This is a genomic window from Caulobacter sp. 10L414, assembly GCF_056395525.1.
Window position 1 is genome coordinate 1 of the sequence record NZ_JBFTJR010000005.1, and the last position, 56,653, is coordinate 56,653.

At 67.2% G+C, this 56,653-nt stretch carries 48 protein-coding genes (1 of these 48 cut by a window edge); 25 read left to right on the forward strand and 23 right to left on the reverse strand.

Annotation, left to right across the window (positions count from 1 at the left end; all coding sequences use genetic code 11):
• From AC1DCG_RS02775 to AC1DCG_RS02785, 3 genes are all read right to left on the reverse strand, one after another.
• On the reverse strand, positions 1-3,892 hold a 3,892-nt coding region (locus tag AC1DCG_RS02775), incomplete at its 3' end, for a beta strand repeat-containing protein (RefSeq protein WP_477041367.1).
• 14 nt (positions 3,893-3,906) lie between these two features.
• Positions 3,907-5,484: a ShlB/FhaC/HecB family hemolysin secretion/activation protein gene (locus AC1DCG_RS02780; RefSeq protein WP_477028185.1), complete on the reverse strand. Its 1,578-nt coding sequence runs from the start codon at positions 5,482-5,484 to the stop codon at positions 3,907-3,909.
• Between the two features lie 1,334 nt (positions 5,485-6,818).
• Positions 6,819-7,145, reverse strand: coding sequence for an excalibur calcium-binding domain-containing protein (locus AC1DCG_RS02785; protein ID WP_477028186.1), 327 nt, complete (start codon positions 7,143-7,145; stop codon positions 6,819-6,821).
• Between the two features lie 176 nt (positions 7,146-7,321).
• Between AC1DCG_RS02785 and AC1DCG_RS02790 the strand changes: the two genes are divergently transcribed.
• The gene (locus AC1DCG_RS02790; RefSeq protein WP_477028187.1) at positions 7,322-7,783 is read left to right on the forward strand and encodes a hypothetical protein; all 462 of its coding nucleotides are present in this window, start codon (positions 7,322-7,324) and stop codon (positions 7,781-7,783) included.
• A gap of 105 nt (positions 7,784-7,888) precedes the next feature.
• Here the strand turns inward: AC1DCG_RS02790 and AC1DCG_RS02795 are convergent, their stop codons facing one another.
• Together AC1DCG_RS02795 and AC1DCG_RS02800 are read right to left on the reverse strand one after the other, a co-directional pair.
• Positions 7,889-8,185 carry a putative quinol monooxygenase gene (locus tag AC1DCG_RS02795; RefSeq protein ID WP_477041368.1) on the reverse strand — a complete coding sequence of 99 codons (297 nt, stop codon included), beginning with the start codon at positions 8,183-8,185 and terminating at the stop codon, positions 7,889-7,891.
• On the reverse strand, positions 8,185-8,550 hold the full coding sequence (locus AC1DCG_RS02800) for a hypothetical protein (RefSeq protein ID WP_477028189.1): 366 nt from the start codon (positions 8,548-8,550) through the stop codon (positions 8,185-8,187). The genes AC1DCG_RS02795 and AC1DCG_RS02800 overlap by 1 nt, the downstream gene beginning before the upstream one ends.
• A 142-nt stretch (positions 8,551-8,692) precedes the next feature.
• Here AC1DCG_RS02800 and AC1DCG_RS02805 point away from each other — a divergent pair, with 142 nt between their 5' ends.
• Positions 8,693-9,100 carry a thermonuclease family protein gene (locus AC1DCG_RS02805; RefSeq protein ID WP_477028190.1) on the forward strand — a complete coding sequence of 136 codons (408 nt, stop codon included), beginning with the start codon at positions 8,693-8,695 and terminating at the stop codon, positions 9,098-9,100.
• Positions 9,101-9,114: 14 nt separating this feature from the next.
• On the opposite strand, the gene AC1DCG_RS02810 is transcribed toward AC1DCG_RS02805, so the two are convergent.
• The 4 genes from AC1DCG_RS02810 to AC1DCG_RS02825 all read right to left on the reverse strand — a co-directional run bounded on the left by AC1DCG_RS02810 (position 9,115) and on the right by AC1DCG_RS02825 (position 11,484).
• Positions 9,115-9,999 (reverse strand): 3'-5' exonuclease, encoded by an 885-nt coding sequence (locus tag AC1DCG_RS02810; protein ID WP_477028191.1) that lies wholly within the window; start codon positions 9,997-9,999, stop codon positions 9,115-9,117.
• Between the two features lie 253 nt (positions 10,000-10,252).
• Positions 10,253-10,396 (reverse strand): hypothetical protein, encoded by a 144-nt coding sequence (locus AC1DCG_RS02815; RefSeq protein ID WP_477028192.1) that lies wholly within the window; start codon positions 10,394-10,396, stop codon positions 10,253-10,255.
• A gap of 88 nt (positions 10,397-10,484) precedes the next feature.
• Positions 10,485-10,754 (reverse strand): hypothetical protein, encoded by a 270-nt coding sequence (locus tag AC1DCG_RS02820; RefSeq protein WP_477028193.1) that lies wholly within the window; start codon positions 10,752-10,754, stop codon positions 10,485-10,487.
• A gap of 82 nt (positions 10,755-10,836) precedes the next feature.
• Positions 10,837-11,484 (reverse strand): arylesterase, encoded by a 648-nt coding sequence (locus tag AC1DCG_RS02825; protein WP_477028194.1) that lies wholly within the window; start codon positions 11,482-11,484, stop codon positions 10,837-10,839.
• 55 nt (positions 11,485-11,539) lie between these two features.
• Here AC1DCG_RS02825 and AC1DCG_RS02830 point away from each other — a divergent pair, with 55 nt between their 5' ends.
• From AC1DCG_RS02830 to AC1DCG_RS02840, 3 genes are all read left to right on the forward strand, one after another.
• Positions 11,540-12,226: an ABC transporter ATP-binding protein gene (locus tag AC1DCG_RS02830; RefSeq protein ID WP_477028195.1), complete on the forward strand. Its 687-nt coding sequence runs from the start codon at positions 11,540-11,542 to the stop codon at positions 12,224-12,226.
• Positions 12,223-14,745, forward strand: a complete 2,523-nt coding sequence (locus tag AC1DCG_RS02835) for an ABC transporter permease (RefSeq protein ID WP_477036429.1) — start codon at positions 12,223-12,225, stop codon at positions 14,743-14,745. Before AC1DCG_RS02830 ends, AC1DCG_RS02835 begins: the two co-directional genes overlap by 4 nt.
• Positions 14,746-15,122: 377 nt before the next feature.
• Complete coding sequence (locus AC1DCG_RS02840) at positions 15,123-16,073, forward strand: TolC family protein (RefSeq protein WP_477028196.1); 951 nt, start codon at positions 15,123-15,125, stop codon at positions 16,071-16,073.
• A gap of 234 nt (positions 16,074-16,307) precedes the next feature.
• Here the strand turns inward: AC1DCG_RS02840 and AC1DCG_RS02845 are convergent, their stop codons facing one another.
• A complete protein-coding gene (locus AC1DCG_RS02845; protein WP_477028197.1) occupies positions 16,308-16,586 on the reverse strand; it encodes a SemiSWEET family sugar transporter in 279 nt (92 codons plus the stop codon).
• A 264-nt stretch (positions 16,587-16,850) separates the two neighbouring features.
• Between AC1DCG_RS02845 and AC1DCG_RS02850 the strand changes: the two genes are divergently transcribed.
• A complete protein-coding gene (locus tag AC1DCG_RS02850) occupies positions 16,851-17,195 on the forward strand; it encodes a hypothetical protein (protein WP_477028198.1) in 345 nt (114 codons plus the stop codon).
• Between the two features lie 481 nt (positions 17,196-17,676).
• On the opposite strand, the gene AC1DCG_RS02855 is transcribed toward AC1DCG_RS02850, so the two are convergent.
• Genes AC1DCG_RS02855 through AC1DCG_RS02865 form a run of 3 tightly spaced genes read right to left on the reverse strand, consistent with a single transcriptional unit; the run spans position 17,677 to position 20,273 of the window.
• Positions 17,677-18,468 carry an SDR family NAD(P)-dependent oxidoreductase gene (locus tag AC1DCG_RS02855; RefSeq protein WP_477028199.1) on the reverse strand — a complete coding sequence of 264 codons (792 nt, stop codon included), beginning with the start codon at positions 18,466-18,468 and terminating at the stop codon, positions 17,677-17,679.
• On the reverse strand, positions 18,468-19,658 hold the full coding sequence (locus AC1DCG_RS02860; protein WP_477028200.1) for a zinc-dependent alcohol dehydrogenase: 1,191 nt from the start codon (positions 19,656-19,658) through the stop codon (positions 18,468-18,470). The genes AC1DCG_RS02855 and AC1DCG_RS02860 overlap by 1 nt, the downstream gene beginning before the upstream one ends.
• A gap of 27 nt (positions 19,659-19,685) precedes the next feature.
• Positions 19,686-20,273: an SRPBCC family protein gene (locus tag AC1DCG_RS02865; RefSeq protein ID WP_477028201.1), complete on the reverse strand. Its 588-nt coding sequence runs from the start codon at positions 20,271-20,273 to the stop codon at positions 19,686-19,688.
• Positions 20,274-20,575: 302 nt separating this feature from the next.
• On the opposite strand from AC1DCG_RS02865, the gene AC1DCG_RS02870 reads away from it, so the two are divergent.
• Genes AC1DCG_RS02870 through AC1DCG_RS02880 form a run of 3 tightly spaced genes read left to right on the forward strand, consistent with a single transcriptional unit; the run spans position 20,576 to position 22,010 of the window.
• Positions 20,576-21,508: an iron-containing redox enzyme family protein gene (locus tag AC1DCG_RS02870; RefSeq protein ID WP_477028202.1), complete on the forward strand. Its 933-nt coding sequence runs from the start codon at positions 20,576-20,578 to the stop codon at positions 21,506-21,508.
• A gap of 5 nt (positions 21,509-21,513) precedes the next feature.
• Positions 21,514-21,747 carry a hypothetical protein gene (locus AC1DCG_RS02875; protein WP_477028203.1) on the forward strand — a complete coding sequence of 78 codons (234 nt, stop codon included), beginning with the start codon at positions 21,514-21,516 and terminating at the stop codon, positions 21,745-21,747.
• Positions 21,744-22,010 (forward strand): hypothetical protein, encoded by a 267-nt coding sequence (locus AC1DCG_RS02880; protein ID WP_477028204.1) that lies wholly within the window; start codon positions 21,744-21,746, stop codon positions 22,008-22,010. The genes AC1DCG_RS02875 and AC1DCG_RS02880 overlap by 4 nt, the downstream gene beginning before the upstream one ends.
• A 102-nt stretch (positions 22,011-22,112) precedes the next feature.
• Here AC1DCG_RS02880 and AC1DCG_RS02885 read toward each other — a convergent pair whose 3' ends face one another.
• Complete coding sequence (locus AC1DCG_RS02885) at positions 22,113-22,847, reverse strand: Crp/Fnr family transcriptional regulator (RefSeq protein ID WP_477041369.1); 735 nt, start codon at positions 22,845-22,847, stop codon at positions 22,113-22,115.
• A gap of 124 nt (positions 22,848-22,971) precedes the next feature.
• On the opposite strand from AC1DCG_RS02885, the gene AC1DCG_RS02890 reads away from it, so the two are divergent.
• The 3 genes from AC1DCG_RS02890 (at position 22,972) to AC1DCG_RS02900 (ending at position 24,562) form a co-directional block, all read left to right on the forward strand.
• A complete protein-coding gene (locus tag AC1DCG_RS02890; protein ID WP_477028206.1) occupies positions 22,972-23,172 on the forward strand; it encodes a hypothetical protein in 201 nt (66 codons plus the stop codon).
• The gene (locus AC1DCG_RS02895; RefSeq protein ID WP_477036418.1) at positions 23,169-23,927 is read left to right on the forward strand and encodes a Crp/Fnr family transcriptional regulator; all 759 of its coding nucleotides are present in this window, start codon (positions 23,169-23,171) and stop codon (positions 23,925-23,927) included. The genes AC1DCG_RS02890 and AC1DCG_RS02895 overlap by 4 nt, the downstream gene beginning before the upstream one ends.
• A 365-nt stretch (positions 23,928-24,292) precedes the next feature.
• Positions 24,293-24,562, forward strand: a complete 270-nt coding sequence (locus tag AC1DCG_RS02900) for a DUF6894 family protein (RefSeq protein ID WP_477028208.1) — start codon at positions 24,293-24,295, stop codon at positions 24,560-24,562.
• Between the two features lie 188 nt (positions 24,563-24,750).
• Here the strand turns inward: AC1DCG_RS02900 and AC1DCG_RS02905 are convergent, their stop codons facing one another.
• Positions 24,751-25,170 (reverse strand): hypothetical protein, encoded by a 420-nt coding sequence (locus AC1DCG_RS02905; RefSeq protein WP_477028209.1) that lies wholly within the window; start codon positions 25,168-25,170, stop codon positions 24,751-24,753.
• Positions 25,171-25,346: 176 nt separating this feature from the next.
• Here AC1DCG_RS02905 and AC1DCG_RS02910 point away from each other — a divergent pair, with 176 nt between their 5' ends.
• Both AC1DCG_RS02910 and AC1DCG_RS02915 read left to right on the forward strand, forming a co-directional pair.
• Positions 25,347-26,033, forward strand: coding sequence for a DUF6766 family protein (locus AC1DCG_RS02910; RefSeq protein WP_477028210.1), 687 nt, complete (start codon positions 25,347-25,349; stop codon positions 26,031-26,033).
• Positions 26,034-26,152: 119 nt separating this feature from the next.
• Entirely contained in the window at positions 26,153-28,465 is a 2,313-nt protein-coding gene (locus AC1DCG_RS02915; protein WP_477028211.1) for a PAS domain-containing protein, read from the forward strand.
• A 108-nt stretch (positions 28,466-28,573) separates the two neighbouring features.
• Here the strand turns inward: AC1DCG_RS02915 and AC1DCG_RS02920 are convergent, their stop codons facing one another.
• Positions 28,574-28,972 carry a DUF3597 domain-containing protein gene (locus tag AC1DCG_RS02920; protein WP_477028212.1) on the reverse strand — a complete coding sequence of 133 codons (399 nt, stop codon included), beginning with the start codon at positions 28,970-28,972 and terminating at the stop codon, positions 28,574-28,576.
• Positions 28,973-28,999: 27 nt separating this feature from the next.
• Entirely contained in the window at positions 29,000-29,605 is a 606-nt protein-coding gene (locus tag AC1DCG_RS02925; RefSeq protein ID WP_477028213.1) for a DUF4142 domain-containing protein, read from the reverse strand.
• Positions 29,606-29,798: 193 nt separating this feature from the next.
• Here AC1DCG_RS02925 and AC1DCG_RS02930 point away from each other — a divergent pair, with 193 nt between their 5' ends.
• On the forward strand, positions 29,799-30,755 hold the full coding sequence (locus AC1DCG_RS02930) for an NAD(P)/FAD-dependent oxidoreductase (protein WP_477028214.1): 957 nt from the start codon (positions 29,799-29,801) through the stop codon (positions 30,753-30,755).
• A 27-nt stretch (positions 30,756-30,782) separates the two neighbouring features.
• Here AC1DCG_RS02930 and AC1DCG_RS02935 read toward each other — a convergent pair whose 3' ends face one another.
• Positions 30,783-31,583 (reverse strand): DUF1206 domain-containing protein, encoded by an 801-nt coding sequence (locus AC1DCG_RS02935; protein ID WP_477028215.1) that lies wholly within the window; start codon positions 31,581-31,583, stop codon positions 30,783-30,785.
• Between the two features lie 267 nt (positions 31,584-31,850).
• On the opposite strand from AC1DCG_RS02935, the gene AC1DCG_RS02940 reads away from it, so the two are divergent.
• The gene (locus tag AC1DCG_RS02940) at positions 31,851-35,189 is read left to right on the forward strand and encodes a TRCF domain-containing protein (RefSeq protein WP_477028216.1); all 3,339 of its coding nucleotides are present in this window, start codon (positions 31,851-31,853) and stop codon (positions 35,187-35,189) included.
• Positions 35,190-35,405: 216 nt separating this feature from the next.
• Here the strand turns inward: AC1DCG_RS02940 and AC1DCG_RS02945 are convergent, their stop codons facing one another.
• Entirely contained in the window at positions 35,406-35,702 is a 297-nt protein-coding gene (locus AC1DCG_RS02945) for a hypothetical protein (protein WP_477028217.1), read from the reverse strand.
• 83 nt (positions 35,703-35,785) lie between these two features.
• Here AC1DCG_RS02945 and AC1DCG_RS02950 point away from each other — a divergent pair, with 83 nt between their 5' ends.
• Positions 35,786-36,544 carry a Crp/Fnr family transcriptional regulator gene (locus tag AC1DCG_RS02950; protein WP_477028218.1) on the forward strand — a complete coding sequence of 253 codons (759 nt, stop codon included), beginning with the start codon at positions 35,786-35,788 and terminating at the stop codon, positions 36,542-36,544.
• Between the two features lie 52 nt (positions 36,545-36,596).
• On the opposite strand, the gene AC1DCG_RS02955 is transcribed toward AC1DCG_RS02950, so the two are convergent.
• Together AC1DCG_RS02955 and glgA are read right to left on the reverse strand one after the other, a co-directional pair.
• On the reverse strand, positions 36,597-36,833 hold the full coding sequence (locus AC1DCG_RS02955; RefSeq protein WP_477028219.1) for a hypothetical protein: 237 nt from the start codon (positions 36,831-36,833) through the stop codon (positions 36,597-36,599).
• A complete protein-coding gene (glgA, locus tag AC1DCG_RS02960) occupies positions 36,830-38,494 on the reverse strand; it encodes a glycogen synthase GlgA (protein ID WP_477028220.1) in 1,665 nt (554 codons plus the stop codon). Before glgA ends, AC1DCG_RS02955 begins: the two co-directional genes overlap by 4 nt.
• 353 nt (positions 38,495-38,847) lie before the next feature.
• On the opposite strand from glgA, the gene glgB reads away from it, so the two are divergent.
• The 6 genes from glgB (at position 38,848) to AC1DCG_RS02990 (ending at position 49,536) form a co-directional block, all read left to right on the forward strand.
• Positions 38,848-40,842: a 1,4-alpha-glucan branching protein GlgB gene (gene glgB, locus AC1DCG_RS02965; RefSeq protein ID WP_477028221.1), complete on the forward strand. Its 1,995-nt coding sequence runs from the start codon at positions 38,848-38,850 to the stop codon at positions 40,840-40,842.
• Positions 40,839-42,941 (forward strand): glycogen debranching protein GlgX, encoded by a 2,103-nt coding sequence (gene glgX / locus AC1DCG_RS02970; protein ID WP_477036420.1) that lies wholly within the window; start codon positions 40,839-40,841, stop codon positions 42,939-42,941. The genes glgB and glgX overlap by 4 nt, the downstream gene beginning before the upstream one ends.
• On the forward strand, positions 42,938-44,665 hold the full coding sequence (gene treZ / locus AC1DCG_RS02975; RefSeq protein ID WP_477028223.1) for a malto-oligosyltrehalose trehalohydrolase: 1,728 nt from the start codon (positions 42,938-42,940) through the stop codon (positions 44,663-44,665). Before glgX ends, treZ begins: the two co-directional genes overlap by 4 nt.
• The gene (gene malQ, locus AC1DCG_RS02980) at positions 44,662-46,617 is read left to right on the forward strand and encodes a 4-alpha-glucanotransferase (RefSeq protein WP_477028224.1); all 1,956 of its coding nucleotides are present in this window, start codon (positions 44,662-44,664) and stop codon (positions 46,615-46,617) included. Before treZ ends, malQ begins: the two co-directional genes overlap by 4 nt.
• Complete coding sequence (treY, locus tag AC1DCG_RS02985; RefSeq protein ID WP_477028225.1) at positions 46,614-49,112, forward strand: malto-oligosyltrehalose synthase; 2,499 nt, start codon at positions 46,614-46,616, stop codon at positions 49,110-49,112. Before malQ ends, treY begins: the two co-directional genes overlap by 4 nt.
• 79 nt (positions 49,113-49,191) lie before the next feature.
• Positions 49,192-49,536, forward strand: coding sequence for a hypothetical protein (locus tag AC1DCG_RS02990; protein ID WP_477028226.1), 345 nt, complete (start codon positions 49,192-49,194; stop codon positions 49,534-49,536).
• A gap of 312 nt (positions 49,537-49,848) precedes the next feature.
• On the opposite strand, the gene AC1DCG_RS02995 is transcribed toward AC1DCG_RS02990, so the two are convergent.
• Positions 49,849-51,534 (reverse strand): sensor histidine kinase, encoded by a 1,686-nt coding sequence (locus AC1DCG_RS02995; protein ID WP_477028227.1) that lies wholly within the window; start codon positions 51,532-51,534, stop codon positions 49,849-49,851.
• A 264-nt stretch (positions 51,535-51,798) separates the two neighbouring features.
• Here AC1DCG_RS02995 and pgm point away from each other — a divergent pair, with 264 nt between their 5' ends.
• On the forward strand, positions 51,799-53,439 hold the full coding sequence (gene pgm / locus AC1DCG_RS03000; RefSeq protein ID WP_477028228.1) for a phosphoglucomutase (alpha-D-glucose-1,6-bisphosphate-dependent): 1,641 nt from the start codon (positions 51,799-51,801) through the stop codon (positions 53,437-53,439).
• Between the two features lie 62 nt (positions 53,440-53,501).
• Here the strand turns inward: pgm and AC1DCG_RS03005 are convergent, their stop codons facing one another.
• Positions 53,502-53,915, reverse strand: coding sequence for a GFA family protein (locus tag AC1DCG_RS03005; protein ID WP_477028229.1), 414 nt, complete (start codon positions 53,913-53,915; stop codon positions 53,502-53,504).
• Between the two features lie 863 nt (positions 53,916-54,778).
• Between AC1DCG_RS03005 and AC1DCG_RS03010 the strand changes: the two genes are divergently transcribed.
• A protein-coding gene (locus AC1DCG_RS03010; protein ID WP_477041370.1) for a response regulator crosses the window boundary here: on the forward strand, positions 54,779-56,653 show its 5' portion. Its footprint extends 1,554 nt past the window's final position; 1,875 of the gene's 3,429 nt are visible here — the first part of the coding sequence; it begins with the start codon at positions 54,779-54,781; its stop codon lies beyond the right edge, outside the window.

The window sequence follows — 56,653 nt, forward strand, 5'->3', positions numbered from 1 at the left end:
GGGCCTTGGGCGTGATGGCCAGGCTGCCGTTGACGTAGGTGATGTTGTAGTTCGACAGGCCGCTGCCGACGGCGCCCGACAGGTTGTCCTGGTAGGTCCCGACGTTGGTCGCCGTGGCGATGCCCCCGACCGAGGTCACCGTATCGCGACCGACCAGGCCGTTGACGACCACGGCGTGGGTCTTTTGTGAGCCGGTGTAGACGCCGGTCACATTGCTGCCGGTGATCGTCAGCGCCCTGGGGTTGATCGTCAGGCTGCCGTTCACATAGGTGATGTTGTAGTTCGACAGGCCGCTGCCGGTCGCGCCCGACAGGTTGTCCAGGTAGGTCCCTACATTCGTGCCGATGGCGCCGCCGACGATGCTGCTGATGTAGTCGCCACCGACCAGGCCGTTGACGACATAGCCGTTGCCGAAGGCTGAACCGGAATAGGTCAGCGTGCTGGTTCCGCCGCTGATGGTCAGGTCCTTGGGCGTGATGGTCAGCGTGCCCGTCGCGGTGACCATAAGGTCATAGCCCTGCTGGGTCGAATAGGCGCCGGTGACGTAGGAGCCCACATCGCGGCCGCGGCCGCCACCCAGGATCAGGCTGGTGTCGACCCCGTTCGGCGCGGTGACCGGCGCGCTGACCAACTGCCGGACGCCGTTGTAGATGGCGCTGGCGTCGCCGACGCTGACGGCCACGGTTCCCGGTTGCAGGAAGGCCTTGAGCATCGGGGTCGTGAACCCCTCGTACATCCGCCAGGTCAGGGCCTGGCCGCCGACCAGGTCGATGTCGCTGGTCGCGCCCGTGGCCAACAGCGACCAGGCCGAGGCGTTGTAGATGTAGTCGGTCGCGTTCCATTGCGCCGCGTCGGAGGTGACCGAGGCCAGGCTGGTGACGGTCGCGCCGGTGTTGGAGCCCACGCCCAAGGCCTGACCGCTGGCGTAGCGGTCCCAGTAGGACGCTTCGATCGCTCCGGCCGAGGCCACGGCGATCAGGCCGCCGGCCGTGCCCGCGGCGCCGCTCGCGCCGTACACCGTGACGGGCGGCGGGCCGACCAACATGGAACTACCGCCGCCGCCGCCGGCGGCGGACACTCGGCCCGTTGCGTAGCTTTGCGCGATGTCGGCGCTGGCCAGGCCGGCCAGGCCCCCGGCCTTGCCGCCCGCGCCGCCGGCGCCGCCGGCGCCGCCAATCCCGCCATAAGGGTTGCTGCCGCCGCCGCCGCCGTTGGCTGACGCCGCGCCCGTCGCATAGCTTTGGGCGATCGCGCCGCTGGCGTCGCCGACGAGCCCCCCCGCCACGCCGCCGCTGCCGCCGTTGCCGCCATTAGATGCAACTGCGGCCGTGCCGCCGCCGCCGCCGTTGGCGGACGCCGCGCCGGTGGCGTAGCTCAGGCTGATTGTGTCGCTGCTCCGACCGACAAGCCCGCCCGCGGTCCCGCCGGAACCGCCCGCGCTGCCGGCTGATATGCCCGCCGTGCCGCCGCCGCCGCCGTTGGCTGAGACCGCGCCCGTGGAGTAGCTTCTCGTGATCGCGCCGTTGCTTTCCGCGACCAGGCCGCCGGCCGTGCCGCCCGTGGCCCCGCCGACGCTGCCGCCGCCGCCGCCGGTAGCCGAGACCACGCCCGTGGCGTAGCTCGCCGTGATCGTGCTGCTGGACAGCCCGACGAGCCCCCCCGCCTTGCCGCCGCCCCCGGAGGTGCGGCCGTTGCCGCCGTTGGCAGAGACCACGCCCGTCGCATGGCTCCCCGTGATCACGCCGCTGCTTTCGGCGACCAGGCCGCCGGCCGTCCCGCCCGCGCCGGCAGCACCGCTCGTGACGTCGATGCCGGCGCCGCCGTTGGCCGCGACGGCGCCCGTGGCGTAGCTGTCCGAGATCACGCCGTAGGACTGGCCGGCGAGGCCGCCCACCTTGCCGCCCGCACCGCCTTGGATGCTGCCGTCGCGACCGCCGGCCGAGACCGTGACAGAGGAATGGCTGCCCGTGATCGTGCCGTAGGACTTGCCGACCAGGCCGCCGGCCACGCCGCCCGCGCCGCCTGTGGATGGGCCGAAGGTGGGGCCGCCGTTGGCGGACACCGAGCCCGTGGAATAGCTCTGGGTGATCGCGCCGTAGGAAACGCCGACCAGGGCGCCCGCCGTGCCGCCGGTGCCGTTGCCGATGAAGGTGTTCGCGTCGCCATTGACCGCGATGCTGGCGTTGACGAGGCCGACATTACCGATGGAGGCGCCGGCCGCAGTGCGGCCGAACAGGCCGCCATAGGCGGACGACGTGCGGTTGATGGTCAGGTTGCTGACCGTATGGCCAAGGCCCAGGAAGCTGCCGGTGAAGCCATTGCCGCCGCCTTCCGCATTGGTCGCGCCAAGCGGATCGAAGCCCTTGCCGCTATTCCAGCCGCTGGTGGCGCTGGCGTCGATATTGGCCCCCAGGGCGTAGTAGCCGCCCAGAGCGCCGTTGACCCCCTGCAGGTCCGTGCCCGTGGTCGAGCCGGCCGCGCCCAGGGCGGTGATGATGGTGTAGGCTTGACCGTTGACGGCGAAGCTGTTGCTTCCGCCCGTGAAGTCGATCCGGCCGGAGAAGCCGCTGCTGGCCAGGCCGAAGTCGAGGCCGGCGCCGGCGAGCGGCGTGGCGGCGATCGAGCCCTTGGTGTCGCCGTAGTTCAAGGCCAGGCCCGCGCTGCCCGAGGCGGTCAGCACGGCGTTGACCTTGATGCTGTTGGCCGCGTTCAGCGTCAGGGTATTGGCGCCCCAGCTGATCGCCGAATTGATGATGATGTCGCCCGCGCCTTCGCTGGCCACGCCCGGTCCGGACGGCGCGCCGCTGAGATAGGTCTCGAGCGTGACGTTGGTGGTGGCCAGATTCGACTGGATGGTCGAAGCCGCGGCGGCGTCGATGGTCAGGTCGGTGGGGTCGACCAGCCAGGTCCCCGTCGCACCGCTTACCGCACGGGTGTCGACGCGCAGGCCGGTGAAGTCGACGTAATTGCCCGAGGTCTCGATGAAGCCGCCCTTGCCGGCGGCGCCCGTCGCGCGGGCCGAAAGCTCGCCGTTGGCGCGGGTGTTGGCGCCCATCACCATGATCGAGCCCGCATCGCCGGCGTCGGAATCGACGCTGATCTTGCCGCCCAGCACGATGTCGCCGTTGCGGCCGGTCACGCTGCCGCTGCTCAGGCCGTCCAGATTGACGGTGTTGCGGGTCGCCTCGTAGCCCGACTGAGCCGAGACCAGCGCGCTGGAACCGTCCGCCGCCAGGGCCGACTGCTCGGGCAGGGCCACCTGCAGGAAGCCGCCGCCGTTGAGGTCGAGGGTGGCGTGGGTGACCGCGCCGATCACCACCTTGCCCGCCGGGGCCACGATCAGGCCGCTGCTGGAGATGCTGCCGCCCAGCAGGCCGACGACGCCCCCGGCGCCGACGGTGATCGAGCCCCGGTGGTCGATGGTCCCGCCCGTACCGGTGAAGCGGCCGGCGCCGGCCATGAACTCGTCGTTGGAGATGTCCAGCGTCGAGGCCACGAAGCCGCGACCGGCGTTGATCACGCCGGTCTGGGTGATCTGGATGCCGTTGGGATTGATCAGATAGACGCTGCCGTTGGCGGTGATCTGGCCGGCGATGGTCGAGCCCGTCGTGCCGGTCACGCGGTTCAGGGTCGCGCCGTCGACGTTGGGCGTCACGAAGGTCAGGCTGTTACCCTGGCCGACGTTGAAGCTGGCCCAGTCGATCACGGCCTTCTGGCTGGTCTGGGTGATGGTCTGGGCGCCGCCCGACTGGCCGCCGATGGTGGCCGATCCGGCGACCACCGAACCGCCGGTGGGCAGGGCGTCCCGCGCCGCCGCCTGGGTGGCCATCGCGGCCAGGGTCAGGGTCAGGCTGGTCGTGGCGATCAGGCGAAGCTTGTTGGCGATAAGCATGGTCAGGCTCCCCCTCAGAACGCGACGTTGACGCTGGCCGTGAGGCGCGTCTGGTTTTTGGCGAACAGGTTGCTGTTGGCGTGCGCCAGCTCGGCGCTGAGATTGATGCGCTCGGCCAGCGTCGTGCGGGCGCCGGCGCCCATCGACCAGCCGTCAGGCCGCGGCTTCTCGACCACGGTCGGCTTTTCCAGCCAGCCCCTGCCGGCCGCGGCGAACAGGTAGGGACGCGCCAAGACGCGCCCGCCGATCGGGGCCAGGGCGGCCAGCTCGACGCGGCCGGTCAGGCCGCTGTCGACATTGATCGAGCCGGCGTCGAAGCCCGAGACGCCCTCGCCGCCGTCCAGCGAGAACTGCATGGCGCTGGGCAGGGCCCCGCCGAAGCCGGTCTGGCCGCGCAGCACCAGCCGCGCGGAGAACGGACCGCCCAGGGCCCGGTCGACGCTGGCGGTGGCCGAAAGCTTGGTGAAGTCGGGCTTGGAGCCCTGGCGCGACAGCGGCGTGCCCGAGAGCCGCGCGTCGGCCGGCGTGCGCGCGCCAAAGCCCGAAATGCCCTGGTTGAAGTCGATGCGCGACGAGACGGTGGTGGCCGCGCCGATCGCCTTGCCGCCTTCGAGGCCGAGCGTGAAGCTGCGCAGGGCGTCCTTGCTGAGGTCGACGCCGAAGCCGCGGGCGGCCTGGCTTTCGTTTGTCCACTCGAACCCGCCCGACACCGACAGCATCTCGCGCCGGCCGAGGATCAGCGGATAGGACAGCTTGGCCACGATGCGGTCGAACTGGCCTTGCACCGGCAGCACGCCGCGCGGCGTGATCGGATTGGTGTCGGCGTGCAGGTACTCCAGCTGCGCCGTCGCCCCGTCGAAGCCCAGCGGTGCGATCATGCCGAGGCCGACGATGCGGCGATGGGGATGCCCGCCCGTCAGGGCCAGATCGGTGGCCGAGGCGCCGAAGGCATAGAACTGCTCGCCCGCGCCGAACACCGAATTGGCCGTCAGCCGCGCCTCGAGGTTCCAGTCGTCATAGGCGCTGGACAGGCTGTTGTCGGCGCCCAGGCCGCCGGCGACGGCGTCGTGTTCGACCTGCAGCACCAGCCGCGCCCCGCCGACGAGCTCGCCGGGAACCAGGGTCGTGCGCAGATTGACGCCGGGAACGCGCGCGGCGAGCAGCACCTGGCGCTCGATCTGCGGCAGGCTCAGCCCTGGCCGGTTGATCAGCTTGACCAGCCGGTCGCGGATCGGCCCGCGCACCTTGGCCGGCACGCGGCTGTCGTCGATGCTCTCGATGAAGCCTTCGACCACGACGATGCGTAAGGTCGCCCCGTCCTTGAGCGACTGCGGCGGCAGGGTGGCGCGGGTCAGAATGCGCCCATCCTGGGCGTACAGCGCCTCGATCTTGGCGGCGACCTCGTAGAGGGCGGCGACAGTGACCGTCTGGCCTTCGACGGTCCGGGTCAGCGCGGCGACGGCTTCGGCGCGGTCAGGCGCGACGCCTTCGACCACCACGCGCTCGATCCGCACCGACAGCGCCTCGGCTCCGGCCGGGGCCGCCGTCAGGCGGGTGGCCGGCAGGGCGATCTCGCCCTGGGCCTCCTGCACGGTCGGTGCGATGGTTTGGGGAAGGGTCCGGCTGGGCGCGGTCTGCGCGAAACTTGCCGTGGACCAGGTCAGAGCCAGAAACGAGCTCGTCGCGACGACCAGGGCGCGCTTCGCGCCCCACGATACACCAGCACTCATACTAAACGCCCCACCTACTACACTGACCGCGTGATAGGTATTTGCGCGTTTCAAACTAGTTAATTTGTTTCAGAATCCCCCACACACGACACCAACCGCCTTCGTGCAAATGATCACACATAGATTTCGCGATATTTACATGAGTCAAATACATTCCAAAGGGATACACGTCCGCATCGCGGCTTCTCAAACTGAGAAGCCGCGCGCTTTTTGTATCGAATACCGATGCAACATTGCCCCGAAGGCATCCAGCGGGTAGCGATGATTTTCCAGCTCGCTTCCGGCCGGGATCAATATCGCGATCACTGTCGACTGACGCCAGACTCTCACCAAGCCTGCTCTCAGGACTAGGGCCAACCCACCTGTCGATATGGGATGCTGAGGAAGGCTTATCGGGAGGCAGGCTCAAGCCGGCGCCGATCCGCCATCAGGCTGGAAAGAGCCGGCAACTATGGATGCCGAGCACCGGTATCGTTGCCGCCCTGCTGAACCGACGACGACGCCTTCATCATCAAGCTTGAACCGCTAACGGCGGAAGCGGGAGGCATAAACCGCGGCTCTCACCACAGTGACAGCCAGGCGAGCCCCACCAAATGCAGGCAGAAGCGCCACCTGCAAAGCAAAGCATTTGAATTCAAATAGATTTTATTCTTCGAGAAACCGCTGGCGCGCCCTATTGGGAAGAGGCGAGAGGTATTCTGAATTAATTCCGATCATCAGGGTCAAGCGTGGACATGGTTACATAGATGCGGGATCACGTCGGCTCCAAGCGGTCAAAAAGAACCGATGGGAAAAATCGCGAAAGTCACCTACGGGTCAACCAACAGCTCTCCTCCCGGCTGGCGACACCTGAGAGCTAAATTCACACGCAACACAATGCCGGCGGCGGTCATCGAAATTAAATTTTTCGGGCACAGGCAGAGCCCATGATCGCAGCCGGCCGGTCATGCAGTTCTTCGCTCACCTGATCGAACGCGTCCTTGGCCAGTCGGCCGCCGATAGCGTTCTGCCGGCATTAGATTGACCCGCCGCCTCCAGTGGAACTCGACGCCTGCCTTGGGAGCTAAGCCTCGCTCAGGCGGAGTTTCCATGAGCGGTGCAACGAAGAAGCGTGATCTGAGGACCCGATTGCCGCCGAGATCAACACGGCGTTGGTCGAGCACACGACGCTGATCGAAGCGGTCAGCCCCTAACCTCTAACGCTCGCAGGCGACGCCATCGCCGTCTCGGTCAAGAGCACGCCTGTAGCCAGACTCGCCTACGCGCAATGGGGCAGCCCCGGCGGCCCTCGCTGCCGCACAGTTGGGATAATAGGCTCTAGAACCCGACGAGAGGGCTTGTGCGCGAGGTCGTGAGACGGGAGCCGCCCCGCCCCGATGGCAGTGATAGTCGCCGGTCTTGCGATTGGTATGGCAACCATCGGCGTTGAGCCCGCCGCCGTGCGCCAACACCACCGTCGGGGTCAGGCTCAACGCGCCCGCCGCGAGTACGATGGCGGCCGCTAGCGAGTTCTGTAAGTTCATCGGCTCCCCCAAGCCTGACACGCACGATCGATACCGACCCGGTCGAACAGTCCACTATCGCGAGTCGTTAGCGCTCGCTCAGAGCTCTACCTCAAATTAGATCGCGCTCCTCGCTCGGGGGTCGAGCGAGATGATTGGGGAATACCTTGAAGAGACTGCTTTGCGCGGCAAGCCTCATGGCGGCCGTCGTCCTGGCCGATCCGGCACAGGCCCAGAGCTGGTCGATCGAGCTCAACGGCGCCAAGGCCGGCGACCTCTCGGGGACGGAATTCGGCCTCGGCTACAATTTCGGCAAGGGCAAGTTTCGCCTGACGCCGAGCCTGGGCGCCCTGGTCTACAAGGGCGAGAACGATCGCTACCGCAGCGAGACCTTCAATAATGGCCGCACTGTCTGCCGCGACACCCGCAACGGCCAGTTCGCTGACAAGGACAACTGCAACGACGCCGCGGCCAAGGCCTACGGCAAGCTCGAGGCGGCTTACCGCTTCGGCAAGTCTCTGGAGCTCGGCGCGGGTGTGCGCGTGAGCGATGAGACCACGCCCTATGGCGCGATCGGTGTCCATGCCAGCGAGACCCTCATCGTCCGCGGCTTTGCCGGCAAGGACTACTATGGCGCGGGCGTCATCGCCCGTTTCTGACGGCCAGGGCGGCGGGACGGACCTCGCCGCCCAAGCCGACCGCACCCGGATGGCGGACGGATCAATCAGATGTTGGGTGCGCCCCGGCGACCGACAACGGCCCGCTCAGCCGAGGTCTACCGGATCAACCACCCACGCTGTTCGCTCGGCGAGATCGCCGACCCGCGCCAGATACGCCACGAAATGCKGACTGGCGCGATGGGCCGCCACGGCCGCGTTGTCGATGTAGAGCTCGTCGAGCACGAAGCGGGTCGGGTCGGCCTGGTCGCGCCAGACATCCCAACGCAAATTGCCTGTCTCGGCGCGGCTGGCGACCGCCAGATCAGTGAGCAGCGCCTCCAGTTCGCCCGACCTGCCCTCACGCGCCGCGAGGACGGCGACAATCTTGATCCCCGCGTCCATCAGCCGACACCCAGCATCGCCGCACGGCCGCGAGCAGGCCGCGAGCGCGCGGCCTTGGCGTAGGCCTCGCCGAAGGCCGCGGTCAGGATGTAGGCCATTGCGTCCTCGTCGATCCCCTTCAGCCAGACCCGGGTCACGCCGGAATTGCGCGGCCGGCCCGGCTCGATCGTCACCGCGTCGCTGATCGCCAGGGCCGCGGCCTGATCCTTGAGACTGAGCTTGACCACCGCCCACCCCGCCTCGGGCCACCCCAGCGTGGCGAAGGCGCGGCCGCCCAGCCTGAACTGAACCGTCTCTAGCACGCGCCTCACCTGAACGGCGGCGCCCAGCCGGCCGGCCAGGGTCGAAAAGGCCTCAGGGGTCATGGTGAATCCTCGCCAAACGCGACGCCCTTCAGATCGCGAGTCGCCGCCTGATGGCAAAGCCATCACGGCGCTGCGTCAGGATCGGTCGCCAGACGTCACCGCGCCTATGTCACCGCGGAGCGAAGCAGCCTAGCAACGCGCCATGCTCGCCGCTCTCGCCGTCTCTGTAGCCCTGCCGATCATCGCCTGCGACGCTCCCAAGGTGCACGACGGCGACACCCTGCGCTGCGGCGCCGAGCGCATCCGTCTGTTCGGGGTCGATGCGCCCGAGGTGAAACGCGGCCAGACGCCGGCCGAGCCGTTCGCTTACCAGGCCCGGGACGAGCTGATCCGCCTGACCCGAGGCCGGGTCGGCTGTCGTCCGGTCGACCGCGACCGCTACCGGCGCACGGTCGCCAAGTGCTGGTCCAGCGTCAGCCCCGATATCAACGCCGCCCTGATCCGTTCGGGCTACGCCACCGAGTATCGTCGCTACAGCAAGGGTCTCTACGCCAAGCCCGAGGCCGAGGCGAAGACGGCGGGGCGCGGCCTGTGGGCCAAGGCCCCCTAGAGCAGCCCCTCCCCTCAGAGCCGATCAGAAAAGCGTTCGTAGGCGGTGACCCGCCGCATCAAAGGCTCGACCGAGGCCTGGTAGATTTCCGTCTGCAGATAGGCGACCTCCGCGTCGCGCGCGTCGGCGTCGACCTCGATCCACCAGGCGCGAGGCGCGGGCCCCGCCTCCCCGTTCCAACGATAGCCCCGCGCCTTCAAGACGTCTTTCATGGCGAACGGCGCGTGCTCGGCCCAGATACGCCAGGTCGTGCGGCGCGCCTGTGCCAGCATGACCGCCAGGGCCGTCTCTCCGCTCGGAAGCGGCCGCCCCAGGATCTGCAGCGCCGCCTCACAGTCGTGGCGCGCCCGGTGCCCTGTGTAGAAGAAGCCGCACTGGGCGGCGAGGTAGGCGAGCTTGGCGCCTTCGAAACCTTCGGCCTTCCAATCGACCTGACTCAGCGAGCAGGCCCAGGGCTTGGCCTGAAAGGCCTGGCAGTAGCGCTCGGCGAAGGCCCGGTCGAAGCCGGCGTTATGGGCGACGATCACGGCGGCCGGCGCGATGAAGCGCGCCAGCGCGTCGGGGTCCAGCGCATGGCCGGCGACCATCTCATCGGTGATGCCGGTCAGGCGCGTCACCTCCGGCGGTATCGGCCGCGATGGCTCCCGAAAGCTGCAAAACGGTTCGCCGACCTCCAGCAGCCGGCCCGCCTCATCGTAGCGGAACGGTACCAGAGCGGCTTCGATGATCTCGTCACGGGTCGCATCCAGACCCGTGGTCTCCAGGTCGAGATAGATGCCGAGCCTGGAGGCGGCCAAGTCTCCTTGCGAGACCTCGACGGCCTCGAGCCGGCGCAGGACGCGGTAGCGGCCGCTGGCTTCCAGCCGTTCGGCGAGGCTCTCAAGATCGTCTTCGGTCAACGGCCGCCCCTGTATGCGGGTCGCACCGAGCCGCCTCTCTCTATCCCGTTCGTCGCCCCGCCAAGCAACAGTCGTCTGGGCGCTCGAGGCGTTGTGTTCAGGTTGATCGCGAACTTGGCCGGCTACCGGGCCAACCAACGAAACAGCCAGCGCCGTCACGGACCTTTGCGTGCCGCCGAGGCCTAACAAAGCGGAGGGCGACGATCGACGAGCCTCCCCCGCTTCGCCCCGAGCACTGATGATGAGCGTACGACTAATGCACCGCGTTGGAAGCCGCCGGGGTGTCGAGGGCCGCAAGCAGGCTTCGCAGTCGCGCCGCGTCGATGCCGATCAACGGGCTCCAGTAGACGGTCAGTTCTCGAACGCGCTGCACCTTGGTCTCTTGCGGCTTTTTCATCTGCATCCTCCGTCTAGGATGGAAGTCCGATCGTCGCGGGATGTTCCCGCGCCAAGACGCCTCAAGCGTGGCTCAAGCGGCCCTTGCGTCAGGCCGCCTTGGCCGTCTCGTCGGCCTCGATGAGCCCGAGGTTCCCGGCTGCGACGCGCCAGCGCCCCACCAACCGATCCAGCCGGTCATAGACCCAGACCTCGCCGGCGCCCTGCATCGCATAAGCCTGCCTGGCCAAGGCCATGGCCAGGCGTTCGGCCTGACCGCCGCTCTGAAAGTCGATGACTTCGCCGCTGTCGGCGTTCGACAGGCGCCAGCCGCCGCCTAGATTGGGCTGAACTATGAAAACGCCAAGTGCGCCGCGCATGAGGCCTCGAATTCGATTGGGCAGAGCGCCAGGTGGCGCATCAGGAAGCGGTCCAAACGCCGCCTGCCCCAAGACCGTTCCTTCAGACCCGTTTGCGCGCCTTCAGCGCCCGGGCGACCAGCGGCGCGAGCCCCTCGGCGATCTTCCTGGCCCCCGCGGCGTTGGGATGGAGGCCGTCGCGCTGCATCAAGGCGGGGTTTCCCCGCACTCCCTCCAGAATGTTGGCCTGGAGCGGCGCCCCAAACGCCCTGGCCAGATCTGGATAGACGGCGTTGAACTCGCGAGCGTAGGACGCGCCGATGCTGGCCGGGGCCGCCACCCCGACCAGCACCGTTTCAACGCCCCGCGCCTTGAGCTTCTGCAGGATGCCGCGGAGATTGGCCTTGGTCTGCGCAGGCTCGACGCCCTGCAGCAGATCGTTGCCGCCCAGCGCCACAACGCAGACAGCCGTGTCGGCCGCGACACTGAAGCCGACGCGCGCCAGCCCCCCGCCGCTGGTGTCGCCTGAAACGCCCGCTGCGCGCACCGTCGCCACGACGCCCAGGCGAGCGAGCGCCGCTTGAAGCTGGGCGGGCATGGCCTCGCGAACGGGAAGGCCAAGCCCGGCCGTGATCGAGTCCCCCAACACAGTGACCACCGGAGGCTTGGGCGCGGCCGCCGCCTGCGAGAGGAGCACAAGGCTGGCCAACAGGCGGCGGCGGGACAGAAGACGGGATGCGGACTTGGCCATGGCTTCCTATGTAGGCTCGCACGCCAGCGAACAACGTCCGGCCGCAAGGATGCCCATGATCGACGACGCCCAGCCCGCAGCGCAACTGGTGCTCGACGCCGTCACCCTGACCCTTCCCGCCGCCGCCGGCCCCGTCGAGATCCTGCGCGGGGTCGATCTCGTCGTCTCGGCGGCCGAGCGTGTTGCCGTCATCGGACCTTCAGGCTCGGGCAAGTCCTCGCTGATCGCCGTCGGAGCCGGCCTCGAAGCGCCCACCAGCGGCGCGGTGAAGCTGTTTGGCCAGGACCTCTCGCGGCTGGACGAAGACGGCCGAGCCCGGCTTCGCCGCGGCCGCGCCGCCCTCGTCTTCCAGTCCTTCCACCTCCTGCCCAACATGACCGCCGAGGAGAACGTAGCAACGCCGCTGGAGATCGCCGGAACATCAGGAGCGCTCGCCACCGCCCGCGGCTGGCTGGAGCGCGTGGGACTTGGCAAGCGGCTGGGCCACTATCCCCATCAGCTCTCGGGCGGCGAGCAGCAGCGCGTAGCGCTGGCCCGCGCGCTGGCCGCCCGCCCTGCTCTCCTCTTCGCCGATGAGCCGACCGGTAATCTGGACGGCGCGACCGCAGCCGCTGTGGCCGACCTGATGTTCGACCTGGTCGCCGAAGCGGGCGCGGCGCTGGTGATGGTCACTCACGACCCCGTCCTGGCCGAGCGCGCCGACCGGATCGTGCGCATGGCCGACGGCCGGATCCTGGCCTGAACATGGCCCCTCTGGCTCTTCGCCTGGCCGCCCGCGAGCTGCGCTCGGGCGTGCGCGGCTTTCGCATCTTCCTGGCCTGCCTGGCCTTGGGCGTGGCCGCCATCGCCGCGGCCGGCTCGACGGCCCAGGCCTTTCGGCAAGGCCTGGCGTCCCAGGCGCGGGAAATCCTCGGCGGCGACCTGTCGTTCTCGGTCGAGAACCGCGACTTTACGCCCACCGAACGCGCAGCCTTCGACGGGCTCGGCAAGACCACCTACACCGCCGGGGCCCGGGCGATGGCTCAGGCACCCGATGGCGGTCGTCGTCTGGTCAGCCTGCGCGGGGTGGACGCCAACTTCCCCCTGGCCGGCGTGGCCAGGATCGACGGCTCGCCGGATCTGGTCACGGCCCTCACCGACCGCGGCGGCCTCCCGGGTGCCGTGGTCGAGCCGGCCCTGCTCGACCGCCTGGGCCTCAAGATCGGCGACCGGTTCCAAGCCGGGGCCTTGGAACTGGTCATAACCGGGCGGCTGCTGAGCGAACCCGACGGCCTGTCTAGGGGCTTCTCCCTGGGTCCGCGCGTGATGGTTCGTCGAGACGTTCTGGAGCGGTCGGGCCTCTTGGCCCCGGGCGGCCTTTCCAACCAGGCCGTACGTGTGGCTCTTCCAACCGGCCAGGACCCAAGGGCGATAGGCAAGGCGGTCCAGACGAGCCTTCCCGACAGTCACCTGCGTATGCGCGATCGCCTCGACGCCGCGCCCGGCGCCAAGCGGCTGATCGACCAGCTCGAGTATTTCCTGGGCTTCATCGGCCTGGCCTCGCTGGTGGCCGGCGGCCTGGGCGTCGCCGGCGCGGTCTCGGCCTACCTGTCGACTCGGGAGCGATCGATCGCGGTGCTCAAGGCGCTGGGAGCCGACGGCGCCCTGATCCGAAACCTGCACCTCATCCAGATCGGCCTACTGGCCTATCTAGGGGTTGGCGTCGGTCTCCTTGTCGGCGCGCTCGCACCCTTGCTGCTGGGCAAGCTCGCGGGCGCATCACTGCCGATCCCGGCCCTGTTCAAGGTCTACCCCTGGCCTCTAGTCAAGGCCGGCCTCTTCGGGCTCCTGGCGGCGGCGGCGTTCTCGCTGGTTCCTCTCGCCCGCGCACGGATCACACCGCCCTCGGCGCTCTTTCGCCACAGCCCAGCGGCCCGCCTACCGCTCAGCCTGGAAACTCTGGGCGCCGCGCTCGCCGGCCTTGGCCTTGCGGCCCTGGCCGTCGTCACGGCCCCGACCCCGCTGGCCGCAGCGATCATGATCGCCGGCGTGGCGGTGGCCTTCGCCGTGCTCGCCGCGCTTGGCCGAGCCGCCGCCCACCTCGCCGGCAAGACCCGCCGACTGACCCGCGGCCCCGTCCGTCTCGGCCTGGCCAACCTCGCCGGTCCAGGCTCGGCTGCGCGGACGGCCAGCCCCGCCATAGGTCTTGGCGTGGCGTTGCTGTCCTGCGTCGTGCTCATCCAGTCGGCCTTGCTGGCTCAGATCAGCGACGTCGCGCCCCGGACCGCCCCGGCTATGGTGTTCACCGAAATCCCTGCAGATCAGGCCGCTGCCTTTGACCAGGCGGTGGCTCGGGAAGCCGGCCCGCTCGGACCCGACGCCTATCTGCGTATGCCGTTCGTCACCGGCCGCATCACCGCCCTCAAGGGCGCTCCGGTGCGGATCGAGACCATCAAGCCTGGCGAGCGCTGGGCCTTCGACAACGACATAAGCCTATCGGTGTTCAGCGAAGAACCGGCCAGAGCGGGCGTGGTCGAGGGTCGCTGGTGGTCCAAAGGCTATCAGGGCCCGCCGCTGGCGGCGATGAACATCGAGGTGGCCCAGGCCGGCGGCCTCAAGCTTGGCGACACCATCACCATCGACGTGCTCGGACGGCCGATCGAGGCGCGGATCGCAGTTCTCCGCAAGGTCGATTTCGGCGGCTTTGGACCCAACTTCGCGCTGATCCTCGACCCTGCCGCGCTCGAGGGCGCGGCCCTACGCAGCGTCGCCATCGCACGAGTGGATTCTAGCGCCGAGACCCGATTGACCCGCGCCCTTGGGAGCGACTTTCCAGGCGTCAACGTGATCAGCGTTCGCGAACAGCTCGACGCCGCCGCTTCCCTCTTCAATCGCCTGGCGCTGGCCGTGCGCGGCGCGGCCGGCGTCGCGGGTCTGGCGGGGGTGCTAGTGCTGGCCGGGGCCATCGCCGCCGGGGCCCGCGCCCGAGCGCGCGAGGCCGCGACCCTCAAGGTGCTGGGCGCGACCAGGTCCCAGATCCTTATCGCCTACGCTATCGAGTATGGGGCCGTCGGGCTCATCGCCGGCGCCGCCGGCGCAATGCTCGGCTTCGCCGCCGCCTGGCCGGTGGTGGTCAAGGTGTTCGAGGCGACCTGGAGCGTCGACTGGAACGGGATCCTGGCGCTGATGCTGGGCAGCGGGGGGCTGGCCATGTCCGGCGGTCTGATCGCCGCTGCCCTGGCTCTGGCCCAGAGACCAGCGCCGGTGCTGCGGGGCGAATAGGCGATCAGGTCGAGCAGTTCCCCGCCCTGCCGAAACGCACTGATCAAGTCGAGGGAGGGCTGCCCCGCCCGGGGCGGACAATGCGGGCGTCGCGATAGCTCAATGCGGCCCGCCCTCACCCCCGCCGCATAACGCGGGACCAACCCGTAGCCCGTCGCCGGGTTCACCCCGAACCGCCGACACAGCGCCCGCCAGTTGGCGCCGTCGGCCTGCGCCAGCCGCACAAACTCCAGCGTGCAATCCATCTCCGTGAGCAGCATCTCGCCCCTTCGAGATCGGAAAGCATTTCACGGATGTCTCCGGTGTGAGCAAGGGTCGCCTAAGGCAGTGAGGACGATATCGCGCAGCGCGACATCCTAGAGGCCGTGGCGATCGGCGTGCAGACGCGCGCGATCATGGCCTATCAGAACTGGGTCGCGGCCGGCTGGCGGCTGAAGACCTATCGCGACCTGCTGGCCCTGGCCGAGAGCCGACGCGGCGGGATCGAGCGACAGGTCCAGCTGGGCGCCAAGCCGCAGATCCTTCTGACCGAGAACGAACAGAATCTGGTGCGCCGCCGCGCGCTGGTGGTGCGCGCTGAAGGCGATCTGCAGGTCGCCGCCAACGCCCTGTCGCTCTACTACCGCGACGCCGCCGGCAGGCCGATCCTGGTGGACGAGGGTCGGCTGCCGGTCAAGGCCGACGCCCTGGCTGGCGTCCAGACTTCAAGCGCAAAGGCCGATGCGCCTGCAGCGCGACCGGACCTGCAGGGTCTGCTGGCGCGAGTGGACCAGTCGCAGGCCAGGCTCGCCCTGGCCGAAAACGACCTCAAGCCGCGCCTCGACCTGAAGATGGAGCTGGGCAAGGACATAGGCCCCGAGGGCCTGGGCGGCCCCAGCCGCGAGCCGACCGAAGCCGTCATCGGCTTTCGTTTCTCGATCCCGCTGCAGAACCGCGCGGCCAGGGGCAAGATCGGCGAGACCCGCGCCGAGATGGACGCGCTTGAGGCCCGCGGGCGCTTCCTGCGCGACCAGATCACCGTCGAGATAGAAGGGATCGGTGTTGCTCTGCACGCCGCCGAACGCCTGGCCAGGGCCGCCGAGCAGGAGCGTGACCTGGCCGATCACCTGGCGAGCGCCGAGCGGCGTCGCTTCGAACTCGGCTCCAGCGACTTCTTCCTGGTCAATCAGCGCGAGGAGACCGCGACCGACGCCGCGGTCCGGCTGATCGACGCTCAAGCCCTCATCGCCACGGCCCGGGCAGAACTGGCCGCCGCGACCGTGGACCATGCCGCGCTGGGATTGGACCGAAGCGACGTGGACAATCCGGCCGGGCGCGCAGCACAATAGCTGCACAGTTGCGCGCTCCTCAGAAGCAGATAGCGATGGCAAGCGCCAGCGTCCGGAAAGCTGACCGCGGGGCGAGCCGCAGACAGGGGAACGGCAAAATGGCCTAGCCCACGGGTTCGGCGGCTTCATCAGAGTGTTGGCCGCTTTCCACGCAATGCGCGAAATGCGGCTTGGCATGGCTTGGTGTGGGAGGGCCAGCGGCTCGCTAGAGCCTACTCCCCATGGGCGGAGCGTTCAGTTTGAACGCCGCTCCAGGATCGTCTTAGAAACCAGGATCGCTACCGAAAGTCCCAGGCAAACGAGGTTGCTGAGCACCAGCGGCCAGCCTCCACGTAACACGCCGTAGATCGCCCAAAGCGTAAAGCCCGCGACCGTAAGAGCGAACATCCGCAGAGAGACAGCCGAAGCATCGTGCTCGCGCCAAATCTTGATCAGCTGAGGCACGAAGCTGCTCATCGAGCATAGGGCCGCGCTCAGTCCGATCAGCGCCACGAGATCAAAGTGCGTGGTCATCCAACCCAACCTATCTGGCATCCGGTGCAATTAAGCGGCCCGGGCGCCGATGGTTTCACGTAGGAGCGGGCGGGTCCAAAACCACCCTGGCCCCCTATCAAAAGATGACTGCTGCTCCGAAAGAGAACCTGCGACGCCGCGCCTTCATCGGCCACCTGGATTCGACAGGAACCGTCTGGCTGCAGCTGTGGTTTGCGCTGAGGAACGGGACGGCCGACCGTTGGCGTGGCCGCCCCGTCTCGAGGATCAAGGTAGGAGGTTTCCATGGTTCGCGTATTGACCGACCATTGCGATGGCGAGACGCGCGCGGCCCTGGAGGAGCGTGGTTGGGATGTCATCGACGCCGAGCGAGCCGACCTGGATTGTCTCGGCACGTTGGCGAAGGTGGATTTCGTCATCGCCGCTCTGCGGACCGACCATTACGCGGATGATTTGCGCCGGATCGCAGTCCTCAAGGCCGTGTCGCCTGATTTGCCTCTGGTCGCGATGGCCGAAACGATCGAGCACGACGGCGTGCTTGCAGCCGATGTGCTGATCGACGTTCCAATCATCCGCGCAGGCACGAGCGAGGACCTTCTCGAGATCGCTCTCGCCGCCGCAGTGACTTGAGAGCTCCAGGCGGCTCCCATGGTGGCGGGGCGCCGCCGCTGTCCCCCTAAAATCCTAGGTTCTCAGCCCCGCCAAGCAGGGCAGAGTAGCGGAGCCAGCATGGCGTCGATGACTATCGCGCCTTGCCCTTGAAGGTGTCGCCAACCTCAGCGGCGCTGGGTCCGTCCGGTCCGGCGCTCTTCTGCTCAGCCTTTCCGGTCCTAACTGCGCCGCCTTCCGAGACCAAGCCGGGCCGCTCTCCCCAATGGTAGGGCTGCATTGGACTTTCGTCCGTCGGTGTTTGGCTTGTCGTTCATGTTTTTCTCCTGTGGCCAAATCGTCCGGAGCGCGCTCGCCATCGGTCAATCGGCGCCGTTGCCCAGTCATCAGCCGTCGGGTCAGAGGTCGCGTCGGTCTTGCGGTTCAGGTGGAGCGCCGACGGCGCTTCGGGTCCCCATTCTTGTCCTTACACTTCGGCGAAGCTCGAGCTCCCGAGTGTCCCTCAGCGGTTTCCCGAGCCCGGCTCGGCCATCTTGCGATGCTGCTCGGCCAGCACGCTCTGGGGCGTCACCGCCGCCATCGCCGCTTGCAATTTGTTCTTGAAGCCGGCCACGACATCGCCCTCGCCTTTTTGCATAGCGCGATAGCCCGCGAGCGCGACATCGGCGGGATCGGCCTTCTTGGGATCGGTCCCGACCTTGGTGTCGAGCATGTCGGCACGGTCGAAAAACTCGGTATCGGTCGGACCCGGCATCAGGCAGCTGACCGAAACGCCGGTTTCCTTGAGCTCGTTACGCAACGCCCAGGCGAAGCTGTCGAGGAACGCTTTGGTGCCGTTGTAGACGGCTTGGAACGAGCCTGGCATCAGGCCGGCGATCGAGCCGGTGATCAGGATCCGCCCGCGGTCGCGTTCGCGCATGTCGCTGGCCACCCGCTGGATCAGATAGACCGTACCGGTGATGTTGGTGTCGATCACGAACCGGGCGTCGTCCCAGTCCTGGTCAAGGAAGCCGTGACCCAGGCCCCGGCCGGCGTTGGCCATCAGGGCGTCCACGGAGCGATCGCCGATCAGGTCCAGAAGTTGGTCGACGCCTTGCGTGGTAGACAGGTCCACCTGCAGGGATTGGACCCGCGTGCCGTGCTGCTCAAGACCGGCATGGGCCTCGACGATGGACGGTTCATCGGCGGCGATCACCAGGTCGTAACCGTCTTCGGCCGCCAGCTTGGCCAGTTCGTAGCCAATGCCCGTTGAAGCGCCGGTGATCACGGCCAGGGGGCGTTGTTCCTCGATCATCAGGCGGCTTCCTTCTGCCAGTCGGGCTTGAGGACGACCTTGGTCACCTCGTTCTGGTTTTCCTTGAACATCTTGTAGCCGTCAGGGGCGCTCTCCAGCGGCAAGCGGTGGCTGATCAAGAATGTCGTGTCGATGACCCCCTCGCCGATCAGGTCGAGCAGCGGCCGCAGGTACTTGTGGACGTGGGTCTGGCCGGTGCGGATCTGCAGGCCCTTCTCCATCAGGGCGCCGATCGGGATCTTGTCGCCCATGCCGCCATAGACGCCGGGGATCGAGACTCGGCCGCCGCTGCGGCAGGCCATCAGGACCTCGCGCAGCACGTGAGCCCGGTCGGTGCCGATACGGGTGGCCACCTTCACGGCGTCAACGACATTGTCGATCGAGAAGCCGTGGCTCTCCATGCCGACCGCGTCGATACAGGCGTCCGGACCGATGCCGCCGGTCATGGCCATAAGGGCCTCGCGGACCTTGACGTCGTGATAGTTGATCACCTGCGCGCCCATGGACCTGGCCAGCTCCAGGCGGTGGGGGTGATGGTCGATGGCGATCACCTTGTGCGCGCCCTGGATCAGCGCGCTCTGGACCGCGAACAGACCAACGGGCCCGCAACCCCAGACCGCCACGGTATCGCCCGGCTCGATCTGGCAGTTCTCCGCCGCCATCCAGCCGGTCGGCAGGATGTCCGACAGAAACAGCACCTTGTCGTCCTCCAACCCGTCGGGAATGACGATGGGGCCAATGTCGCTATAGGGCACGCGGACATATTCGGCCTGGCCGCCGGCATAGCCGCCGGTCATGTGCGAATAGCCGAAAAGGCCCGTCATCGCCGTCCCGTAAGCGATCTCGCCCAGGTCCTGGGTTTCGGCCGGGTTTGAGTTCTCGCAGCCGGAGAACTGCTGCTTTTCGCAGTGGAAACACTTGCCGCAGGCGATCACGAACGGGACGACGACGCGCTGGCCCTTCTGCAAGGTCGAGCCCGGGCCGGTCTCGACGACCTCGCCCATGAACTCATGGCCCAGGATGTCCCCGCGCTCCATGGAAGGGATCATGCCGTCGTAGAGGTGAAGATCAGAACCGCAGATCGCGGTCGAGGTGATCTTGATGATCGCATCGCGGGGATTGACGATCTTGGGGTCTGGAACGGTATCCATCCGCACGTCGTGTTTGCCGTGCCAGGTTAAAGCGCGCATCGGCGGCTCCATCAGAGGGGTGGGGGGTCAGCCTTGCGGCGCGGCGTTGGAGGTCTTCGCGGTGGAGATCTCGCCCGTCTCCATCAACTGCTTGAAACGGCGCAGCTCTCGGCGCGCCTGGATCTTGGGCTCTTTCTGGAACAGCTTGGCGATGAGCTTGCCAAGGTCTCCGCCCGGCGGCTCGTAGACGATGGTGGCGGTCACCTCGGTGCCCCGTCCGGGGGGACCATCGCGAAACTCCACACTCCCGAAGTTCTTGATGTCGGCGCCTTCAACCGACTCCCAGGCCAGGAGCTCGTTGTCGACCTCGTCGGTGAGGACGCTTTCCCACGCCACGGTCTTGCCCGCCGGCGCCTTGACCACCCAGCGCCAGCGGCGATCGTCGCTGGGCGTGATGCTTTCGACGTTCTCCATGAAGCGCGCCAGGTTTCGAAAGTCGCGCCAGAACGCATAGAGCTCAGCGCGGGGCCGATTGATGGTGACGGTGCGCCCCACCAAGGCGGCCTCGCGCCAGCCGCGCTCCTCGGCGACCTCGTGGGCGATGTCGCGCTGGTGCACGGCGGCGGTCAGTGGCGCGTCGCTTTGCAGCGCACGGCCGATAGTCTCTTCGGACATCGTCGATCTCCCGGGTTAGGTCGATCAACCGCCCGCCCCCGCCGTTGTTCCGAAGGCCAAGGTCCAGGCCAGGCGTCCCCATCAAATGACGGTCCGCGGCAAAAACCGTCAGATCTCCAAAGCCGTAAGGCTATTTCGACGCGCGTTGGTGAGCCGCCTTGTCGACATTGGAACACGCGCCGAAGCGTGTCGTTTGTGCTGCTCGCCGCTGATGACGCGGCCAGTGCAACCGCGGGAGAAGGTCAGGACGCGCAATCTGCGTTCGCGCCGAACCGGTTCCCCGCCTGATCGGAGTGCCAACCATGTTCCGTGGCGATCGCCTTTCGCGCCTTGGCGCCTTCAGCCCGCAATTTCTTGACGCCGACGCCCTGCACAAGGGTCTGGCGCACTGGAACCACCGTCGGCTGTCACCCGCGGCGCCGAGCGCTGATTGGCGCGACGCGATCGAGGAGGAGCGCTTCATGAAGGATGTGGAAGGCGGGTTCATCGAAGCTTTCCGCGCCCACGTCGCGCCGCTGCTCGAGACCGTCCCGCAAGAGGCCGAGGCGTTCGTGTCTTGGTTCGAGGCGCTGAAGGACCATGGCCCCGGCCAGTGGGACCCTCTGTTCGACTGGCTGCAGGGCGCGGCAAGCCTCGAAGACATAAAATGGTTCTTGACCCAGGAGGCGGCGGGCGAGGCCGGGTTCGACGATTTGGTCGCCTTGACCCAGGTCAAGATCCCAGACCGCGCCAAGCTCGAACTGGCCCGCAACTATTGGGACGAGATGGGTCGCGGCAGCGCCAAGGGCATGCATGGCCCGATGCTCTCGCGAACGACCGCGGCCCTGGGCCTGACCCCCACCATCGACACCACGCTCTGGCAGTCGCTTTGTCTGGCCAACACCATGACCGCCTTCGCCACCACGCGCCGTTATGCATGGCATTCGATCGGCGCCTTGGGCGTAGTGGAGCTGACCGCGCCTACGCGAGTGTCCTGCGTCGACGCCGGTCTCAAGCGTGTCGGCGTCTCGCCCGAAGCCCGAAAATACTTCGCGCTTCACGCCCATCTCGACATCGAGCACTCCAAGGCCTGGAACACCGAGGCCCTGCTGCCGCTCGTGGCGGAGGATCCTGCGCGCGCCCGCTACATCGCCGAGGGCGCGGTGATGCGCCTGATCTGCGGTGAGCAGTGTTTTGAGACCTATCGCGCCCATCTTTGGGCCAATGCACACCCGCTGGTCTACGCGGCCGAGTGATCGCCATGACGACCCTCCTGGACGTCCTGCCCTACGACGGCGGGTGGTGCGTGAAGATCGCCGAGACGGGCGAGGTTCTCTTCTTCTCCGCGCGCCGGCGTGCGATCGCTCAAGCCCGACGCCTGGCGCGCGTCTGGCTGCGGAACGCCACGGTCAAGGTCCACGCTCGACGGGCGCCAAGCCCTGAGCGCGGACGCGCCCCGGAGGGCTTTGCCTATCCTTTGGGAGCGCCGGCATGACAATGCAGGCGCAGTGCGCCCTCACGCCGGCGGCAACGCGCTCGAAGATCGCCGCTGGCGACGTGGTCGTCCGCTTCACCATCTCGCCGACCCCGGCAGGCCACTGGCTCTGGCGGGTCTTCGACCACGATGGGCAGCCACGCGTACAGGGCCTGGCGGCGTCTCGAAAGCATGCCGCCGCGTTGATCATCCATGAGCTCCTCAGATCGCGCAGCGCCGCGGCCGCCCTTGCCGCCGATGAACTTTCGACCCAGGCGGCCTGATCCCCGCCTCGTCTGGAGGCTTGCGCCGCGCCGCCGACGCGCGCAGGTAAACGACGTTCGACCGGGCGTTACAGCGCTGACGGCCGCGATCGGCGGCGGCGATCAGACGGGGTCGTTCTGGAGGCGAAGATAGGCTGGGTCGAACTGGCCAAGCCGCGCGAGAGCCTCCCAATCGTTGATGGTCACGTGACCGGCCTTCCAGTCCACGAGCCCCTGGCGCCGCAGGTCCATCAGCACCCGATTGACGTGCACCTGGGTCAAGCCGAGCACGTCTCCCAGATCAACCTGCGTCATGGGCAGAACAAATCCGAAGTTCTGGGCGATGCCTGCCGCCTCGAGCCGCAGATAGAGCTCGCAGATCAGGTGCGCCAAGCGACTGGCCGCGTTCTGTTGACCAAGCGCCACCAGCCACTGACGATGGATCGCCGCGTCGACCACGGTTTCCAGCCAGAGCAACCGCGTCAGATGCGGGTGCTGTTCGCTGAGGCGGCGCAGATCCTCGTGGGCGGCGGGCGCGATCACGCAATCGGCCAAGGCCACGACGCCGTGGTCCATCTGGCGCATCAGAAGGCTGTGCAGGTCGACAAAATCGCCGCCGATATTGATCTCGGTGAGCTGACGCCCGCCGGTCTGCGTCAGCGTGAAACGGGCGCAAAAGCCGCTGACGACGAAGGTGCTGAAGTTGGGCCGGTCGCCGGGCTCGACCAACGCCTTGCCGGCGGCGACCCGGCGCGTTGGCCCAAGAAGACCGGCCAGCGCCTCGCGCTCGGTCGGGGAGATGATGTCGCGCCTGGCCATCTTTTCGATGAGAGGGGTGATCACAGGGGCTGGCGGCATGGCGATACAGGGATCTCCCCTCTCCGGACAACGAGCTTTAAGGCCGTCAAACGAGCGAGCCGATAACCTAGATCAACGCGGACCGGCTGCGATGAGCCTAGACTCCTCGCGCCCGGAGGTTTCCTTGCTCACCCCGCTTATCTTTATCGGCGTCACCGACGACTGCAGGACGACGTTTGTCGATCTGGATGTAGAGACCGTAGATCCTGAACGCCGCGCCCAGGCCTTGCTGGCCGAGCATCGCAGCTGTCACGAAATCGAGGTCTGGCGCGACGACAAACGCATCGCCGTCATTACCCGCGCGCCAGCGGAACCGACGGCTTGAACCGTCTTTTGATAGCCAGCCTCGACCGGTTCGGGCCTTTGCGCGAAGGCGTGCGCGAGCGCCTGTCGGAGTGCGCCTCCACGTCCGAGACATTCGAGGCTGGTGATCTGATCCTGGCTCCCGGCGAGCGCTCGTGCTTGCGACTCCTGGCGCGCGGTCTGGCCGTGAAGCAGACGGTGCTCGGCGACGGTGGGCGCCAGATCTTCAGCGTGGCCACGCCCGGCGACCTGATCGACCTGGCCGGCCTCTTTGTCGGGATCGACTACGAGGTGCGTGCGCTGGCGCCTTGCGAGGTGAGGAAATTCAGCGCCCAGGAGCTTCGCGCCATGCTGAGCGACCATGCCAGTCTTCTGGCCACGCTCTGCCGCGCGGTGCTGACCGAGGCGCGCGCCCAGCGAAACGGCCTCGTCAGCCTGGGGCGGCGATCGGCGTCGGCGCGGACGGCCAATCTCCTTTGCGAGATCTACTGGCGGCAAAAGACCTTGGGCCTGGCAAGCGACAACCGTTGCGCCCTACCGGCTGTGCAGGGCGACATCGCCGACGCCCTAGGGCTTTCTGTAGTTCACATCCATAGGGTGCTGCGCGGACTTCGCGACGATAACCTGGCGGCGGTCAAGAACGGCGTTCTTCAAATTCTCGATTGGGATCGCCTGGCCGCGCTCGGCGGCTTCGATCCTCAAGTCTTTCGCCCCCAGACCGAGGCCGGTGAAGGGCCTGTCCTGCGTCGTCCGCAGCCGAGCCGACAGGAGGCGTGATGCGCGACCGGGATCATCAATTGATCATCGGCGCGCGGTCGGGGAACGGCCGGCTTGTCAGGGGGCTTCAGCCAAGGATCAAGACAGGCTCCAGGAGGGCCTTCAACTGTTGAACCGACGGGCGACAGGTCCGCGGAGGGGTCACGTCTCACCGGCCGCCGCGCGTCGAAAGCCCAGGATCGAGGGATCTCCTTTTCGATGACCCTGTCCATGATCCGCCCCTGCCGCCCGCGCCCCCGAGGCTGGGCGAGAAAGCGCGGCGCCCGCAGCCGATCGGCCGTGGAAACGGCAGCAGGCCCGAGCCCATCGAAAGCGTCGAAGAAGCGGCCCGCGCAAATCCGACGGCGCCACGCGGGCCTGTGAGCATGACAACCTTTCACTTCGACATCGACAGCGATGGCGCGGCCACGACCGAACAGGTCGAGGCGGCCGACGCGCTCGCAGCCATTAGACAAGCCTTGCTGCTGGTCTCGGAAATTCTCCGCGACCATGCGCTTTGCGATCACACTGCCATATCCCTGCGCATCAGCGTCCGCGGGCAGGACGAGCAGGTCGTGTGGAAAGGCAGCGCCCGCGGGCTCCAGACGGTCGTGCAGGACAGCGAGGGCAAGGCCCCCGGCGAAACCGCGAGCTGATCGCTCAGGGTCAAACCCGCTTCCAAACGTTTGCCGCTTAAGCGTTCGCTCAAGTCAAACAACCCGCCCCAAGCCACCCCGGGATCGCCGTCCCCGACGCGAGGGGAAACAGCGCCTGGATCTGATCGCTCCGATCAAGCCCGGGCTGGCAAGGGGCAGCTCACGCCCCTTGCTCGCGGAGGGAACGCCTAGCCGACACGCGGCGGCTTCATCCAGACCTCGACCTTATGGACGGCGCCGGGGCCATGTTCGTTGAGGGCGATCGCTGCGCGCCAGGCAGCCACATCAGGGTGACGGTCGAAAAAGGCCAGGTCATGGGCCGCATGGACCTCGAAGAGGCCGTCCGCCGGACGATGGGGGATCTCACCACGCGCCTCCAGGGCCGCCCCGCCGACGAGGTCGGGTTTGAGCCAGATCAGCACCTCCCAGTCCTCGACCTGCGCCTGACCAGCCTTCATGGCCACCTTGTAGCGCTCGACATCGGGATGCCGGTCCCAGAAGGCCTCGTCGTGCGGCTTGCCGCGGATCAGAAGGTCGGCGCCTTCGGGGGCGGCCGGCGCGGGGATGGGCGCGGCCTGGGCGGGGTCGGACGAAGGCGTCTCGAACATCGAGCATCTCCTTGTGGTGAGAACAGCGCGGCGGCGACCACCGCGAGGTCTGAACGCGCGGGACCTTCCGCGGTGTCGGGTCCTGCGCGCATCACGCGCGATCAGTCGTGCCCTGCCCTACCTTGCCGCCAACCTGGCGCCAGGACCCGCGTGCTCCATCCCAGCAAACGATGATCATGGAACTTGGCCGCCCGCGTGGCGGCTTTGCCATCATGGCCCGGTTTCTCAAGCGCAACGGATTGACCCTGGTTCTGATGGCGCTGTTCGCCGTCAGCCTTGTGGGTCAGTGGCTGACGGGATGGCGTGTGGCCGTCGAGGACCTTCGACGCCATGGCCAGGCTGATGTCGGGCTGATCAGCTATCTGTCCGACCCGGCCTTCGTCTCGGCAGTTTTCGAGAACTGGGAGAGCGAATTTCTGCAGATGGCCGTCTATGTCGTTCTGACAGCCTATCTCGTCCAGCGCGGATCATCGGAATCCAAAGACCCCGACGCCCCAGAGCGCGACCTGCTCCCCAGCAGCGATCCAGACGCTCCGTTGCTGGCCCGACGCGTAGGGCTCTGGTCCTGGCTCTACGCTCACTCGCTTGGTCTGGTCTTGACGGGCCTGTTCCTGGCCGCCTTCGTATTGCACTGGACGTTCAGCGCCCAGCACGCTGCCCAGGAAGCGGCCGAGCACGGTCAAGTCGCCAAAGGCGTCCTGGCCTATCTCACCGACCCGCAACTGTGGTTCGAATCCTTCCAGAACTGGCAAAGCGAGTTCCTCTCCACCGCCGTGCTCGTGGTCTTGTCGATCGTCCTGCGCCAAAAAAACTCACCCGAATCCAAGCCGGTCGCCGCGCCAGACGACAAGACGGGCGCCTGAACACGCCTGAGCCGCGCCCGTCGCAACCGAAGCTTGGCTTTGACGTTGTCGTCGCAGGTGGGCTGCGCAAGCAAGGACCGCCCGACTCTCGCCCCCTTTGCCGGATCACCGCCTCCCCTATGAGCTTCAAGGTCTCCAAAATCCTGGCGGGTGGCGAAGTGGCGAGGCTGCTTGAGGCCGATGACGCCATCGCGGGGTTGAGCCGCCCCTCCGCATGGCCTCAGCCCCTGCGCCAGCAGGTCGAAGTGCTGCTGGGCGCGGCGTTCCCGATGTTCCTGATCTGGGGTCCCGAGCGGATCCTCATCTATAACGACGCCTATCGCCCCATCCTCGGCGACAAGCACCCAGGCGCCCTGGGCCAGCCCTTCTGGACCGTGTGGCCCGAGGTGCGCGCCACCATTGAGCCAATCATCGAGGCGGCTTTCAGCGGCGCGGCCGCGTTCTACGAGGATCTGCCGGTCATCCTTCATCGGAAAGGCCAAGCCGAACCGGCGTGCTTTACCTTTTCCTACAGCCCGATACCGGTTGCGGACGAGGTTCCTGGAGTCTTGTGCGTGTGCGTCGAGACAACATCGGCCGCGCAGGAACGCGCCCGCCGCGAGGAGAGCGAGCGCACGCTTCTCTTTCTCGATCGCCTGACCCGCGCCACATCGGCCCTACCCAGCGCCGAGGCGGTGATGATGCGCGCGGCTCAGATGATCGGCGAGCACATGGGCGTGGCCATCTGCGCCTATGCCGACATGGATCCCGACCAGGACGGTTTCACCATTCGCGGCGATTGGGCCGCGCCGGGCTCGACCTCCATTGTCGGCCGCTATCGCTTGGCCGACTTTGGCGAGATGGCCGTGGAGAACCTCTCGCGCGGCTTGCCGCTGGTCATCAACGACAATCTCGCGGAAATCGCCGCCCACGAGGCGGCCACCTTCCAGGCCATCGGTATCGGCGCGACCATCTGCATGCCGCTGGTGCGCGATGGCCGCCTTCGTGCGCTAATGGCCGTCCATCATAAGGCCCCCTATTTCTGGAGCGATCAGGAGCTGGCCTTGGTGCGCGAGGTCACCGAGCGCTCTTGGGCGTTCGTGGAAAGGGTGGCGTCCCAGGCCGAACTGGCCGAGAGCGAAGCCGAGCTGCGGCGGATCACCGATGCTGCGCCGCTGCTGATCGCCTATATCGATCGTGAGGAGCGCTACCGCTTCATCAATCGCGGTTACGAGGCGTGGTTCGGGAGGCCGCGCGAGGCGCTGCAAGGCCAACGCGTGGAGACGGTGTTGGGGGCGGCCTATGATCGGGTCAAGCCGTATCTGGCGACGGCGCTGGCCGGGGAACGAGTGACGTTCGAAAGTCGCGTGGACTATCCCTCCAGCGGACCACGCGACGTGCAGATCGATTATGTTCCGCGGCGCGGCGCCGACGACGGGGTGATCGGTCTCTATGCGGTGATCTCGGACGTCACCAAACGCATCGAAGCCGAACGCGCGCTTATGCAAAGCGAGACGCGTCTGCGATTGGCCACCGAGTTTGGAGAAGTGGGGCTGTGGGACGTCGATAATGGCGATGGCGCGCTCTACTGGGACGACCGTGTCCGGGCGCTCTTTGGCCACTCGCCCGGCGTGCCGGTGACCTTGAACGACTTCTACCGCGGGCTACACCCCGATGACCTGGAGCCGACGTCCAGGGCCTATGCGGCCGCCTGCGACCCGCTGGCCCAGGACCTCTACGATGTCGAATATCGCACCATCGGCGCGGAGGATGGGATAGAGCGCTGGGTGGCCGCCAAGGGGCGCGGCGTGTTCAATGCAGAGGGTCGTTGCCTGCGCGTGGTCGGCACGGCCATCGACATCACCGCGCGCAAGCACGCCGAGGCGGCGCGCGACCTCCTGATGTGCGAGGTCGATCATCGGGCTCGAAACGCCCTGGCCATCATCCAATCGCTCGTGCGCCTGACCGACGCGGCCGATCCAGCCGAGTTCCGAAAGGCCATTCACGGCCGCATCGAAGCCATGGCGAGGGCTCAGTCGGCGCTTGCCAGGACCCAATGGCGCGGCGGAACCATCGCCGAGGTGGTGCGTGACGAGCTCGCTTCGGCGATCTGCACCGGGGCCCGGGTGCGCCTTTGCGGTGACGAAATCGCCCTGCCGGCCGACCAGCTCCAGCCCTTGAGTATGATCCTCCACGAGCTCGTCACCAACGCCACCAAGTATGGAGCGCTGTCGATGCGCGGTGGCCGCCTGGAGGTCAGTTGGGCCAGCGAACAGCAGGGCTGGTCGCTGGCCTGGGAAGAGCGCGATGGTCCGTCGGTGACAGCGCCGTCGCGCTCGGGTTTCGGCTCACGGCTAATGGCCAGCTTAGCTCGCCAGCTCGAAGGCCAGATCGTCTTCGACTGGAGCCGCGAAGGACTGTCTGTGCGCTTGCGTGCGGGCGCTCGGACCTGATGGGCTGTTGCTGGCCGGTCATCGGCCGCGTGGCGCATGGGCGGCGCGCCCCTTGAGCGAAAAGGGCTGGTCGGTGCGCAACAAGCCGCCGCGCCGCCAGAGCCGCCTCTAGTGATAAAGGTTGTCGGGAACCTGACCGCCATTCTCGGCGAGCTTTTTCATCACCGCCTTGTGCAGGGCGATGTTTTGCTCGGCGCTGCCGGCTTCGCCGACATGCACGCCCAGTTCGTCCGCCAGCTCCTTGCGAGCCTGCAGGCTGGAATCCAGCTTGAGGAGCTTGAGCAAATCGACGATCGAGGCGCGCCAGTCGCCGCCGCCTTCGATCTCGGCCATCGATGTCAGGACGGCCTCGACATCGACCGGAGCAACGGGTGCCGGCTCCGTCTGGCTCGTCGGCGCGGGAGACGGCGCGACAGGGGCGACAGCGCTGGCCGTGGCCGGCGCCGGCGCGATCTTTGACTGGTCATGGCGGAAGATCTTATCGACGATCTTGGAAAAAAAGCTCATCGGGAACCGGCTCCTGTCAAATGATGCCTAGTGCGCGGCCGAGGCCAGCCCCTGGACGTGGCTGAGGTGGGCCTTGATCTTGGGCAGAGCCTTGGCCGCCCCGGCCTTCAGGTTCGCGTCGTCGCCCTTATCGGCGTAGCCCTGCATCAGGGTCAGAGCCTCGTTATGGGCGGCTTCCTGTTGAGTCAGATAGACCTTGTCGAAGTCGGCCGGGGCCGCGGCGTTCAGGTTGTCGATCAGGCCCTTGCGGCGCTCGTCCAGCCCTGGCGGCGCGGCCTTGCCCGCGGCGATGATCAGCGGCTTGAGAGCGTTGGAGAGCGCAGTGTGGTCGGTGACCATCTGCTCGCCGAAGTCCTTGACCGCCTGCCTCTGGCCCCTTTGCTGGGCGATCCGGCCGGCTTGGATTTCATAGAGGTCGCTGATCGCGGCATTGGTCACGAAGGCGTCGGTCGACATCGGTCCGCTTACGGCGGCGGCCGTCCCAACGGCGCTGGAGGCGGCGTCCTGCGCAGTGTTGACGGCTGCGTTGCTCGTGCCCGGATCGGCCGGGGCGGGTTCTGCGTCCTTTTTCTGGCAGGCGGTGAGCGTCACGGCGGCCAAGGCGGCGGCGGCCAAAAGTGAATATCGGGCCATGGTCGGCGTCTCCATCGTGTCGCGATCGCCCCTGGGCGACGCGCAAACTGAACGGCGCGATTTGCTCGACGTTCCCGCAAGATGCTCCCGGCATGGCCAGATCCAAGAGCGAGCCTTGAGACCTCAGGCTTGCTTCCGGAACGGCCTTTGCGAGCGCTCGTTAAGGCGCAAGCCGCCACCAGACAAACGCCCCATGACGAAAACTCCCGTTCCGCCGGACGCCGCCGAGATCGATGACTACGACGCAATCATCGTCGGTGCGGGTCCGGCCGGGCTGACGGCGGCGACCTATCTGGGGCGGTTTCGCCGCAAGGTGCTGATCCTCGACGGCGGGCCCCCGCGGGCCGACTGGATCCCTGAGAGCCACAACACGCCTGGATTTGCCGGCGGTGTTGGCGGCCGCCAGCTGCTATCGGACTTGAGACGCCAAGCCGAGCTCTACGGCGCCCGGCGGCGAGTCGCCCGAGCCGTCGCCCTTTCGCACAAGGCCCAGCGGTTCGAGGTCACGCTCGATACGGCCCAAAGCGATCTGGCCGCAGGCCGCGCCCTCGTCCGCGCGCGTTTCGTCCTGTTGGCGACAGGCCTCGTCGATCGGCTGCCGTCCTTGGACCGTATCGAGGCTGCGATCCGCGCGGCCAAGGTGCGCATGTGCCCCATTTGCGACGCCTATGAAGCGATCGATCAGGCGATCGCCGTGCTTGGCGACGACGACCGTGGAGCGCGCGAGGCCGCGTTCCTGACCACCTATTCGCAAAGGGTCACCCTGCTGCACCTTGGCGACCCTGCCACGCTCACCGACAAGAAGGCCTTGGAAGAGCACGGCGTAGAGGTCGAGCCGATCAGTCTGAGCGATCTTGCTGTCGGACCTGAGGCGGTCACGGTAAGGCGGGGCGATCAGGCGCAACGGACCTTCGACTGCCTCTACTTGGCCTTGGGATGTGAGATGCAGACGCGCCTGGCGTTGGACCAAGGCGCGGCTCACGACGCCGACGGCAACCTCCTGGTCAGCGCCCATCAGGAAACATCGATCGAAGGCCTTTATGCGGCGGGCGACATCGTGCGCGGGCTAAACCAGATCGCCGTGGCCGCCGCCGAAGCCGCCATCGCCGCCACCCATATCCACAAACGGCTGAGGGCCTTGTCGGAATAAGCGCTCGGTCCTGATGGTCCCTGCCCATCACGTGAGCGCTTGGGCGGGGCGGATCCGTCGGAAGGCCGCCTCCACAAAACCGAAGAGGCCGAAGGCTGCCAGCCCCAAGGCGATCAGGCCCAGGACCCAGGATCCGAAGGGCTGGCGCTCAAGCGCCTGCAAGGCCCCGCCCCAGCTGTGGACATCGCGGCTAGCCGCGTCCAGCCCCGCCTTTATCAAAAATACGCCAGCCGGCAGGGTGGCGAGGCCCCGCGCGCCATAGCCGATCCGCGCCAGAGGCGCGACAACGCGACAAAGATCCGCATCGCATGACAGGCGCTTGGAAAAGTCCTGCATCAGGCCCTGAATGACGTTGCCTACGCCAACACCGACGAGCGTCAGGCCCGCCAGCAGCAGCAGGGCCTCGCCGTGGGGCCAGTTCAGGACGGCGGCGGCCGCGCCGTGGGCGGCCTGTTCCTCGTCGGCCTCACCGACATCCTCGAAGGCATCGAGCAGCTCAAGGCCCCAGAGCCCAAGTCCGCCATAGATCAGTGCGCTGACGGCTTGTCCGACACGCACGGCGATAGCCTTGGGCGAGACGCCATGGCCATCAGCGTCGAAGACGGCCTGCAAGCCGCGCCAGATCGCAAAGCCCAGCAGGCCTAGTGAAACCAGACCGACGATCACCAGGCCAAGCGGCCAGTCGGCCCAAGCCGCCAGCATGGCCTTGGCGCCGCTCGCCCGCGGCGTCAGATCGACGGCGGCCATCAGGACGATCGCACCCAGGCCGAGATAGACGACCCCGCGCGCCGCGTAGCCGAGACGGCCGGCCCATTCCAGGCCACGCATGATCTCGTCCCGCGCCGCCAAGCGCCTGAGACGCCGCGCCCAAGGATGTGCTTTCGCTGGCCCCACGTCTGATCCTCGTCGGTTCCCATGTTCAAGCGCTGCCGTCGGCCAGGCTGAACGGCGCCTCCCCGCGAACGTTCCGTGATCGATGCTGCGCCCCGTCAAAAGATCGCCGCGCGCACTGGCGCGCTCCTCCTAGGGCAGCGCCTGCAACTTCCTCGGGCATGGAGTGTTTCGGCCCTGCTCGCGGCGGCGCGGGCGCGTATCATGAGCTTCTTCAACATGTCTCAGGCCGCAAGCCCTACCCCCGCCGTCGGCGAAATCCTGGCGCCGGGGGCGCGCGACTACCGCGCCTCCAGCGCATCGCGCGTCGAGGCGCCCGCTTCGGCGGTGGCGCTGGCCTTGTCGCGCAAAGCGGCCAAGGGCGCAGCAGCCCTCGTTCATGTGGCGTCCAGCGAACGCCGGGCCGAGGAGATCGGCCGAGCCCTGGCCGGCTTCGGGCCTGATCTTGAGATCCTGGTGCTGCCGCCGTGGGACTGCCTGCCCTATGACCGCGCCTCGCCGTCACGCGATGTCATGGGGCGGCGCATGGCGATCCTTGGACGACTTGCGCAGCCGGCGGGCCGGCGGGTCCTGGTCACCTCGCCCGAAGCTATCGTCCAGAAGCTGCCGCCGGCGGTGTGGGCGCGCGAAACGGTCTTCGACCTTCAGCGCGGCGCTGCGCTCGACCGCAAGGCGCTCAGCGATTTCGCCGCAGCCGCCGGCTATATCGCCGACGACCGCATCGACGAGCCCGGCGAGATCGCCTTTCACGGCGAGGTCATCGACATTTTCCCCGCGGACGCCGCCTATCCGGTGCGGATCGCGCTCGAAGCGGATCGCATCGCCGAGATGCGAACCTACGATCCCTTGAGCCAGCGCTCGGCCGGCGAGATCGAGGCCCTGCGCCTTGGCCCGGCAAGCGAGCTGATCCTCAAGCCCGGCGCCGACGGCGTCGTTCCCGAGCGCCTTGCCGGGGCCGAGCACGCCATGGTCGACCACTACGGAGCACTGGTCTCGCTGTTCGAGCTTTTGCCCAAGGCCAGGCTTTCCATGGACATCAAGGCGGCTGCACGTCTCGCCGAAGTCGAGGCCCATGTGCTGGACGCCTTCGAGGCGCGCAAGACGCTTGGCGGGGCGGGCCCTGAGCCCGGCGCGCCCGCCGACCTCAATCTCCTAGGCGCGGACCTGAAGGCGGCGCTCGCCGGCTGGTCGGCGGTGCGCCTGGACACGCGCGGCTTCGAACCGGTGGCGAACCTGGCCCTGCAACGCAACCCTGGCCGGGCCTTTTGCGATCTCGTCGACCATCATCGCCAGGCCGGGCGTCGCGTGGTGTTGACGGGCTTGCGGCAGGAGCTTCGGCCGCTCGCCAGGGCTCTGGCCCGCGGGCTCGACCTCAAGCCTCTGCCTTGCACCGGCTGGGCGCAGGCCATCGCCAGCCCATCGGGCGCAGTCGTCAGCGTCGAACTTGATCTCGACTCGGGTTTCATCGAGGCGGACAGTCAGCTGGCTGTGATCGCCGCGAGCGACGTGGTCGGCGGACGYACCGCCGCGCGCGGCGCGACCCACCTGCAGGATCTTCTAGCTGAGCCTGACCTTCGCCCCGGCGACGTCGTCCTGCACGAGGACCATGGGGTGGGGGTGCTGCGTGATCTGGCCCGGATCGAGGTGGACGGCGTGGGCCGTGATACCTTGCAACTGGAGTATCATGGCGGCGACATTCTGCAGGCGCCTGTCGAGGAGATCGGCCGCGTCTGGCGTTACGGGGCCGAAGAGAGCGCGGTAACCCTCGACCGCCTCAAGGGCGATGGTTGGGCCAAGCGTCGCGCCGAGGTTCGTCACCACCTTGAAGCGGCGGCTGGGCGGCTGGTCGCCCTGGCCAAGGCGCGCGAGGAAAGGACCTGCCCCCCCATCGTCCCGCCCAAGGCCGCCTACGCCAAGTTCGCCGCTCGGTTTGCCTATCCCGAGACGCCCGATCAGTCGGCCGCCATCGAGGCGGTGTTGGCCGACCTCGCCAGCGGACGGCCCATGGACCGTCTGGTGTGCGGCGACGTCGGTTTTGGCAAGACCGAGGTGGCCTTGCGGGCGGCCGCCGCCGTGGCCCTGAGCGGGCGCCAGGTGGCCCTGGCCGCCCCGACGACGGTCCTGGCCCGCCAACACGTCGAAACCTTCAAGCGGCGGTTCGCCGGCACGGGCATCGGCGTGGCTCACCTGTCGCGCCTGGTCGGTCCCGCCGAAGCCAAGGCGGTCAAGGAGGGCCTGGAAACGGGCCAGATCGGCGCGGTGATCGGCACACAGGCCCTGGCGGGCAAGGACATCGGCTTTAGCGATCTTGGGCTGATGATCATCGACGAGGAACAGAAGCTGGGTGCGGCGCTGAAGGAGAAATTGCGCGCCATGGTCAAGGACGGCCACCTCCTGACCCTGACCGCCACCCCGATCCCGCGCACCCTGCAAGCGGCGATGATCGGCGTGCAGGATGTCAGCGTCATCGCCAGCCCGCCGGCCCGCAGGCGGCCGATCCGTACGTTCCTGGCTCCCTTCGACGCGGCCAGCCTGCGCATGGCGCTGATGCGCGAGAAGCGTCGGGGCGGGCAGAGCTTCGTGGTCGCGCCGCGCATCGAGGACATCGGCCTGCTTGAGGCGCAGCTGGCGAGCCTTGTCCCCGAACTTGAAGTGCGGGTGGCCCATGGCGATCTGGCTGCGGAGGCGGCCGATGCCGTAATGGTCGGCTTCGCCGATGGCGACGGCGACGTGCTTTTGGCCACCAACATAATCGAAAGCGGGCTGGACGTGCCGCGCGCCAACACCATGGTCGTCTGGCGCCCCGACCGCTTTGGCCTTGCCCAGCTTCATCAACTGCGCGGCCGGGTCGGCCGAGGCCGAATTCAGGGCGTGACCTACCTATTCTCCGATCCGCAGGAAGACCTTTCCGAGGCGACCCGTGCGCGGCTTGCGACGCTGGAGGCTTTCGATCGCCTGGGCTCGGGACTGGCGATTAGCGCCCGGGACCTGGATCTGCGCGGCGGCGGCGATCTGGTCGGCGAGGACCAGGCCGGACATATGCGAATGATCGGTCCAGGGCTTTACCAGCGCTTGCTGGCCATAGCCCTGCGGGTGGAGCGCGGCGAGGCCGAGGCCGAAGACTGGACCCCCGATCTGCAGCTTGGCGAGCCCGGCGCGATCCCGACCGCCTACGTGCCCGACGCGGTGACCCGGATCAATCTCTACGCCCGCCTCGCTAGAATGGAAGACCAAGGCCAGATCGACGCTTTCGAGGAAGAGCTGGAGGATCGCTTCGGCGCCCTGCCCCCGCCGATCGGCACGCTGCTTGACGACGCGCGCTTGCAGCGTCTGGCCAAAAGCGCGGGCGTGCGTCAGGTGCGCGCAGGACCCAAGGGCGTGTCGCTCATGACGGCCAGAGAAGCGCCGTCTCAAAAGGTCTTGTCGCGATGGCGCTCTAACCTGACGGTGCGTGGGGACAAGCTCGTCCTCGCCCAGCCCTGCGACAGCGAGCCCGAGCGCCGCGCGCTGGTTCATTCCCTGCTTTCAGCGCTGAGCGATTAGAGGCTGTCGCCGCAGCCGCGCCGTCTTGCAACGCGGCCGTATTCGGCCCGGGGCCGTCGCGACCAGCATACGATGCTCCGCCACCTTCCGTCTGGGCAAGCTCAAATACGACCGCCGGTCGCGCCAATGCGACCGCCCTCTAGAGGGAACGGCGGAGGCGATCCGGTGACGAGGCGGCGTCTCGTTCACAAGCTCCTTCTCCGAACGCCTGCAGGCTCATCGCCCTTGATCGATCACCGCATGCCCGGACGCCTCGCTGACATCGACCCAACTGAAGCTTTCGCCTCGCGCGCCGGCTTGGTCGCATAGTCTTGCCGCGTAAGCTCTTGCTCTGTCGACCTGGTCGAATTCCTCAACCAAGTCGCTGCCCACCAAGACGCCGTAGCCGGCTTTCGATTGCGCAACGATAATGATCATTTGGTAGGATCGTCTGACGTCGCGATCGGTTTCAGTCGGCCAATTCGGAATTTTATCGAGGGGCTCGGGCAGACAGCGGATGCGGCTGGCGGCCACCGGCCGACCGCCTTGCTGATCGATCGTCACAAACCATAACCTAGGATAATGCGCGACCTTGGGTTCTTGGCGATCGGGGACCCATGGATGAGCAAGCAGCGGCGCGCGCCGTCGCGCCTGGGGCGCCGAGGGGACAGTTTGACGAAGTCTTCGATCTTAGCAGCGCCGAACGCACGGCGCTGACGGGCATTTTGGGGCCAGCCCAACACCTGCCGCGCGACCATGTGCTCAAGCGCGACGGCGCCGAGCCGACCCATCTGTTTTTGCTCGTTGACGGCTGGGTGGCCTCGTCCATCACCGTAGCGTCTGGTCGCCAGCAGACCGTCAAGATCCATTTGCCCAGAGATGTGCTGGGCGCGCCCAGCCTTTGCGTGACACGCACGGCCGAATGCCTGACGGCGATCACCCCGATCATCGTGCGCCCCGTATCTCGCGGCGACCTGATGGGGGTGCTGGCGCGCTTCCCGCGTATCGCAGCGGCTCATTTTCTTGGCGCCCAGCGCGAACGCGTGACGCTGATGGAGGCCCTGGCCCTGATGGGGCAGACCGACGGATCGGTACGCATCGCCGGGATGCTCGTCGAGCTCTTCGACCGCCTGGGTGCGCTGGGCATGGCCGAGCAAGGGACCATGCCGTTCCCGCTGACGCAAAGTCAGGTCGGCGATCTGGTGGGCCTCAGCCCGGTCCATGTCAGCCGAAAATTTGGCGCGATGGAGCGCGCCGGCCTGATCCAGCGCGGGGCGCGTTCCATACGCCTGCTGGATCTTCGGCGGTTGCGCTCGATGACCGGCTTGCCTCAGCACGCGCTCGTGCGCGAGCCGGAGTGGATCAACTTCGCCTGACCGGGGGTTGGGCGGCCCGATGCGCGACAACAGTCCGCCTTATGCCTACCCCTTATTCGCCGCCCTGTTCGGCCAGATCAAATCCGCTGACCAGCAGAGCGACCGGAAAGCTCGAAAGCCGAACCACACCCGCTTGCGCGGCTGGCCCGTCGGCGAACTGGCCGGCGTTGATACGGGCGACGTCGGCCAGCGGTTCACACGCCTGGCCCATCGACGGGTCGGATGGAATCATCACCACGGCCTGGGGATGGCAATCCTGCAGCAGCTTGATCAGTTCGGCGACGATCATCGCTCTTCGGCCCGGCGCAGGCTCGCAGTGGAAGCCTTGGTCCTGGGAGGGGCCCGGCGCTTTGGCGCTCTCCGCGGCGCTGGATCGGGCGAGCCGGTCTCGCCCCCCTCATAGGCAGCAAAGCTGCGCGGCTCGCCCGGGCTTACCGGCTCGATCGACGCCAAAACCGTGGCCGTCGCATCATTGGCGGGGGCGCGGACTGGCCGCCTCGCCAGTCGCGCGAAAAGCGCGGCGTACTCGGCCGCGGAGACGCGCCATGAGCTATCGGACGCCATGGCGTTGAGCTGGACGCGCCGCCAACTGACCGGATCTCGGTAAAGGGCGCAGGTCCGGCGGATGGCGTCTTCAAGCATATCCTGGGTGGCGGGCGCGAATTGCACGCCGGTCGCAGCCGAACGGGCGATGCCGGCGGTGTTGGCGTCGATGATGGTGTCCGACAGGCCGCCGGTGCGCGACACCACCGGGATCGCCCCATAGCGCATGGCGCAAAGCTGGGTCAGGCCGCAGGGCTCGAAACGCGACGGCGCCAGGATCGCGTCGGCGCCTGCCTGGATGAGGTGGGCGAGATCCTCTCGGTAGCCCAGGAACCGGCCCATGGCGCCCGGATAGCGCTCGGCGGCCTGCGCGAATGCGGCCTCGTACCGCGGCTCGCCTTGGCCGCAAACGATCAGCTGGGCGCCTTCGGCGAACAACACCGGCAGCGCGCCCAGCAACAGATCTACGCCCTTCTGGTCCGTCAGCCGGCTGAGGATGCCAAAGAGCGGGGCCTCGGCATCCGGTCGAAGACCAAACTTGGCCTGCAGGGCCAACTTGTTGATAGCGCGGCGATCCAGCGTCTCTGCGGTGTAGCGCGCGCTGATGTCGATATCGGTCTCGGGATTCCAGACCTCGGCGTCGATGCCATTGAGGATGCCGATCAGCGACCTGGCGCGGGCCTTCAAGAGCCCGCCCAAGCCCATGCCGCCCTTTTCGGTCGTGATTTCCGCCGCGTAGCTTGGGGAGACCGTGGTGACCTGATCGGCGAACTGGATGCCGGCCTTGAGAAAGCCGATGTCGCCCCAGTACTCGACGCCGTCGATGGCCATGGCCTCCGCCGGCAACCCAAGCTTGACCCGCAGGCTTGCCGGGAACAGTCCCTGAAAGGCCAGATTGTGGATTGATAGGACGACCGGCGGCGCCCGGAGCCGGCGTTCTTTCTGAGCGTAGTGGAGATAGGCAGGCGTCAGGCCGGCGTGCCAGTCGTGAGCCTGGATCACATCGGGGCGGTAGTCAGCCAGGAGTCCCAGGCCGATTTCGGCGGCGACTTTGGCCAGCGCCGCAAAGCGCGGGCCATTGTCGGGCCATTCGACACCAGGCGCCTGTAGATAGGGATTACCGGGCCGGTCGTAGAGGTGGGGAGCGTCGATCACCAGGAGGTCCAAGGCCCCTGCCCGTCCCCGCAGCAACCGCGCCGGTCCGCCCATGAGGCCGGCGAAACGGTGCACCACGCTGGGCGCTTCCAGCGCGGCTTTCACGGCCGGATAGCCGGGCACCAGGGTGACGACCCTGACGCCCTCCCGGGCTAGAGCCAGCGGCAAAGCCCCGACCACGTCGGCCAGGCCGCCGGTCTTGACCAACGGAAATATCTCGGCGGCGACCGATAGGATGCGGGGGGCGCTCATCGGCCGGCGCCGAACACGGTCGGAGGCGACTCTTCGCTACCGCACAATAAGCTCTGCCACGCCCCGAACGCCATCGCCGCTACTCCTTGAGATGTCCCCGAAACAACGGGCGTGGCCAAGGGTTCCGGGAATATTTTTTGATCGCTCCAGGCACAGATTGAGCGCCTGATCGTTGTGCACTCGCAGCAATTTGGAGACGGCGGGTGGGGTCGGTGAGTGCGGGGTCGTGGGCGTCCGATCCGTTTGGTTATCTTGGACGCCACGAAGGCGTCGTGCGAACCTTCCAGCCTGGCGCTGTGGGCGTAGAGCTGATCTCACCCAAGAGCCGAAGACGCCTTGGGCGTCTTCAGGAGGTGTCCCCGGGTCTCTTCACCGGCGAGATCAAGCCCAAGACGAGCTATGCCCTGCGAGTGCTCTGGCCCCAGGGTGCTTACGAAACCGAAGACGTCTACGGCTTTGGTCCTGTTCTCTCAGAGCCCGATCTGACCGCCATCTTGCGGGGCGAGGCGATGGGGATGACCGAGCGGCTCGGCGCGGTCCCGCGCGCGCTCGAAGGTGTCGACGGCGTGGCGTTCAGCGTCTGGGCGCCCAACGCACGGCGGGTGAGCCTGGTCGGCGACTTCAACAGCTGGGACGGCCAACGTCATCCCATGCGCCTGCGTCACGAGGCCGGCGTGTGGGAAATCTTCATCCCGCGCCTCGCCGCCGGCGCGCGCTACAAGTTCGACATCGAAGGCGCCGATGGGGTCGTGCGTCGCAAGGCCGATCCCCTCGCCAGGGCCAGCGAGACGCCGCCGGCCACCGCCTCCCTCGTCGCGCCCCGCCTTGACCATCCCTGGGCGGACGACGACTGGATGGCCGGTCGCGCCGAGCGCCACCACGCCGGCGCGGCGATCTCGATCTACGAGGTGCATGTCGGATCCTGGCGCCGCCCCTGGGATGGTCGCGACTGTCACGACTGGGACGACCTGGCCGACCACTTGATCCCATACGTCGCCGGCCTTGGCTTCACCCATGTCCAGCTGATGCCGATCATGGAGCACCCGTTCGGAGGCTCCTGGGGTTATCAGCCGCTCGGCCAGTTCGCGCCTTCCGCCCGCTATGGCGCTCCCGAGGCGCTCGCTCGCTTCGTCGATCGTTGCCACCAGGCCGGCCTGGGCGTCATCCTCGACTGGGTCCCGGCCCATTTTCCCGCTGACGCCCACGGGTTGGAGCGCTTCGACGGCACGGCGCTCTATGAGCATGCCGATCCGCGCGAGGGCTTCCATCCAGATTGGAACACGCTGATCTACAATCTCGGCCGAGAAGAGGTGGCCGGCTTCCTGGTGGCTTCGGCCCTCTACTGGCTGGATCGCTTCCATATCGACGGCCTGCGTGTCGACGCCGTCGCCTCGATGCTCTACCGCGACTACAGCCGCAAGGCCGGTGAATGGACGCCCAACGTGCATGGCGGCCGCGAGAACCTGGAATCCATCGCCTTCCTACGCCGGCTGAACGCCGCGATCGGGGAGCACTTTCCAAGCGCCATCACCATCGCCGAAGAGTCCACGGCCTGGCCGGGGGTGACCACGCCGGTCGATCAAGGCGGTCTTGGCTTCTCCTACAAATGGAACATGGGGTGGATGAACGACACCCTGCGCTACATGCACCGCGATCCCGTCCATCGCGGCTGGCATGGCGGAGATCTGAGCTTTGGCCTGACCTACGCCTTCTCCGAACGGTTCGTCCTGCCGCTGAGCCATGACGAGGTCGTCCACGGCAAGGGCTCGCTGCTGTCGAAAATGCCCGGCGACCGCTGGCGCCAGTTCGCCAACCTGCGCGCGCTCCTGGCGCTGATGTGGGCCCATCCTGGCAAGAAGCTGCTGTTCATGGGCGGAGAGATCGGCCAGCGGCGCGAATGGGACCACGACGGCGAGCTCGATTGGTCCTTGCTCGAAACGCACGAACACGCCGGGCTGCAGCGTCTGGTCGGCGACCTCAACCGGGTCTATCGCCAGGAAGGCGCCCTGCATCACACCGACGCGGATGCGCGCGGTTTTGGCTGGATCGCCGAGAACCACGATCGCGACGGCGTTTTCATCTTCGAGCGCCGCTCCTTTCATGGTGGCGCGACCGTTGTCGTAGCCGTCAACATGACCCCCGAGCCCCGAATGCAGCGGCGGGTGCGCGTCCCGCTGGAAGGTCGCTGGGCCGAGATCCTCAACACCGATGCTTACGCCTACGGCGGGAGCGGCCTTGGCAACCAAGGCGGGGTGAGCGCCGTCACCTATCCCGACGGGCCGGCCATCGACCTGACCCTGCCGCCGCTGGCTGCTGTCTATCTCCGTTATGAAGGACCTAGCGCTTGACCCCCTTGCCCGAACGTCTCGAAGCCGGTTCGCCCTATCCTCTGGGCGCGACCTTCGATGGTCTTGGCGTCAACTTCGCAGTGTTCTCAGCCAATGCCGAGCGCATTGATCTTTGTCTTTTCGACCCGTCTGGCCGCAAGGAACTGGCGCGCTATCCCCTGCCCGAGTGCACCGACGAGGTGTGGCACGGCTACCTGCCGCATGCTCGACCCGGCCAGCTCTACGGCTTTCGAGCCTATGGCCCTTACGCGCCTGAACAGGGTCACCGGTTCAACCCCAACAAGCTGTTGCTGGACCCCTATGCCCGCCGCCTGGCCGGCCAGCTTCGCTGGACCGACGCCCTGCACGGCTATCATGTCGGCTCGCCGCGCGCGGACCTCTCCTTTGATCGCCGCGACAGCGCTCCGGCCATGCCCAAGTCGGTCGTCACCGCCGACGCCTTCGACTGGGAAGGCGATCGTCGTCCCAACACGCCCTGGTCGGAGACGGTGATCTACGAGGCGCACGTCAAGGGCCTGACCGCCCTGCTCGAAGAGGTCGGCCCCAAGGATCGCGGCACCTTCGCGGCCCTCTCCCACCCCAAGGTCATCGACCACCTCAAGCGTCTGGGCGTCACGGCGCTGGAACTTATGCCGGTCCACGCCTTCACCCAGGATCGCTTCCTGCAGGAGCGCGGTCTCTCCAATTACTGGGGCTACAACACCCTGGCCTTCTTCGCGCCTGAGGCGCGTTATCTGGCCAGCGGCAGCCACGATGAGTTCCGCCTGGCCGTGCGACGCCTGCACGCCAGCGGCATCGAGGTTATTCTCGACGTCGTCTACAACCACACCGCCGAAGGCAGCGAGATGGGTCCGACCCTGTCCTTGCGCGGCCTCGACAACGCTACCTACTACCGTTTGGTCGCCGACAACCCGCGCCACTGCATCAACGACACCGGCACCGGCAATTCGCTGAACATGGCCTCGGCCCGGGTCATCCAGATGGTGGCGGATTCGCTGCGCTACTGGGCCCAGTCCTTCCGTGTCGACGGCTTCCGTTTCGATCTGGGCGTGACGCTTGGCCGCGAGGGCGACGCGGGGTTTTCGCCTGGGGCCGCCTTCTTCGACGTCCTGCGCCAGGATCCTGTGCTGGGCCGGTTGAAGCTCATCTCCGAGCCATGGGACATCGGTCCGGGCGGCTACCAACTGGGCCACCATCCACCAAGCTTCGCCGAATGGAACGACAAGTTCCGCGACACCACCCGCCGCTTCTGGCGCGGCGACGCGGGCCAACGGCCGGATCTAGCCGCGCGGCTCTCGGGCTCGGGCGACCTTTTCGATCGACGCGCCCGCCGGCCCTGGGCCAGCATCAACATGCTGACCGCACATGATGGCATGACCCTCAACGACGTGGTGAGCTACGATGGCCGGCACAACGAGGCCAACGGCGAGAACGGCCAGGACGGGCACAGCGAGAACTATTCGCGCGGCTGGGGCGCCGAAGGTTCGACCGACGATCCGACCATTCAGAACCAGCGCGATCGAGTGCGCCGCTCGATGCTGACGACGCTGATGGCCTCGCTCGGCACTCCCATGTTGCTGGGCGGCGACGAGTTTGGCCGCACCCAGAACGGCAACAACAACGCCTACTGCCAGGACAACGAGATCAGCTGGTTTGACTGGGGTCAGGCGGCCAACCAGTCCGGTCAGGCGTTGATCGACTTCACCGCCAAGCTTATCGCGCTTCGCAAGGCCCACCCTCTGCTGCGGTCCGGCTCCTTCCTCTACGGCCAGGACGAAGCCGCGCCCGGCGTTCTCGACATCGAATGGTTCGATGAGCGCGGCCAGCCATTGTCGGAAGACGACTGGCGCAATCCGGACGGCCGCGCCCTCCTGATGCGCCGCGCCCGCCGACTTGCCGACGGATCGCTGGAACTGATCGCCCTGGCGATGAACGGCGCTGACGAAGCCCTCACCTTCGCGCTTCCGACTGAAGGTTTGACTTTCGAGCGGCTCATCGACAGCGCCGACCCTAACGCCGAGCCCGCCCCTGTCGGCGAGATGCTCGACCTACCCGGCGGTGCGGCGGTCATTCTGCGCGGGGTCGGAGAAGCACGATGAACCACGGACCCGCCTGGCTTGGCGATGGGCGTGTCCGCTTGCGCCTCTGGGCGCCGGGGCAGGCGCGCGTCGCCGTGGACCTCGACGGACAAGGCGTCTTCGTCATGAACCGGCTGGCTGATGGCTGGTTCGACTACGAGACTGAAGCTGCCGACGGGCAGAAGTACCGGTTTCGGATCAACAACGACCTCGTCGTGCCTGATCCGGCGGCTCGCGCCCAGGCCGACGACGTGCACGGCTGGAGCGTCCTGGTCAGCCCTGAAGGATATGCGTGGCGCAATCCCGAGTGGCTTGGCCGGGCCTGGTCGGACGCAGTGATCTATGAAGTTCACCCCGGCCTGCTGGGCGGTTTCGCCGGTGTAACCGACCGGCTGCCCGCGCTTTCGGCCCTGGGGATCACGGCGCTGCAACTGATGCCGGTGAACAGCTTCTCGGGGTCGCGCAACTGGGGCTATGACGGCGTCCTGCCCTACGCCCCCGCCGGCGCCTATGGCTCGCCGGACGACCTGAAGGCCCTGGTCGATGCGGCCCACGGCCTGGGGATGATGGTGCTGCTCGACGTGGTCTACAACCACTTTGGCCCGGACGGTAACTATCTGCCGGCCTACGCAAAGCCCTTTTTCGACGAGGCGCGTCACACCCCGTGGGGACCGGCCATCGCTTTTGGCGAGGAACCCGTGGCGCGGTTCTTCATCGAAAACGCCCTCTATTGGCTGGAGATCTTCCGTTTCGATGGGTTGCGCTTCGACGCCGTGCACGCGATCGCAGACAACCACTTTCTGGACAGGCTCGCCGCAGAGGTGCGCGCCCGTTGTCCAGACCGCCACATCCATCTCGTACTGGAGAATGAGGGCAACGACCCTGACCGTTTGTCGGGCGGCTATGACGCTCAGTGGAACGATGATTTCCACAACGTGATGCACGTTCTGCTGACGGACGAGACCAGCAGCTACTACCAGGACTTCGCCGATCGGCCCGCCGAGCGTCTGGCTCGCAGCCTGGCGGAAGGATTCATCTACCAGGGCGAGGGTTCGCCCAATCACGACGGCAGGCCGCGGGGCGCGCCCAGCCGGCACCTGCCGCCGACCGCCTTCGTCAATTTTCTGCAGAACCACGACCAGGTCGGCAACCGGGCGCTCGGCGAGCGGCTGACGACGCTGGTTGCTCCCGACCGCCTGAGGGCGGCTATGGCGCTCCTTTTGATGTCGCCGCAAATCCCCATGCTGTTCATGGGCGAGGAGAGCGGCTCGGAAACCCCGTTCCTGTTCTTCACCGACTTCCACGACGATCTGGCCGACGCCGTGCGCGAGGGCCGTCGGCGCGAATTCGCCAAGTTTCCAGCCTTCGCTGATCCGCAGGCCAGAGCGGCCATTCCAGACCCCAACGCCGCCCCCACCTTCGAGGCCTCGCGTCCATCGCCGGGCCCGGACGCCGAAAGCTGGCGTCAACTGATCGCAACCCTGCTGCGCCTACGGCGCGATAATCTGGCGCCCCACATCGACGGCGCAGGCAGCCTTGGCGCCCGGGCGATTGGCGCCAAGTCCGTGCAAGCCGCCTGGCGCCTGGGAAGCAAGACCTACACGGTGGCCGTCAATCTCGGCGAGGTCGCCGTCCCACTCCGGCCCGCCCCGGCTGGACCTCCACTCGTCGTGGTGGGCGATCAGCCGCTGAACGGCCAGCTACCGCCGGCTTCATTCGCCGCCTGGCTGGCGCAAGAGCCATGAGCGACACCGCGCTGTTGGCGCTGGCGGACGCGGCGGGCGTGCTGGTCGAATGGACCGATTTCAACGGCCGCGACCGTCGGGTCGAACTGGACACCATTCGCGCGGTGCTGGTTGCGCTCGGCCACGATATCGCCTCGCCCAGTCACGCCCTGGCGGCCATTCGAGAACGATCGTCCCCGAAGCTGCTGATCGGGCGGGTCGATAGGCCGGTCAGGTTTGCAGGCGCCCGCCGGGGTCGTGTTATCCTCGAGGATGGACGCACCCGGGACGCCGCCTCAGACGCCGATGGTCTGACCCTGAGCGTCTCCGAACCGGGGTATCATCGCGTTGAGCTGGACGACCGCGCGCTGGAGCTGGCGGTCTGCCCTCCCCGCTGCCTGACGCCACGCGATCTGTTGGGCCGCGATGCGTGGGGACTGACCACCCAACTCTACGGCTTACGTGAGCATGGGAACTTCGGCGACTTCAGCGCCCTGGCCCTCATCGCCCGCTCGGCCGGCCAAGCCGGCGCCGACGCCCTGGCGATCAGCCCGACCAATGCGCTCTTTCCGAGCGCGCCACAGCGCTGCAGTCCCTACTCACCGTCGAGTCGCGACCACCTCAATATTCTCTATGCAGATCCCGCAGCCCTCGGCGCGGCCCCGGCTCCTCGGGGCGGGCCGGAGTTGATCGATTGGCCGCAGGCGGCGGCCGCCAAGCTCGCCAGGCTGAACGCAGCCTATCACGCCTTCGCCGGCGAGCAGCGGTTTACGGACTTTGTCGCGGTTGGAGGCCCGGAACTTCGCCGCCACGCGATCTTCGAGGCGCTCGACGAGCGCCTGGCGCATATCTTCGGCGCGGGCGGCTGGCGCCGCTGGCCCGAGGCGTACAAGGACGTCGCCCACGCCGAGGCCGTCGTGGAGCAGCTTGGCCTTGGCGACCGGGTGGGCTTTTTTCTGTTCGCACAATGGCTGGCGGACCTTGGCCTGCAGCAGGCTCAGGCCTCGGCCAAAGGCGCCGGCATGGGCATAGGACTGGTCTCGGACCTCGCCGTCGGCCTCGACCCCGGCGGCTCGCACGCTTGGAGACGGCCCCAGGAGTTGATGCTCGGCCTGACCCTGGGCGCGCCGCCTGACGCCTTTCAGGCCGCCGGACAAGGCTGGGGTTTGACCAGCTTTGCTCCCGACGCCCTTCGAGCCGCCGGCTACCAACCCTTCCTCGACACCTTGCGCACGGCGTTGCGGCACGCCGGCGGGGTCCGTATCGACCACGCCCTGGGCTTGGGGCGGCTGTGGGTGATCCCGGATGGAGCATCCCCCGACCAGGGCGCCTATCTACGCTATCCCATCGATGATCTGCTGGCGCTCATCGCCCTGGAGTCGCGCCGGGCCGGAGCGGTGATCATCGGCGAGGATCTGGGCGTCGTGCCGCCAGGTCTGCGCGAAGCCCTCGACGAGCATGGGCTGCTGGGCATGCGGGTCTTGCCTTTCGAGCGGGAGGAAAGCGGCGCCTTCATTCCACCTGAAAACTGGGACCGGCGCGCCGTGGCCATGACCAGCACCCATGACCTGCCGCCGGTCGCCGGCTGGTGGCGCGGACGCGACATCGAGTGGCGCGAGCGCCTGAATGCGCCCGGCGACCGACAGGCCGAGCGTGGCGAGCGCGCTGACGACCGGGCCGCGCTTTGGAACATGGCCTCGCAATCCGACCAGGCGCAAGGTCCCGTTCCCTCGCCGCACAACCCTGATCCCGCCGTCGAAGCCGCGATGGCGGTGGTCGGCGCGACCGCCTGCGAGTTGGCGCTGATCCCGATCGAGGATCTGTTGGGCCTGGAAGAGCAGCCCAACCTGCCCGGCGTCGTCGATGTTCATCCCAACTGGCGCCGGCGACTGCCGGTGGCGAGCGAGGCGCTCCTGGCCGCTCCCGTCGTCGCCAGCCGGATCGCCCGCCTGAACGCCCAGAGACCCAGATGATCCCCTCAGCGACCTATCGCGTGCAGTTCCACGCCGGCTTCACCTTCTCAAACGCGGCGGCTTTGGCGCCTTACTGGGCCAGACTGGGGGTGAGCCATGTCTATGCCTCGCCGATCGCCACAGCCCGGGCAGGCTCCGCCCATGGCTACGACGTGGTGGATCCCCTTGAGATCAATCCAGCACTAGGCGGTGAACAGGGCTTTCGCGACATGGTCGAGGCGCTGCGGGCCCAGGGCCTGGGCGTCGTCCTCGACATAGTGCCCAATCATCTGGCTGTTGGCTGCGGCGACAACGCATGGTGGCTGGATGTCCTGGAGAACGGCCCGGCCAGCCCCTTCGCCCGGATGTTCGACATCGACTGGGCGCCAGCCGATCCCGACCTGGCAGGAAAGCTGCTCGCTCCGTTCCTCGGGGCCCCCTACGCCGAGGCTCTCGCCGCGGGCGCCATCCAACTGGACATCGAGCCCGACCGCCTCTCCGTCCTGGCTCATGGCGCCCACCGCTTCCCGCTGCGCCGCTGCGACTACGCCGAGGTTCTCGCGGCCGCAGACGCCTCGCGGATAGAGGACGTCGATCCTTTCCGCCTGGCCGCCGCCTATGATCCAGGAACCGAGAATGGACTGGCGCGGTTGCACGACCTTTTGGAGCGTCAGCACTACCGCCTGGCCTGGTGGCGGACGGCTGGCGACGCGATCAACTGGCGGCGTTTCTTCGACATCACTGAGTTGGCCGGGCTGCGTATCGAAGATCCGGTCGTCTTCGAGGCGGTGCACGCCCTGCCTCTGCGCCTCTATCGCGAAGGCCTGATCGACGGTCTGCGGGTGGACCATGTCGACGGCCTGGCCGATCCGCCGGCCTACTGCCGGCGACTGCGCGAGGCGCTGATCACGGCTGATCCGGCGCGCAAGGCCTGGCTGGTGGTCGAAAAGATTCTTGGCGCGGACGAGCGCCTGGCCGCCGACTGGGGCGTGGACGGAACCACCGGCTACGAGGTCATGAACGATCTCTCGGCGCTGCAACACGATCCCCAGGGCGCTGCTCCACTGGCCAGTCTTTGGCGACAGATAAGCGGACGTCCGGCCGATTTCGAGGCCGAGGAGCTCGACGCCAGACGCGAAATCCTCTCAGGCGGATTTGCCGGCCAGTTGGACGCGGCGGCCATGGCCTTCTACCGGCTGGCGCGCTGGGACGTCGCGACAAGGGACCTGCCCCTTCCCGCCCTCCGCCGGGCTCTGGCGAGCTTGGTCGAGGCCTCAAGAAACTACCGCACCTACGCCGCCGACACCCGACAGCCGCCCCTAAAGGCCCTGGCGAGCGCCAAGGCGGCGCAGCCGGCGTCGAGCCTGGCCCTGGATCAGATCGCCGCCTGGCTCCGCGGCGAAGGCGAGGTTCCCGCCGACCTTCGGATCGATGCCATCCGGCGCCTCGAGCAGCTCTCGGCGCCCGTGGCCGCGAAAGCCGTAGAGGACACCGCCTTCTATCGCTACGGCCGGCTGCTCTCGCGCAACGATGTCGGCTTTGATCCGGCCCGGCTCTCGATGTCTCCGGCGCTGTTTCTACGGCAGGCGACACAGAGGGGAGCGGCGTTCCCATCCAGTATGCTGGCGACGGCGACGCACGATCACAAGCGGGGGGAGGACGTGCGCGCCCGGCTGGCGGTGCTCAGCGAGATTTCCGCGCTGTGGGCGCAGCGGGCAAGGGCCTGGCTGTCGCTGACGCCGCTTGAAGGCGTCGATCCGGGCGATGCGCACATGCTGCACCAGATGATCGTCGGCGCCTGGCCGCTGGACCTCGAGCCGGCGGACGCAAAGGCGATGGCCGCCTTCGCCGAGCGTCTGGGCGGCTGGCAGCGAAAGGCGCTGCGCGAGGCCAAGCTGCGGACATCGTGGACGGTGCAGGATGAGACCTATGAGGCCGCCAGCAAAAGCTATCTTCGCCGGCTGCTGGTCGAAGGCAACAGCGCCTTCCGGCAGGACGCTCACCTCTTCGTCAACCAGATCGCGCCCGCCGGCGCCGCCAACAGTCTCGTCCAGACCGGCCTGAAACTCACCTTGGCGGGCGTACCCGACTTCTACCAGGGAACCGAGTTCTGGGATTTCAGTCTCGTCGACCCCGACAATCGCCGACCTGTCGATTACGACCGGCGTCACGCGATGCTCGATCATGAAGGCGGTGGAGACTGGCGCGCGGGCGAGACCAAACAAGCGCTCATTCGGGACCTGCTGAAGGCCCGGCGCGACCATCCGGATCTGTTCGCAGCGGCCATCTCGCCGCTGGAGATCAAGCGCCCCGTCTCCGATAACGCCGTGGTTTTCGAGCGCACCGCCGGCGAGCGCCGTCTGCTTGTCGTTGCGGCTATAGGCTGCGCCGACGCCTGCATCGCTCGCAACGCGCCGGTGGTGGATGAGAGCTGGTGGCGCGACGCCGCCCTGCCGGACGGCCGACAGATCTCGCGCCTCACCAACGGTTCGCCGTTCTGGTGGGCGATCGAATGAGACCCTTGGTCGCGCCCGCGTCATGTTGACAGGACCCACATTCGGCGCGTCCATGGCCTGGCTTCTGGGGAGGGGCGCCATGGCCAAGTTCGAAATCGACTATGAAGAGAAGCTCTATCTGGCGCTCGCCGCGCTACGCGGCGCCGGCTACGCCCCTCTTTGTCTGGTGCTGGATCGCGCCGAGCGTCTGGGTCCCACGAGCATCGAGCGGCTTGGGACCGGAGCGGTCCGCGCGCTCGATATCGAAGTGGACGTTCGGCCCGACGAGACCCCTCACATCGTCGCCAGCAAGGACGGCCTGACGCTCCTTGCCCCGGTGGCGCTACGCCGGCTGGCGCGCTGGCTCGCGGCCGACGGAGGTCAGGCTGAACCCATGGCGCTCGTTCCCGCCTACCGCGTGCCGCCGCTTCGGGTCGTGAGTTAGGAAAGCGCTGGCCTAATCGGCCCCATTGCCTGGATCTCCGGCCGTAGGGTCGTGGGTGGCGTCCGTCTTCTGGTTTGGATCAAGAGCCGGATGCGGCGGCGCCTCCAGGCCGCCTGGCTGCGTCGCCGGCGGCTGTTGCCCTTCTGGCCTGGCCTGATACTGTTTGGTCATCGGCGTCCTCCTTTGTCATAAAGAAGACAATCCCGAACGCGCCGACTAGCTTCCCTCGCGGCGAAAGAAACCGCGCGCGCGGCGGGCCGGGTTGCGTGGAGGCCGACGTCGGCGAGAACGGATTTCATACCATCCTAGCGCTCATAGACCCCTGATGACGCACGTCACGCCCGCAGGAGCGAAGGTGACGTCTATGCCGCCGTCCACGTCACGATCCAGAGCACGAGTCAGCAGTCGCATCCCGAAGCCGATCTGCCGGGGCTCTTCGACGGGCGGCCCGCCCTGCTCGCGCCATTCCAGCCTCGTGCGCCCATCAGCGTCCTCGCAATCGATGGACACGCGTCCCTGCTCGCGTGTCAGAGCACCATACTTGACCGCATTGGTGGCGAGTTCATGCAAGGCCATCGCAACAGCGACCGCCTTCTGCGGCGGCAGTTGGACATCTTCCCCGCCAACGGCGAAGCGCGCCGCGCCGAAAGGTTCGATCGCCTCATGTATGATCCGCATCAGGCTGGCGGTGCGCCAGTCGGCCTGGGTGAGGACATTATGGGCGCGCGACAGGGCCAAAAGTCGGCCCTCGAACGCCTCTCTTGCCCCAGGCTGGGCTGCATCTCCGCAAAAGGTCTGTCCCGCCAAGGCCTGAACCGTCGCCAGGGTGTTCTTGACGCGATGATTGAGCTCATTGACCAGCAAAGACTTGGCGTCGAGAGCCTGCCTCAGGTCGGTGACGTCGGTGAAGGTGCAGACAACCAGAGGTCGTCCGGTTCCATCCGCCACCCGCTTGCAATCCACCGATAGTCGCACGATCCGTCCATCAGGACGGCGGTAGAGCTGCTCCTCTTTCTCAATCGTCTCGCCTGAAAGCGCGCGGGCCGCAGGATAGTCCTCAGGAGCAAACGGGGCGCCGTCGGCGTGCATGGCGCCATAAACGCCGAATTGTTCCGCCGAGCGGGTCAGAACGTCGTGGCCGACGATGAGCGATGCGGCCCGGTTGTAAAGAACGACCTGGCGAGTTTCGAGCGAGAGCAGCACCACCCCCACCGGCATCTCCTCCAGTACAGCGTGCAGCTGGGCTTCCGCCTTCTGGTTCTCCTGGCTGGTCAGGACCGCCTCGGTGACATCGAGCGCCTGGACGAAGAGCCGCGCCTGGCCATCGGACGCAGGCTCGATCCGCCGAAGCAGAATGTCGAAATAGCGCTCCTCCGGCGGGACGTCCGGACGGGCTTGGAAGGGCGTGCGCATCTGGCGCCCGACATAGGGCTGGCCATCGTCCATGACCTTGGTCATCAGCGCGAAAAGCGCCGGCGCTGTTTCAGGCGCGACCTGACGATAGGAGCGGTCTTGTATCTCGCCGCGGCCCAGGAATTCGACAAGCCCGGCGCTGGCGAACTCCACCACGAGGTCATGACCTCGATAGATCGCCACCAAGCCCGGCGCATTGCGGAAAAGCTCGACGAACCGAGCGTCCTCCTCAGCCTTCCGACGGGCGGCCCCATCACGTTCGGCCAGCAGCTGCCGGCTGATCGCTCTGTAGGCCTCCGTGACCACGACAACCAGCAGGCCCGAGGCCGCGTAGAGACAAAGCGCCGAGAGTTCGCCTGACGAGACATGGGCAAGATCGCCCCGGCTCGGCATCATCAACGTCCAGACCCCGACCAGTCCGGTCGCAAGGGCGCTTAGGCCGCCCACGCGGCCCAAGACCAGACAACTCAGGAGGATCGTAGGGAAGAGAAGCGCAAAGCGCGCTCCGCCGGGCCAGACCCGCTCGGTCAGAGTATGCAGCCAGAGCGCCAGAAGCGCCGCTAGAGCGCCGCCGATCAGCCGCACCGCCCAGGGCAGATCGCGACTGGCCAGGCGCGTGAAGGCCTCGAGCTTGAAAATGGCAGACCCCGTCTAAACATTGACCGCGTCGCTGAACGCCAGCTTGGCCACAACGTTCCGCCAGACTTTAACTGCCTCTTCCGCAGCGACAGCTGCCTCCGATTGGAGCGGCGAACTTCACGCCGCCAGATCCCAAAGCGTCGACGGCCCTTTGCAGGAACCTATCCCAAGCCAGCGCATATTAGCCGCCAGTCATTCTCGGGGACTTCCATGCACGAATACGCCGGGCGCCGCGCGCGCGCCGAGGACCTGACCGACGTAGACCCCCTGGTCCGCGCCTACGCCGATCGGCAGCCGGACATGAGCGACGTCGGCCAGCGGGTCGCCTTCGGCACCTCGGGACACCGCGGCTCCAGCGCCGACGGCGCGTTCAACGAAGGCCACGTCCTGGCGATCACCCAGGCCATCGTCGAGCATCGCGCCGCTCACGGGATCACCGGGCCGGTGTTCGTCGGCCGCGACACCCACGCCCTCTCCGAGCCGGCCTGGCGCACGGTCCTCGAGGTGCTGGTCGGCAACGGCGTCGAGGCCCTGGTCGACGCGGCAGACGGCTTCACGCCGACTCCGGCCGTGTCCCACGCCATCCTGACCCATAACCGCGCCCACCCCGGCCAGGCCGACGGCATTCTGTTGACCCCGTCGCACAACCCGCCGCGCGACGGCGGCATCAAGTACAACCCGCCGTCCGGTGGTCCCGCCGGCGGCGAGATCACCTCGGCCGTCGCCGCCCGGGCCAACCAACTGCTCCAAGGCGGGCTGCGCGCCGTCCGTCGCGTTCCGTTCGAGCGCGCCAGGGCCGCGGCCAAGGCCCATGACTTCCTCGGCCGCTACATCGACGACCTGCCCTCCGTCCTCGACCTGGACGCCATCCGCTCGGCCGGCGTGAGGATCGGCGCCGATCCCCTGGGCGGGGCGAGCGTCGCCTACTGGGGCGAGATCGGCGAACGCCATCGGCTGGACCTGACCGTGGTCAACGACAAGGTCGATCCGCAGTGGGCGTTCATGCCGCTCGACAGCGACGGCAAGATCCGCATGGACTGCTCGTCGCCCTGCGCCATGGCCAATTTGATCGAGATGATGAAGGGCCAGACGCCCTTCGACGTCGCCGTCGGCAACGACGCCGACGCCGACCGCCACGGCATCGTCACGCCGGACGGCGGCCTGATGAACCCCAACCACTATCTGGCGGTCGCCATCGCCTATCTCTTCGCCCACCGTCCGCAGTGGGGCCAGAACGTCGCCGTCGGAAAGACCCTGGTGTCCTCCTCGATGATCGACCGGGTCGTGGCGGGCCTCGGCCGCCGCCTTCTGGAGACACCGGTCGGGTTCAAACACTTCGTTCCGGGCCTGCTGGACGGATCGGTCGGGTTCGGCGGCGAGGAGTCGGCCGGCGCGGCGTTCCTGCGCAAGGACGGCTCGGTCTGGACGACCGACAAGGACGGCATCCTGCTGTCGCTGCTGGCGGCGGAAATCCAGGCCGTCGCGGGCAAGAGCGCCAGCCAGCTCTATGCCGGCCTGGCCGAGCAGTACGGAGCGCCCTCCTACGCCCGCATCGACGCCCCGGCCGATCGTCGGCAAAAGGCCCGCCTGGCCGCGCTCAGCCCCTCGGACGTATCGGCCAAGGTCCTGGCCGACGAGACGATCACCAGCATCCTGACCGCTGCGCCGGGCAACGGAGAGGCGATCGGGGGCCTCAAGGTCACCACCGGCAACGCCTGGTTCGCCGCCCGCCCCTCCGGCACCGAGGACGTCTACAAGATCTATGCGGAATCGTTCCTGGGCCCCGATCACCTGAAGGCCGTGCAGACCGAGGCCCGCGACCTGGTCGGCAAGGCGCTCGCCTCAACCTAGCCCTTCCCGCACGCTCATGCGCAACCCGTCCGAAGCGCGCGCGCCGGGGCGGCGGCGATCGTTCAGTCTTCCTGCCTGCCGGCCTCAAACTGCGGCACCCCCAGCGGCTCCAGCCAAGGCTCCCGATGCCTGATCCAGCTCTCGTACTGCGGAGCAAAGGCGCCGGCCTGGTCGAAGCTGCCAAGGGATACTTCGTACTCGCGCGTTTCGTCCGCCCCGGCGTTCTCGGCGAAGACTCTGGAACCGCAGCGTGGGCAGAAGTAGCGGACATAGCCGGGCGAACTCGACCAGCCGGCAACATCACCCTCGATGGTCACTTGGCTTGGGGCGAACACGACAAAAGGGTTGAACGCCGATGCGTGAGCCTTGCGGCAGGTCATGCAATGGCAGAGGCCGGCGCGGAGCGGCGCGCCAAGCGCGGAAAGCCGGACGGCGCCGCAGGCGCAACTGCCGGAAAGAGCAATCTGTTCAGCCATTCAACCGTAACGCGCGACGACAGTGTCAGCCCCCAGACGCGCGCGCCGGTCGGACCTATCGATCGCAAGCCGCACCGTCGCCGTCCTGTCATGGCCTCGCCGATACCGAGCTCGTCGACGTGCAATTAGGCGACCTGCCGCGCCGCCGCGGTGGTGGAAACAGTAGGCGCCGAGCGGTTATCGCCGCTCACCGGCGGGTGGTGAAGATCTTCTCCCAAGGTCCGATCCATCCGACGATGGCGCTGACCCGATCGCGCTCGGCCAGGCTCAAAACGCTCGGACACGAAAAGCACGACCAACCGGGAACAAGCGCTACCTTTCGGGGTTTTAATCCACGTCAAATCCCCTTTGACCCACCGCCGCCCTGTTCCCCCTTCGGGGCGGTGTCCGCAGAGACCACGGCCAATCCGCAAGGAGCGACCCTTGTCGTCTGTACTGGGCTCCGGCGAATGCACGTTGTCGCTGGAGCCCATATCTCCTGCGGCAGGCGCCCATTTCATCACAGGACCCGGCGGTTGAGGCGCTCTTGCAGAACTTCAAGCCCGCACGCCGCCGTCCAACCCGAGCTCGCAACGCGCCGGGCGTTGTTCAATGCGGCCAGGTTGCGAGAACTCGTGAGACGTTCGCCTTCCTCACCGGCTCCAATAAGACAAGCGCGTTCGCGACCATTTTATTTCACCCGCGCGATGGGAACCTTTGCCTTAGCATCGCATTTGCACGCCAGCGTTCGGCCGGGGAAAAAGATGAATTTCGCACGATCGTCGTAGACGCCAGCCGGCCGCGGTTTTCCAGCGCGCCCATGCGCCTTTCCTCTCCCCGTTTTCCATCCCGCCCGCCGTTGGCGCGCCTGGCGTTTGAGTTCGATGCCCCACAACACTTATCGTCGCGCCGGATCACGGGCCGACGTCGATCTTTGGACGACGCTCGGCTTGGTCCTGGTGTTGGCCTTCTTCCTGATCAGCGGGTCGATCGCCTTCCGGAACATTCAGGTGCTGCGCAACAACAACCAGATGATCCTGCACTCGCATCAGGTGCTGATCGCGCTGGATGATCTGCTGTCGACCGCGCAGGACGCCGAAACCGGGCAACGCGGCTATCTCCTGACCGGCAACGACCGCTATCTGGAACCTTACCAGAACGCGGTCACGGCCGCCGCCTCGCGCATCGAGGCGGCCAGCTCGCTGACCACCGACAACCCCGTCCAGCAGGCCAATATTCGCCAGCTGGAGCGGCACATCGACGCCAAGCTCGCCGAACTGGACGAGACGATCAAACTACGCCGGGTGAACGCCCAGGCCGCCCTGGCGGTCGTGGCCACCGATCGCGGCAAGACGGAGATGGACGCCATACGCAGCCAGCTCGACGTCATGCGGCGCGAGGAGGACCGACTGCGCGACCTGCGCCTGGCCGAGATGGACCAGGCCTATCGCACGGCGACGGCGAGCGGTGTGCTTTCGGGACTGCTGGGCGCGATCCTGACCATCGCCGTCTTCGTCCTGGTGCGCCGGGCCGCATCGGCCCGCGCGCGCGAAGACTGGCTCCAGTCCGGCCAGGTGGGCCTTTCCGAGGCGATGATGGGCGACAAGTCGGTCGAAGGCTTGTCTGAGGCCATACTCGCGTTTCTGTCTGACTATCTYGGCTTCCAGGCCGGGGCGCTGTTCAAGGGTGAGAACGGGTCTTTCTACCGCGCCGCCGCACTGGGCCTTCCAGCAGACGCTCATTCTCCGCTGCGGTTCGACCTCAAGGAAGGTCTGCTCGGCAAGGTCGCCGCCGAGGGCCGCTCGACGATCGTTCGCGACGTCCCTGACGGCTACATGACGATCGGTTCGGCGCTCGGCCACGACAAGCCGCGCCACCTCGTGCTGATTCCGACCCATGCCGACGAGACGGTGAACGCCGTCCTCGAGCTGGGCTTCCTGCATCCGGTCGACGAACGGGTGCTTCATCTGCTCGATCAGGCGGCCGCCTCGATCGGCATCGCCCTGCGTTCGGCCCGCTACCGCGCAGAGCTTCAGAACGCCCTGGAGGAGACCCAGAGACAGTCGGAGGAACTGCAGGTCCAGAGCGAGGAGCTTCGCGTCTCCAACGAGGAGCTGGAAGAGCAGAGCCGGGCGCTGAAGGAAAGCCAGGTGCGCCTGGAACAGCAGCAGGTCGAGCTCGAGCAGACCAACAGCCAACTGGAGGAACAGGCCCAAACCCTGGAACACCAGAAGGATGCCCTGGAGCGCACCAGCGAGGAGATCACGCTCAAGGCGCGTGAGCTCGAACGCGCCAGCCAGTACAAATCTGATTTCCTGGCCAATATGAGCCATGAACTGCGCACGCCGCTCAATTCCATGCTCATCCTCTCGGGCCTCTTGAAAGACAACCCGGACGGCAATCTGACGGAAAAGCAGGTCGGTTTTGCTCAGACCATCGTTTCCTCGGGAAATGATCTCTTGGTGCTGATCAATGACATTCTCGATCTGTCCAAGATCGAGGCGGGCCACGTCGAGGTGTTGGCCGAGTCCCTGCCCCTCCAGCGCCTGAGCTCGGATCTGAGCGGACTCTTCCAACCCATGGCTGAAGATCGCGGACTGGGCTTTGAGATCGATCTCTCCCCGCAGACGCCGCATACGATCCATACCGACCGCCAGCGCCTGGAGCAGATCCTCAAGAACCTGCTCTCGAACGCCTTCAAGTTCACCCAGACGGGCGGCGTGCGTCTGGCCATAGCGCCCAATCTGGCGGGCGGACTG

What these genes read in the sequence shown, in the direction of transcription:
- AC1DCG_RS02785 (WP_477028186.1), bottom strand. Translation starts at nt 7,145, where the DNA reads ATGAACTTACAGAACTCGCTAGCGGCCGCCATCGTACTCGCGGCGGGC.
- AC1DCG_RS02790 (WP_477028187.1), top strand. Translation starts at nt 7,322, where the DNA reads ATGGCGGCCGTCGTCCTGGCCGATCCGGCACAGGCCCAGAGCTGGTCG.
- AC1DCG_RS02800 (WP_477028189.1), bottom strand. Translation starts at nt 8,550, where the DNA reads ATGACCCCTGAGGCCTTTTCGACCCTGGCCGGCCGGCTGGGCGCCGCC.
- AC1DCG_RS02805 (WP_477028190.1), top strand. Translation starts at nt 8,693, where the DNA reads ATGCTCGCCGCTCTCGCCGTCTCTGTAGCCCTGCCGATCATCGCCTGC.
- AC1DCG_RS02815 (WP_477028192.1), bottom strand. Translation starts at nt 10,396, where the DNA reads ATGAAAAAGCCGCAAGAGACCAAGGTGCAGCGCGTTCGAGAACTGACC.
- AC1DCG_RS02820 (WP_477028193.1), bottom strand. Translation starts at nt 10,754, where the DNA reads ATGCGCGGCGCACTTGGCGTTTTCATAGTTCAGCCCAATCTAGGCGGC.
- AC1DCG_RS02825 (WP_477028194.1), bottom strand. Translation starts at nt 11,484, where the DNA reads ATGGCCAAGTCCGCATCCCGTCTTCTGTCCCGCCGCCGCCTGTTGGCC.
- AC1DCG_RS02830 (WP_477028195.1), top strand. Translation starts at nt 11,540, where the DNA reads ATGATCGACGACGCCCAGCCCGCAGCGCAACTGGTGCTCGACGCCGTC.
- AC1DCG_RS02845 (WP_477028197.1), bottom strand. Translation starts at nt 16,586, where the DNA reads ATGACCACGCACTTTGATCTCGTGGCGCTGATCGGACTGAGCGCGGCC.
- AC1DCG_RS02850 (WP_477028198.1), top strand. Translation starts at nt 16,851, where the DNA reads ATGGTTCGCGTATTGACCGACCATTGCGATGGCGAGACGCGCGCGGCC.
- AC1DCG_RS02855 (WP_477028199.1), bottom strand. Translation starts at nt 18,468, where the DNA reads ATGATCGAGGAACAACGCCCCCTGGCCGTGATCACCGGCGCTTCAACG.
- AC1DCG_RS02860 (WP_477028200.1), bottom strand. Translation starts at nt 19,658, where the DNA reads ATGCGCGCTTTAACCTGGCACGGCAAACACGACGTGCGGATGGATACC.
- AC1DCG_RS02865 (WP_477028201.1), bottom strand. Translation starts at nt 20,273, where the DNA reads ATGTCCGAAGAGACTATCGGCCGTGCGCTGCAAAGCGACGCGCCACTG.
- AC1DCG_RS02870 (WP_477028202.1), top strand. Translation starts at nt 20,576, where the DNA reads ATGTTCCGTGGCGATCGCCTTTCGCGCCTTGGCGCCTTCAGCCCGCAA.
- AC1DCG_RS02875 (WP_477028203.1), top strand. Translation starts at nt 21,514, where the DNA reads ATGACGACCCTCCTGGACGTCCTGCCCTACGACGGCGGGTGGTGCGTG.
- AC1DCG_RS02880 (WP_477028204.1), top strand. Translation starts at nt 21,744, where the DNA reads ATGACAATGCAGGCGCAGTGCGCCCTCACGCCGGCGGCAACGCGCTCG.
- AC1DCG_RS02885 (WP_477041369.1), bottom strand. Translation starts at nt 22,847, where the DNA reads ATGCCGCCAGCCCCTGTGATCACCCCTCTCATCGAAAAGATGGCCAGG.
- AC1DCG_RS02900 (WP_477028208.1), top strand. Translation starts at nt 24,293, where the DNA reads ATGACAACCTTTCACTTCGACATCGACAGCGATGGCGCGGCCACGACC.
- AC1DCG_RS02905 (WP_477028209.1), bottom strand. Translation starts at nt 25,170, where the DNA reads ATGTTCGAGACGCCTTCGTCCGACCCCGCCCAGGCCGCGCCCATCCCC.
- AC1DCG_RS02910 (WP_477028210.1), top strand. Translation starts at nt 25,347, where the DNA reads ATGGAACTTGGCCGCCCGCGTGGCGGCTTTGCCATCATGGCCCGGTTT.
- AC1DCG_RS02915 (WP_477028211.1), top strand. Translation starts at nt 26,153, where the DNA reads ATGAGCTTCAAGGTCTCCAAAATCCTGGCGGGTGGCGAAGTGGCGAGG.
- AC1DCG_RS02920 (WP_477028212.1), bottom strand. Translation starts at nt 28,972, where the DNA reads ATGAGCTTTTTTTCCAAGATCGTCGATAAGATCTTCCGCCATGACCAG.
- AC1DCG_RS02925 (WP_477028213.1), bottom strand. Translation starts at nt 29,605, where the DNA reads ATGGCCCGATATTCACTTTTGGCCGCCGCCGCCTTGGCCGCCGTGACG.
- AC1DCG_RS02930 (WP_477028214.1), top strand. Translation starts at nt 29,799, where the DNA reads ATGACGAAAACTCCCGTTCCGCCGGACGCCGCCGAGATCGATGACTAC.
- AC1DCG_RS02935 (WP_477028215.1), bottom strand. Translation starts at nt 31,583, where the DNA reads ATGCGTGGCCTGGAATGGGCCGGCCGTCTCGGCTACGCGGCGCGCGGG.
- AC1DCG_RS02950 (WP_477028218.1), top strand. Translation starts at nt 35,786, where the DNA reads ATGGATGAGCAAGCAGCGGCGCGCGCCGTCGCGCCTGGGGCGCCGAGG.
- AC1DCG_RS02955 (WP_477028219.1), bottom strand. Translation starts at nt 36,833, where the DNA reads ATGATCGTCGCCGAACTGATCAAGCTGCTGCAGGATTGCCATCCCCAG.
- glgA (WP_477028220.1), bottom strand. Translation starts at nt 38,494, where the DNA reads ATGAGCGCCCCCCGCATCCTATCGGTCGCCGCCGAGATATTTCCGTTG.
- treZ (WP_477028223.1), top strand. Translation starts at nt 42,938, where the DNA reads ATGAACCACGGACCCGCCTGGCTTGGCGATGGGCGTGTCCGCTTGCGC.
- malQ (WP_477028224.1), top strand. Translation starts at nt 44,662, where the DNA reads ATGAGCGACACCGCGCTGTTGGCGCTGGCGGACGCGGCGGGCGTGCTG.
- treY (WP_477028225.1), top strand. Translation starts at nt 46,614, where the DNA reads ATGATCCCCTCAGCGACCTATCGCGTGCAGTTCCACGCCGGCTTCACC.
- AC1DCG_RS02990 (WP_477028226.1), top strand. Translation starts at nt 49,192, where the DNA reads ATGGCCAAGTTCGAAATCGACTATGAAGAGAAGCTCTATCTGGCGCTC.
- pgm (WP_477028228.1), top strand. Translation starts at nt 51,799, where the DNA reads ATGCACGAATACGCCGGGCGCCGCGCGCGCGCCGAGGACCTGACCGAC.
- AC1DCG_RS03005 (WP_477028229.1), bottom strand. Translation starts at nt 53,915, where the DNA reads ATGGCTGAACAGATTGCTCTTTCCGGCAGTTGCGCCTGCGGCGCCGTC.